The 57,671-nt window shown below is 56.2% G+C and carries 52 protein-coding genes (1 of these 52 running past the window's edge); 32 read left to right on the top strand and 20 right to left on the bottom strand.

Features of this window, described 5'->3' with window-relative positions; translation table 11 throughout:
• Positions 1 to 378: 378 nt before the first annotated feature.
• The 3 genes from ACR0ES_RS09425 (at position 379) to ACR0ES_RS09435 (ending at position 2,760) form a co-directional block, all read left to right on the top strand.
• Positions 379 to 903: an RNA polymerase sigma factor gene (locus ACR0ES_RS09425; RefSeq protein ID WP_480870396.1), complete on the top strand. Its 525-nt coding sequence runs from the start codon at positions 379 to 381 to the stop codon at positions 901 to 903.
• Entirely contained in the window at positions 900 to 1,637 is a 738-nt protein-coding gene (locus ACR0ES_RS09430; RefSeq protein WP_480870399.1) for an anti-sigma factor, read from the top strand. Before ACR0ES_RS09425 ends, ACR0ES_RS09430 begins: the two co-directional genes overlap by 4 nt.
• Before the next feature lie 64 nt (positions 1,638 to 1,701).
• Entirely contained in the window at positions 1,702 to 2,760 is a 1,059-nt protein-coding gene (locus tag ACR0ES_RS09435) for a helix-turn-helix domain-containing protein (protein ID WP_480483621.1), read from the top strand.
• 42 nt (positions 2,761 to 2,802) lie between these two features.
• Here ACR0ES_RS09435 and ACR0ES_RS09440 read toward each other — a convergent pair whose 3' ends face one another.
• From ACR0ES_RS09440 to ACR0ES_RS09460, 5 genes are all read right to left on the bottom strand, one after another.
• Entirely contained in the window at positions 2,803 to 4,107 is a 1,305-nt protein-coding gene (locus tag ACR0ES_RS09440) for a UDP-glucose dehydrogenase family protein (RefSeq protein ID WP_480870402.1), read from the bottom strand.
• A 381-nt stretch (positions 4,108 to 4,488) separates the two neighbouring features.
• Positions 4,489 to 5,553 carry a DUF2793 domain-containing protein gene (locus ACR0ES_RS09445; RefSeq protein ID WP_480870534.1) on the bottom strand — a complete coding sequence of 355 codons (1,065 nt, stop codon included), beginning with the start codon at positions 5,551 to 5,553 and terminating at the stop codon, positions 4,489 to 4,491.
• Positions 5,554 to 5,727: 174 nt separating this feature from the next.
• On the bottom strand, positions 5,728 to 7,167 hold the full coding sequence (locus tag ACR0ES_RS09450) for a mannose-1-phosphate guanylyltransferase/mannose-6-phosphate isomerase (protein WP_480870405.1): 1,440 nt from the start codon (positions 7,165 to 7,167) through the stop codon (positions 5,728 to 5,730).
• Between the two features lie 73 nt (positions 7,168 to 7,240).
• Positions 7,241 to 8,134: a UTP--glucose-1-phosphate uridylyltransferase gene (locus ACR0ES_RS09455; RefSeq protein WP_480773620.1), complete on the bottom strand. Its 894-nt coding sequence runs from the start codon at positions 8,132 to 8,134 to the stop codon at positions 7,241 to 7,243.
• A gap of 644 nt (positions 8,135 to 8,778) precedes the next feature.
• Positions 8,779 to 10,014: a lytic murein transglycosylase gene (locus ACR0ES_RS09460; protein ID WP_480870407.1), complete on the bottom strand. Its 1,236-nt coding sequence runs from the start codon at positions 10,012 to 10,014 to the stop codon at positions 8,779 to 8,781.
• Positions 10,015 to 10,199: 185 nt separating this feature from the next.
• Between ACR0ES_RS09460 and ACR0ES_RS09465 the strand changes: the two genes are divergently transcribed.
• Genes ACR0ES_RS09465 through ACR0ES_RS09480 form a run of 4 tightly spaced genes read left to right on the top strand, consistent with a single transcriptional unit; the run spans position 10,200 to position 14,194 of the window.
• Positions 10,200 to 11,159: a cytochrome ubiquinol oxidase subunit II family protein gene (locus ACR0ES_RS09465; protein WP_480870410.1), complete on the top strand. Its 960-nt coding sequence runs from the start codon at positions 10,200 to 10,202 to the stop codon at positions 11,157 to 11,159.
• Entirely contained in the window at positions 11,156 to 13,246 is a 2,091-nt protein-coding gene (locus ACR0ES_RS09470; protein WP_480870413.1) for a cbb3-type cytochrome c oxidase subunit I, read from the top strand. The genes ACR0ES_RS09465 and ACR0ES_RS09470 overlap by 4 nt, the downstream gene beginning before the upstream one ends.
• Positions 13,243 to 13,875 carry a cytochrome c oxidase subunit 3 gene (locus tag ACR0ES_RS09475; protein ID WP_480773623.1) on the top strand — a complete coding sequence of 211 codons (633 nt, stop codon included), beginning with the start codon at positions 13,243 to 13,245 and terminating at the stop codon, positions 13,873 to 13,875. The genes ACR0ES_RS09470 and ACR0ES_RS09475 overlap by 4 nt, the downstream gene beginning before the upstream one ends.
• Positions 13,868 to 14,194 (top strand): cytochrome o ubiquinol oxidase subunit IV, encoded by a 327-nt coding sequence (locus ACR0ES_RS09480; protein ID WP_480773624.1) that lies wholly within the window; start codon positions 13,868 to 13,870, stop codon positions 14,192 to 14,194. The genes ACR0ES_RS09475 and ACR0ES_RS09480 overlap by 8 nt, the downstream gene beginning before the upstream one ends.
• A gap of 73 nt (positions 14,195 to 14,267) precedes the next feature.
• Here the strand turns inward: ACR0ES_RS09480 and ACR0ES_RS09485 are convergent, their stop codons facing one another.
• Entirely contained in the window at positions 14,268 to 14,969 is a 702-nt protein-coding gene (locus tag ACR0ES_RS09485; protein ID WP_480870416.1) for a GntR family transcriptional regulator, read from the bottom strand.
• A gap of 66 nt (positions 14,970 to 15,035) precedes the next feature.
• Between ACR0ES_RS09485 and ACR0ES_RS09490 the strand changes: the two genes are divergently transcribed.
• Entirely contained in the window at positions 15,036 to 15,581 is a 546-nt protein-coding gene (locus ACR0ES_RS09490; protein WP_480870419.1) for a HutD/Ves family protein, read from the top strand.
• On the opposite strand, the gene ACR0ES_RS09495 is transcribed toward ACR0ES_RS09490, so the two are convergent.
• Positions 15,578 to 16,942: a formimidoylglutamate deiminase gene (locus ACR0ES_RS09495; protein WP_480870421.1), complete on the bottom strand. Its 1,365-nt coding sequence runs from the start codon at positions 16,940 to 16,942 to the stop codon at positions 15,578 to 15,580. The genes ACR0ES_RS09490 and ACR0ES_RS09495 overlap by 4 nt on opposite strands.
• Positions 16,943 to 17,024: 82 nt before the next feature.
• On the opposite strand from ACR0ES_RS09495, the gene hutI reads away from it, so the two are divergent.
• The 13 genes from hutI (at position 17,025) to ACR0ES_RS09560 (ending at position 31,344) form a co-directional block, all read left to right on the top strand.
• Complete coding sequence (gene hutI / locus ACR0ES_RS09500; RefSeq protein WP_480870424.1) at positions 17,025 to 18,233, top strand: imidazolonepropionase; 1,209 nt, start codon at positions 17,025 to 17,027, stop codon at positions 18,231 to 18,233.
• Positions 18,230 to 19,768, top strand: a complete 1,539-nt coding sequence (gene hutH / locus ACR0ES_RS09505) for a histidine ammonia-lyase (protein ID WP_480870427.1) — start codon at positions 18,230 to 18,232, stop codon at positions 19,766 to 19,768. The genes hutI and hutH overlap by 4 nt, the downstream gene beginning before the upstream one ends.
• Positions 19,765 to 20,559, top strand: coding sequence for an N-formylglutamate deformylase (hutG, locus tag ACR0ES_RS09510; RefSeq protein WP_480483636.1), 795 nt, complete (start codon positions 19,765 to 19,767; stop codon positions 20,557 to 20,559). The genes hutH and hutG overlap by 4 nt, the downstream gene beginning before the upstream one ends.
• A complete protein-coding gene (hutU, locus tag ACR0ES_RS09515) occupies positions 20,556 to 22,238 on the top strand; it encodes a urocanate hydratase (protein WP_480507026.1) in 1,683 nt (560 codons plus the stop codon). Before hutG ends, hutU begins: the two co-directional genes overlap by 4 nt.
• A 142-nt stretch (positions 22,239 to 22,380) precedes the next feature.
• A complete protein-coding gene (gene nadA / locus ACR0ES_RS09520; protein WP_267366643.1) occupies positions 22,381 to 23,430 on the top strand; it encodes a quinolinate synthase NadA in 1,050 nt (349 codons plus the stop codon).
• A 6-nt stretch (positions 23,431 to 23,436) separates the two neighbouring features.
• The gene (locus ACR0ES_RS09525; RefSeq protein ID WP_480870430.1) at positions 23,437 to 25,005 is read left to right on the top strand and encodes an L-aspartate oxidase; all 1,569 of its coding nucleotides are present in this window, start codon (positions 23,437 to 23,439) and stop codon (positions 25,003 to 25,005) included.
• Positions 25,002 to 25,850, top strand: coding sequence for a carboxylating nicotinate-nucleotide diphosphorylase (gene nadC, locus ACR0ES_RS09530; RefSeq protein ID WP_480870433.1), 849 nt, complete (start codon positions 25,002 to 25,004; stop codon positions 25,848 to 25,850). The genes ACR0ES_RS09525 and nadC overlap by 4 nt, the downstream gene beginning before the upstream one ends.
• Before the next feature lie 114 nt (positions 25,851 to 25,964).
• Entirely contained in the window at positions 25,965 to 26,945 is a 981-nt protein-coding gene (bioB, locus tag ACR0ES_RS09535; protein ID WP_209507670.1) for a biotin synthase BioB, read from the top strand.
• Positions 26,942 to 28,075, top strand: coding sequence for an 8-amino-7-oxononanoate synthase (locus ACR0ES_RS09540; protein WP_480870436.1), 1,134 nt, complete (start codon positions 26,942 to 26,944; stop codon positions 28,073 to 28,075). The genes bioB and ACR0ES_RS09540 overlap by 4 nt, the downstream gene beginning before the upstream one ends.
• Positions 28,072 to 28,692: a dethiobiotin synthase gene (bioD, locus tag ACR0ES_RS09545; RefSeq protein ID WP_480546969.1), complete on the top strand. Its 621-nt coding sequence runs from the start codon at positions 28,072 to 28,074 to the stop codon at positions 28,690 to 28,692. Before ACR0ES_RS09540 ends, bioD begins: the two co-directional genes overlap by 4 nt.
• Complete coding sequence (gene bioA, locus ACR0ES_RS09550; protein ID WP_480773633.1) at positions 28,689 to 29,975, top strand: adenosylmethionine--8-amino-7-oxononanoate transaminase; 1,287 nt, start codon at positions 28,689 to 28,691, stop codon at positions 29,973 to 29,975. The genes bioD and bioA overlap by 4 nt, the downstream gene beginning before the upstream one ends.
• A complete protein-coding gene (locus tag ACR0ES_RS09555) occupies positions 29,972 to 30,592 on the top strand; it encodes a pimeloyl-ACP methyl esterase BioG family protein (RefSeq protein WP_480773634.1) in 621 nt (206 codons plus the stop codon). Before bioA ends, ACR0ES_RS09555 begins: the two co-directional genes overlap by 4 nt.
• The gene (locus ACR0ES_RS09560) at positions 30,589 to 31,344 is read left to right on the top strand and encodes a methyltransferase domain-containing protein (protein WP_480773635.1); all 756 of its coding nucleotides are present in this window, start codon (positions 30,589 to 30,591) and stop codon (positions 31,342 to 31,344) included. The genes ACR0ES_RS09555 and ACR0ES_RS09560 overlap by 4 nt, the downstream gene beginning before the upstream one ends.
• 124 nt (positions 31,345 to 31,468) lie before the next feature.
• Here ACR0ES_RS09560 and ACR0ES_RS09565 read toward each other — a convergent pair whose 3' ends face one another.
• From ACR0ES_RS09565 to ACR0ES_RS09575, 3 genes are read right to left on the bottom strand one after another with little or no spacing between them, the layout of a single operon-like run.
• On the bottom strand, positions 31,469 to 32,395 hold the full coding sequence (locus ACR0ES_RS09565) for a carbohydrate kinase family protein (protein ID WP_480560230.1): 927 nt from the start codon (positions 32,393 to 32,395) through the stop codon (positions 31,469 to 31,471).
• Between the two features lie 39 nt (positions 32,396 to 32,434).
• Positions 32,435 to 33,532: a glucokinase gene (locus ACR0ES_RS09570; RefSeq protein WP_480870439.1), complete on the bottom strand. Its 1,098-nt coding sequence runs from the start codon at positions 33,530 to 33,532 to the stop codon at positions 32,435 to 32,437.
• Positions 33,533 to 33,575: 43 nt separating this feature from the next.
• Positions 33,576 to 33,863 carry a family 1 glycosylhydrolase gene (locus tag ACR0ES_RS09575; protein ID WP_480773636.1) on the bottom strand — a complete coding sequence of 96 codons (288 nt, stop codon included), beginning with the start codon at positions 33,861 to 33,863 and terminating at the stop codon, positions 33,576 to 33,578.
• A 62-nt stretch (positions 33,864 to 33,925) separates the two neighbouring features.
• On the opposite strand from ACR0ES_RS09575, the gene ACR0ES_RS09580 reads away from it, so the two are divergent.
• The 9 genes from ACR0ES_RS09580 (at position 33,926) to ACR0ES_RS09620 (ending at position 44,866) form a co-directional block, all read left to right on the top strand.
• Positions 33,926 to 34,675, top strand: a complete 750-nt coding sequence (locus ACR0ES_RS09580) for a sugar phosphate isomerase/epimerase family protein (RefSeq protein WP_480773637.1) — start codon at positions 33,926 to 33,928, stop codon at positions 34,673 to 34,675.
• Positions 34,675 to 35,721 (top strand): LacI family transcriptional regulator, encoded by a 1,047-nt coding sequence (locus ACR0ES_RS09585; RefSeq protein WP_480773638.1) that lies wholly within the window; start codon positions 34,675 to 34,677, stop codon positions 35,719 to 35,721. The genes ACR0ES_RS09580 and ACR0ES_RS09585 overlap by 1 nt, the downstream gene beginning before the upstream one ends.
• 22 nt (positions 35,722 to 35,743) lie before the next feature.
• Positions 35,744 to 36,493 carry a basic amino acid ABC transporter substrate-binding protein gene (locus ACR0ES_RS09590; protein WP_480487386.1) on the top strand — a complete coding sequence of 250 codons (750 nt, stop codon included), beginning with the start codon at positions 35,744 to 35,746 and terminating at the stop codon, positions 36,491 to 36,493.
• Between the two features lie 66 nt (positions 36,494 to 36,559).
• Entirely contained in the window at positions 36,560 to 38,206 is a 1,647-nt protein-coding gene (locus ACR0ES_RS09595) for an amino acid ABC transporter permease (RefSeq protein ID WP_480773639.1), read from the top strand.
• The gene (locus ACR0ES_RS09600) at positions 38,203 to 40,188 is read left to right on the top strand and encodes a beta-galactosidase (RefSeq protein ID WP_480870442.1); all 1,986 of its coding nucleotides are present in this window, start codon (positions 38,203 to 38,205) and stop codon (positions 40,186 to 40,188) included. Before ACR0ES_RS09595 ends, ACR0ES_RS09600 begins: the two co-directional genes overlap by 4 nt.
• A 126-nt stretch (positions 40,189 to 40,314) precedes the next feature.
• Positions 40,315 to 41,439: an extracellular solute-binding protein gene (locus ACR0ES_RS09605; protein ID WP_209507630.1), complete on the top strand. Its 1,125-nt coding sequence runs from the start codon at positions 40,315 to 40,317 to the stop codon at positions 41,437 to 41,439.
• A 116-nt stretch (positions 41,440 to 41,555) separates the two neighbouring features.
• Entirely contained in the window at positions 41,556 to 42,668 is a 1,113-nt protein-coding gene (locus ACR0ES_RS09610) for an ABC transporter ATP-binding protein (protein WP_480487392.1), read from the top strand.
• 12 nt (positions 42,669 to 42,680) lie between these two features.
• On the top strand, positions 42,681 to 43,601 hold the full coding sequence (locus ACR0ES_RS09615) for an ABC transporter permease (RefSeq protein ID WP_209597330.1): 921 nt from the start codon (positions 42,681 to 42,683) through the stop codon (positions 43,599 to 43,601).
• Entirely contained in the window at positions 43,598 to 44,866 is a 1,269-nt protein-coding gene (locus ACR0ES_RS09620; RefSeq protein WP_480483655.1) for an ABC transporter permease, read from the top strand. The genes ACR0ES_RS09615 and ACR0ES_RS09620 overlap by 4 nt, the downstream gene beginning before the upstream one ends.
• Before the next feature lie 42 nt (positions 44,867 to 44,908).
• Here the strand turns inward: ACR0ES_RS09620 and ACR0ES_RS09625 are convergent, their stop codons facing one another.
• The 10 genes from ACR0ES_RS09625 to ACR0ES_RS09670 form a co-directional block, all read right to left on the bottom strand.
• A complete protein-coding gene (locus ACR0ES_RS09625) occupies positions 44,909 to 46,825 on the bottom strand; it encodes a beta-galactosidase (protein WP_480870444.1) in 1,917 nt (638 codons plus the stop codon).
• A complete protein-coding gene (locus ACR0ES_RS09630) occupies positions 46,822 to 47,682 on the bottom strand; it encodes an SMP-30/gluconolactonase/LRE family protein (protein WP_480870447.1) in 861 nt (286 codons plus the stop codon). The genes ACR0ES_RS09625 and ACR0ES_RS09630 overlap by 4 nt, the downstream gene beginning before the upstream one ends.
• Positions 47,679 to 48,284 (bottom strand): 2-dehydro-3-deoxy-6-phosphogalactonate aldolase, encoded by a 606-nt coding sequence (locus tag ACR0ES_RS09635; protein WP_480870450.1) that lies wholly within the window; start codon positions 48,282 to 48,284, stop codon positions 47,679 to 47,681. The genes ACR0ES_RS09630 and ACR0ES_RS09635 overlap by 4 nt, the downstream gene beginning before the upstream one ends.
• A complete protein-coding gene (locus ACR0ES_RS09640; protein ID WP_480773644.1) occupies positions 48,281 to 49,174 on the bottom strand; it encodes a 2-dehydro-3-deoxygalactonokinase in 894 nt (297 codons plus the stop codon). The genes ACR0ES_RS09635 and ACR0ES_RS09640 overlap by 4 nt, the downstream gene beginning before the upstream one ends.
• A gap of 4 nt (positions 49,175 to 49,178) precedes the next feature.
• A complete protein-coding gene (locus tag ACR0ES_RS09645) occupies positions 49,179 to 49,943 on the bottom strand; it encodes an SDR family NAD(P)-dependent oxidoreductase (RefSeq protein ID WP_267364972.1) in 765 nt (254 codons plus the stop codon).
• A complete protein-coding gene (locus ACR0ES_RS09650; RefSeq protein WP_480773645.1) occupies positions 49,943 to 51,649 on the bottom strand; it encodes an IlvD/Edd family dehydratase in 1,707 nt (568 codons plus the stop codon). The genes ACR0ES_RS09645 and ACR0ES_RS09650 overlap by 1 nt, the downstream gene beginning before the upstream one ends.
• 59 nt (positions 51,650 to 51,708) lie before the next feature.
• Positions 51,709 to 53,049 carry an alpha-galactosidase gene (gene melA / locus ACR0ES_RS09655; RefSeq protein ID WP_480483662.1) on the bottom strand — a complete coding sequence of 447 codons (1,341 nt, stop codon included), beginning with the start codon at positions 53,047 to 53,049 and terminating at the stop codon, positions 51,709 to 51,711.
• Entirely contained in the window at positions 53,046 to 53,894 is an 849-nt protein-coding gene (locus ACR0ES_RS09660; protein ID WP_480483663.1) for a carbohydrate ABC transporter permease, read from the bottom strand. Before ACR0ES_RS09660 ends, melA begins: the two co-directional genes overlap by 4 nt.
• Before the next feature lies 1 nt (position 53,895).
• Positions 53,896 to 54,822: a carbohydrate ABC transporter permease gene (locus ACR0ES_RS09665; protein ID WP_480483664.1), complete on the bottom strand. Its 927-nt coding sequence runs from the start codon at positions 54,820 to 54,822 to the stop codon at positions 53,896 to 53,898.
• Between the two features lie 93 nt (positions 54,823 to 54,915).
• Positions 54,916 to 56,175, bottom strand: coding sequence for an ABC transporter substrate-binding protein (locus ACR0ES_RS09670; RefSeq protein WP_480773647.1), 1,260 nt, complete (start codon positions 56,173 to 56,175; stop codon positions 54,916 to 54,918).
• A gap of 140 nt (positions 56,176 to 56,315) precedes the next feature.
• Between ACR0ES_RS09670 and ACR0ES_RS09675 the strand changes: the two genes are divergently transcribed.
• Positions 56,316 to 57,122: an IclR family transcriptional regulator gene (locus tag ACR0ES_RS09675; RefSeq protein ID WP_480507002.1), complete on the top strand. Its 807-nt coding sequence runs from the start codon at positions 56,316 to 56,318 to the stop codon at positions 57,120 to 57,122.
• Positions 57,119 to 57,671 carry the 5' portion of an ABC transporter ATP-binding protein gene (locus tag ACR0ES_RS09680; RefSeq protein ID WP_480773648.1) on the top strand. Its footprint extends 506 nt past the window's final position, so 553 of the gene's 1,059 nt are visible here — the first part of the coding sequence; it begins with the start codon at positions 57,119 to 57,121; its stop codon lies off the right edge, out of view. Before ACR0ES_RS09675 ends, ACR0ES_RS09680 begins: the two co-directional genes overlap by 4 nt.

Below are 57,671 nucleotides of genomic sequence, written 5' to 3' on the forward strand. Positions count from 1 at the left end.
CCCGCCGCGCCTAAAGGGCTGATGCTACCCTGCGGCAGACCAACCCATCCCAACATCCAAACACGCTAAATAAGACCTCACCACCAAACCCGCAACCAAAACCAAAAAACTCAACCAAGCCAATACCGCTATTGAACGGCTAATGTGCATTGGAACACCATGTCTTTGGTCGAAGCCAAAACAATCGTCGCAAACGGCCAATATCCAACGCCAAGTTGGTTGCAGAAACAGGCGCTGCAACAATTACAGACGCAAACGTGACTGCATGGCGCAGGAGTTTCGTTTCATTTCACCGCTAAATATGACAACTCTGCCCTTGCGGGTCCGGTCCGTGATTGAGAAACACAAGCAGGTCGCGATCATTCGATGAAAGTTGAGATGACTTCTGAACAAGCCGTCCGCGATGCGGTTCAGACGCATTCGAAGCGTGTCTGGCGGTTTGCGCTGGCATTATCGGGTGCCTCGGATGTAGCCGACGATTTGTTGCAGGCCACATGTTTGCGCGCGCTTGAACGACATCATCAGGTGACGTCGCATAACCGTCTGGACAGCTGGTTGATGACAATCTGCCGGTCGATCTGGCTGAATGAGCTGCGTTCGCGGTCGGTTCGGCGCGCGCAGGCGCTGTCGGTGACCCCCGAAGCGGATCTGGTTGCAACGGGACCGGATACAGAAACGAATATTTTCGCGGCTGAAGTGTTTACTCAAGTGATGCAGTTGCCAGAGGCACAGCGTGAAGCGGTAATGCTCGTCTTCGTTGAGGGGTACAGTTACCGCGAAGCCGCTGCCTTGTTGGAGGTTCCAATTGGCACGATCATGAGCCGGCTTTCGAATGCCCGGCAGAAACTTAAAACCGTGATGCAGATTGATGCAGCGGACCCCGCGCGACGGAGTGGCAAATGACGTTTTCCGACGAGACGCTTCTAGCGTATCTGGAAGGCAGCCTGGATGAGGCTCAGACCCGCGCCATTGAGGCTGCGGTTGAAGATGACGCTGCGCTGGAACATCGTCTGATGGCGCTGGATCCATTTGCGCCTGTTGTTCGGGATGTTTTTGAGAACCTGCCCGCTGAAGCGCCGAAGGTGGACCTGCCGGAAATAACGACGCGGCCCGCCAATAACGGGTTTCTGCGTCTTGTTGCGGTAGCTGCCAGCGCGGCATTTGCAGCCGTCGCCGTAACATTCTGGGCCACCCGGCCAGCAGATTTAAGCTGGGCCCAGCAGGCCGCGATCTATCAATCACTTTACGTGCCGGAAACGATTGCATCGCTGGACAGTTCGGACGCGTCGCTGGCCAAGCAATTTGCAATGGCCGAAGCCGAACTGGGACGAACGCTGAATCAGGAAACACTGGAAGCGTTGCCAGGGTTGGAGCTGAAGCGGGCGCAGGTTCTTTCATTCAAAGGCAAGCCCTTGATCCAAGTGGTTTTTGCCGATGATCAGGGTCGACCACTTGCCTTCTGTGTCATTCGCCAGGGACCGAATGCCGCAGATACCGAAGTTCAACAAACGGTGTTGAGCGGTTTGGCAACTGCAAAATGGGAGCAGGGCGGTTATGGATATATGCTGTTGGGCAGTTCCCCGCAGACGGATTTAAGCAACGAACTGGAAGTGTTGACCCGTACATTCTCGGGCTGATGGAAAAACCTTGTGAACTGTTGCAAATGCCCGAAGAATGCCGGGTATGACGTCGAAGAAAACCATGCCCCTTCCAGAAGACGAGGTCGATGATCTTGGCCCAGCCAGCATCTATGACGGTGATCCGGCAGAAGAAGACGACCCTTGGTTTTTGCCCCCGGACCAGGACGTGGAGGAAGGTTTCTTTTTGCCTGGTCCCCGATCGGATCAGCGCCCATTGTTCGATCCGCGCGATTGGTATTCGGCACAATCAGAATTGTCGGCAGAGCTTGCTGATCTTGCCCTGACCTTTGGTGCTCTGGACGAGAGGCTGCGTTCGGGGCCTGAGGGGTGGACGCATCGTTTGGCACTTATGGAAACGTCCGATCTGGGGTGGTGGACAGGGGATCGGGTCAGCGTGGACCGCCTGGCTTTGTGGACGGGTCTGAGGATCGGCGCGACCCACGATGACGTGCAGGCGCTGTTCCGGGCAGGTTGGGCCGTGCGCCGTCTGAGCTCTGGCGCGGGCCCTGCGACAGGCGGGTGGGAAAGCGGGTTGACCGCGTTTCTCGACCGTCTGGCTCAGGGGGCCGATGCGACGCCTGAAGCGATCGTTGATCTGGCCGAAGTCATGCGGAATGCTGAAAGGCTGCACCCGGTGACACAATCGGCCATCGCGTTTCATGCATGGCGAGCGGTTTCGCAGGGGGTCGGACAAGACACCGAGGCGGCAATCATCGCAGCGCGGCACGCGGCTTCGATGGGGCGGGGCGGCGCAATGTTCATGCCACTGGCGTTGTCTGGTCCGGGTGCGTTGCGCGGAACAGGTGGGCCGACGGAAAAGTTAGGGTCTTGGATACAGGGCGCCGGGCAAGCTGTTCTTGCGGCTTTGCTGCACCTCGACAGGATCAGTGTCTGGGAGGGTAAGGCCCGCGACGCGACGCAGGATCTGAGCGGTCGCACCCCCCCGCGTCTGATTGATGCTCTGGCGGCGTGGCCGATGGTCTCGGCCCCACTTGCAGAAGAACTTACCAATTCTTCCCGCGCGGCGGTTCAACGGAATTTTGACCTGTTCACCCGGAGAGGTCTGGTGCGCGAAGTCACCGGACAAGGCCGCTACCGGGTTTGGACAGCTGCACTATGATCCGTCAACTACTTGCGAAACGGTATGATTGGACGGGTGCTTTCAGCGTCCAACGCCGACGTAGGTTTCGAACCCCGATTTCAGCGCTGTAGTTTTCGAGTAGATGTTGCGCAGGTCGACCATCCTGGCTGATTTCATTGACGCCGCAATTTCGGAAAGGTTCAGCGCGCGGAACTCATTCCATTCCGTCAGCAGCACAACAACATCCGCGCCCCGCGCGGCGATGTACGGATCGTCGCACCATTCGACGCCCGGCAAAAGCGCCTCTCCTTCAGATTTTCCCTGTGGGTCAACAACACGCACCTTTGCGCCTCCGCCTATCAGGGCGGGGACGATGGACAGTGATGGCGCGTCGCGCATATCGTCCGTATTGGGTTTGAACGTGACACCCAGAACCGTCACGGTCTTGCCGTTGAAATGATCGTCACATGCGTCACGAATTTTCTCGATCATCCGTTTCTTGATTTCGTCATTCACGCGGATGACGGTCTCGGTGATTTGCATCGGATGCGCGTGGTCCTGCCCGATCCGGGCCAACGCGGCCGTGTCTTTTGGAAAACATGAACCACCGTAGCCAGGTCCTGCATGCAGGAATTTGTTGCCAATCCGCCCGTCAAGGCCAATGCCACGCGATACTTCTTTGACATCCGCACCAACTTTTTCGCATAGCCCGGCGATTTCATTGATGAAGGTAATTTTGGTCGCTAGAAACGCGTTGGCGGCGTATTTTATCATCTCGGCGCTTTCCAGATCGGTGGTCAGGATCGGGAAGTCGCGCAGGTAAAGAGGGCGGTAAATTTCTGCCATCACCTCGGCAGCGCGGTCATTTTCGACGCCGACCACAACGCGGTCCGGGCGCATGAAATCGTCTATTGCCGCGCCTTCGCGAAGGAATTCAGGGTTCGAAGCCACGTCAAATTCGGCCAGGGGGTTAGCGGCCTTGACTGTTTCCTGCACTTTTCGGTTTGTTCCGACGGGCACAGTCGATTTTGTGACGATAACGGTATACCCGGTGACAGCCTGAGCGATTTCTTCCGCCGCTGCCATCACATAGGTCAGATCCGCATGGCCGTCTCCACGCCGGGTTGGCGTTCCAACTGCAATAAAGACAGCATCCGCGCCGTCCACTGCGGCTGCAAGATCGGTTGTGAAGCTCAGGCGGCCAGCCGCGACGTTTCGCGCCATCAGCACGTCCAGACCTGGTTCATAAATAGGCACCTGTCCGGCTTTGAGCATATCGATCTTCTGCTCAGCCTTATCAACGCAAATCACATCATGACCGAAGTCCGAGAAACACACACCGGAAACAAGGCCCACATACCCGGTGCCGATCATTGCAATGCGCATCTGCCAAATCCTTTTGTACCAATTACTATCAACGGCGCGGGCACAATCGAAGAATCCGGCGCCGGTTTCAATGATTTACAGGTATGGTTGCTGAGTTCCCATGTTTTCTTGTTGTTTTTGAGGCAATATGCGCGGGAACAGAGTTTTTACAATCCGTCGTGCTGCGCAGAACTTGTTGAATCACGTCCATTGTCAGCTGAAATGATACAATTCTGGGCATGGACCAGTAATAAACAGCCACTAAGCGGGCGGTGTTGCGCCGCCCACTTTCCGCCCGGAGCAAGGCGGCTGTGGCGGGTCCAATGGAATTGGCGATTGCTATAGAAATGGACCGACGACGCAAAAAAACCGCCCGAACCACAGTTCAGGCGGCAGCTGTGCTCAGAACCAGCGCCCTATGGCGATGACACTTGGTGAAAAAGCCGCTGTATCCGAAGTTACAGAGAGGGCTTTGCACGTGGCTTGAGTGTTTCCGGGCACATCAAACCCGATGAAACGATTATTGGCTCCAGCGCTGCCACTAACGCTTGGCGCAGAGGAAAATGGCGCTGGGTAGTTCCACGTCATTGCAGCGCTTGCGAACAATACGCCTTCCGCGGCCGTGCATGCGACAGGAAGCAACGCGGCGGTGCAGATCAGGGTTCCATCGGCAAAACGTGTAAATTCGCCATTGGTGTTACTTCCGCGCTCTATGACCGCACCGGTTGGTATACCGCCAACTTCTGATACCGACCCCAGAAGGTTACCCGGCCCATAACCGTAGTCGGCACGCATCAAGCGACCCGAAGTGGTATCCGTCGCATCGCCCTGAACAGCCGCACCAGCCGCTGTTCCGGTCGCGGGGTCAAAAGTCAGAGCTTCCGTCCAGGTACCTCCGTCAGGGGACACTTTGATTGAAAACCCCGTACTTCCGGATAACCCCATTTCAGCGTGACCGGTCCAGTTCGACTGAAACACCAGCGATGCTGTATCGCTGGCACCCGCCTTGTTGATCTTCAGCTGATGCCCGCCGCCCTCATGGCTCAGAAGCGTTGCCGGGCTTCGGACAGACAAGCGATTCGTAGCGTCCGAACTTGTTGCCACCCCAATACCATTCAGGTTCTGAGTATTGACGGGCAAGGGCAGCCAGTCAGACCCATTCCAGATCTTCAGTTCACCAGTGGCCTCGTCCCAGGCGCGCCAGCCCGCATACGGGGTCAAGAAATGCCAGGCGTTGTCCAGCCATGCGGCAAGCTCTCCTGCATGTCCGGCCCAGTCCCCGGTGGGGGTGACGCCCAGAGCATGGATATCACCCTGCTCGGGGACAACGGGCGGGGTGCTGGCATTGGTCGTCTGAACTGTTAGCTGAACGACCAGATCAAGCTGTCGCAGTGCCTCGTTGTGGGTGACGTGCTTTTGAGCCTGCGAAGGTTGTAGAAAAGGCAGGCGCAATCTGGGTGAGGTCATTGACACGAGGGTCCTCCTGTGGCTGTCGGTCCGAAAGTCGGTTGCGCGCCACTCTGCCGTAAGACGCGTCAATCCCGTCTGACCCGGCCGACCGCACAGGAAATAATCTGTTAACTTGAGTATCCCCGGGGACAAGCCGACCCGAGTATGGCCTATGGAGAACTATGTCGCCGCTTAGTCCCGGGCATAAATGTCTTCATATCGAATGATGTCATCTTCGCCTAAATAGGTGCCGGTCTGCACTTCGATCAAAACCATGGGCACTTTGCCAGGGTTCTCCATCCGGTGCACGGCACCCAGCGGGATATAGACAGACTGATTTTCGCTAACCAACCGTTCCTGATCATCGATTGTGACCTTGGCGGTGCCCTCAACCACAATCCAATGCTCGGACCGATGGTGATGGGACTGCAGGCTGAGCGCTGCGCCAGGATGCACATGGATTCGCTTGACCTGAAATCTGTCACCGATCACGAGGCTCTCAAACCAGCCCCAGGGGCGGTGATCGACCGGAAGCGTATCAGCCTGTTTGGCCTCTTTAGCCTTTAAGGCAGCGACAGCCTGCTTGACGTCCTGAGCTTTATCCATGCTAGCAACCAGCACAGCATCTGGCATCGCAATTGCGATAATGTTCTCAAGCCCCATTGCCACCACTTCCTGCGCAGGTGATTCTGATCGTATCAGAACGTTGCGGCAGTCGATTGTGGTTACTTCCCCATATGTCGCGATGCCGTTTTCATCAGGGTTTGACAATTCTTGAACAGCCGTCCAACTTCCAACATCCGACCAACCTGCGGAATACGGAACCACGCTAAGGTTGGGGGCTTTTTCCATGACCGCATAGTCGATCGAGATGTCATCGACGTCAGCCCAAGCCGAAGGGTCCAATCTTAGGAACCCCAAATCTGTCTTTGCGTTGTCGACGGCCTGTTGGACAGGTGCAACAAGGGTGCTTGCGTATTTTTCATATGCTGCAACGATGTCACGTACCGCAAACAGGAAGATGCCGGAATTCCACAGGTAACTGCCATCTTTCACCATCGCCTGCGCGGCTTCCAAATCCGGTTTCTCCACGAACCGATCCAAGCGAACTGCACCCCCGGACGCGTCTGGGGCGTCGTTCAGCTTTAAGTAGCCATACCCGGTTTCGGGTCGAGTGGGCGTGATGCCAAATGTCACCAGATCGCTTCGTTCGGCAATTGCTCGCACGCCTGTGGCGACGGCCTGATGAAAAGCGGCCTTGTTTGGAAGCACATGATCTGAAGGCGCGACCAGCATGATGGCATCCGGATCACGTGAGGCAAGGTACAACGCAGCCGCCAGTACGGCAGGGGCCGTGTTTCGCCCTTCAGGCTCAATCAGAATCGGACCGGGGTCGATCCCAATAGCGGTCAGCTGTTCAGGTACAATAAACCGAAAGGCTTCGTTGGTGAGAACCAGTGGTTTGGCATAGGGCGTATGCGAGGGTCCAAGCATCCGGTCGGCACAATCCTGTAACAGACTGGTTTTTCCGACAAGTGGAACGAATTGCTTGGGATAGCTTTTGCGCGACAGGGGCCACAAACGCGTTCCGGAACCACCACACAGGATGACTGGATAGACCGTTCTGTTCATACACGTGCCCCTGAATTGCTGATGACCAACGATATTGCTCAATTCTTTTTTTGTGGAATGGAAGATCCCGTAGCTACTGGGCTGCTTTTCCAGTTGCCACAATGTCATTCAGATATTGGCTCAGATCATCACGCAGGTCGTCACGGGCAAGGGCAAAGGAAACTGTCGCTTGCAGAAAACCGGATTTTGAACCGCAATCGAAACGCTGCCCGTCGAACTTGTAGCCAAAAACGGGCACGCCGGATGCGATATCCTCGGCGATTGCATCAGTCAGTTGGATTTCACCGCCGCTTCCGGTTTTCATTGCGTTCAGGTTGTTCAACACAGAAGGTCGAAGAATATAGCGCCCGATAACCGCCAGATTGGATGGCGCTTTCGATGGTTCAGGCTTTTCGACCATGCTCCTGGCCGGAATGACCGGGCCGATACTGTCGACGACATCAAGCACGCCGTACGAACTGGTCTTTTCTGGTGAAACTTCCATCGTTGCCACCATGTTGCCGCCCGTTTCCTCATAGGCTTCAACCATTTGTTGCAGACATGGTTTATCTGCAGCAATCACATCGTCAGGCAGCATTACGGCGAAAGGTTCATCGCCTATCAAACGGCGTGCACACCATACAGCATGCCCCAACCCCAGGGCTTTGTGTTGGCGGATATAGGCAATCGCGCCGCTTTCCATATTCGTCTTGTTCAAGATATCGAGAAGCTTGTTTTTGCCCTTGGCCATTAGTTCCTGTTCGAGGACAAGGTTGTGGTCAAAGTAATCTTCAAGCGCGGATTTCCCGCGAGAAGTCACAAAGATGAACTCTTTGATACCAGCGGCGCGCGCTTCATCGATTGCATATTGCACCAGCGGGCGATCCACCAACGTCATGATCTCTTTCGGAACAGATTTGGTTGCCGGCAAAAACCGGGTTCCCATTCCCGCCACTGGAAAAACTGCTTTGGTGACTTTGCGTGTCATGGTGCCTCTCAAAACAAAACTTGGCCGGAAAAGCAGAAAACATCCGGAATGTCCTCTTAGTCTTCAAAACCGCGTCAATCAATCATGCCCGGTGTGCCGGCCGTTATTGACCAAATCGTGCCACCTCGGTCCAGATGAGTCAAAAGCCGACTCCGGTGTTTCCTGTATACAAGGCCTGAACCACAGTTCCCAGAGACCCTTCCGCTATAACTCTGTGCTAAAAATCTGACGACGATTTGTCGTTCACGGAAAGTTGATATGTTTGGAGCGGCGTCGGTCGCCTTGAAAAACTCCCGGACGGAGTCCTGCATACTTTTCTTTGGATGGGCATAGCGCCTTGTTATGACGAGTAGTTTAGGACTGCGCGGCCGAAAAGAATTTAGATGGCAGGGACTGTGCAACTGAAATTAACACGGCTCGCTTAGTCGCAAACTGCGTCAATTAACGTGTCTTAAGGGCACAAGTAACCCGTCGGCAAACATCCGAGCTTCTTGGAAATACATGATCTGACGCATCAAGTCCGTTTTTGAATGAGCAACAATATAGCCGAAATTATTAAGATTGATGATAAATGCGGTCTGTTGCGACCGGCGATAAGATGCTTAAGCAAGTCGAGAGCGACCGTTCAACGCATGCTTGGTGCCTTATCGGGCCAGTTTCGTTGTCATCGAGGCTTCAGGAAAGCAGGTAGGTGCAACACCCATCGTTTCCTGCCATCTGCCTATTGATCGGCGGGTTTTGAAACCTGGCAAGCCGTCAACGCCTCCGACATCGTACCCCAAGCTTTCCAGCGCGCGCTGCATCTTTGCGATGTCAGAACGGTACAAACCGCCGACCTTGCCCCACCGCCCTGCAAAATCGTCGCTTCCAAATTGGATTCTGTCACCGACATGGCCGACGAACAAAGCATACAGATCGCTTTTGTTGTATTCCTTCAGAACGTAAAAATTCGGAGTGACAAGAAAAGCAGGACCAAATCGTCCTGCTGGCATCATCAGGTAACCTACCCCCTTCATCTCGTGGGCTGGAAAAGGTTTGCCCGAGACCCGGTTTATGCCCATCGCTTCCCACTGCTGAATTGACTGCCCCTGGTCGGGTCCTTCCAATGTACATGAAACGGTTGCCGGCACAGACACTTCGAAACCCCAGTCACGCCCGGCGATCCAGCCGTGCTGTTTCAGGTAGTTGCCAATCGAAGTGATTGTATCATCGGATGACCCCCAGATATCGACCTGTCCATCGCCGTTGCCATCTGCGGCGTAATCCAAATAGCTTGATGGCATGAACTGGGGTTGTCCTAACGCGCCTGCCCAACTGCTTTTCATTTGCCGGGCTGGCAGGGGCCCCGCTTCTGCGATTTGCAGAGCTGCGATAAGCTCGGCCGTGAAGTATTCCGCGCGTGTGCTCATGAATGCCTTGGTCGACAGAACCCTGAACGCATCATGGCGGATTGGCACCTGCCCATAGCCGCTTTCTCTGCCCCAGATTGCCAGAATGATACGAGCAGGAACGCCAGTATTGCTTTCGACTTTGGCAAGAACCGCAGAGTGTTGCTTTGCCATCCTGCGCCCGACAGACGTTGCACCCTGAATTGACCCCGGATTGAAATATCGGCTGGGCGAGCCAAACTCGGCTTGTTTTTGCGCCTTGGGCGTTTTGCGTTTATGTCCGGGCGGAACCAGATCCGGCAGGTCCCAGTTCAGAGTAACTCCGGAAAACGCCTGTTGCAGTGTGTTGCGTGAAACACCTTTGGCCTGCGCCTTCGGCCAGATCGTCTCCAACAGCCACGACTGAAACTGGCGTTCAATTGCTGCACGATCCTGTGCCAGTGCGGTCTGGGACAGAAGGATCAATCCTAGAGTGACAAGCAAAGTACGCATTGACGATTTATCTGTCTCGACTGGCCTTGCAAGTCAACGGGAAGATGCCGCGCGACCCGTCGCTGTTTATACCCAAAGTTGAAAGAAAGCTGAGGATGGCAATTTGTGGATCGGAAAACTCTTGAGAAATTTCACTCACTTGCCGATAGTTGGATGGGATCGAGATGAGGAGAGGACAGTCAGCTGTGGCACAAGTCGATACGTCCAATCCATCCTTGCTCAGACTTGCCGTTGTGTTCCTGTTGATCGCTTCGGTGCAACCAGCTTTGGCCAGCGACAGCTTTATGGACCCGCAAGGCCCGATAGCGGTAGTTCAGAAAACGCATTTGCTTCGCGCGACCGTATTGATCCTGTTGGCCGTTATCCCGGTACTGGTGCTGGTCCCGATAATAGCGTTTCGGTATCGCCGCCGAAGCAACCGCATTGCGCCTTACGCACCGAATTGGGATTTCTCGGCCAAGCTGGAATTTGTCATGTGGGGCTTACCTGTAATAATCGTGGCCCTGCTGTCCTTTTATCTTTGGAAGGCGACGCATCGGCTTGACCCGTATTCGGCACCGTTTGGTGAAGATCCGGCGCTGCGGGTTCAGGTTGTCGGTCTGGATTGGAAATGGCTGTTTCTGTACCCAGATCTCGGGATCGCCACAGTGGGAGAGTTTGGAATTCCGACAAAGCGGCAAATTGCATTGACGCTGACGACCGATACCGTAATGCAGTCTTTTATGATACCCGCGCTGGCTGGGCAAATTTATGCGATGCCGGGCATGACCACCCAGTTACATCTTGTCGCGGATGCGCCGGAAGTGATGCAAGGTGAAAACACTCAGTACAACGGACGGGGCTTTACCAAGCAGAAGTTCCGCACCATCGCAATGAGTGGTGAGGATTTCGCCACTTGGGTCGAAGAAGTGCGTAACAACAGCATTCAACTAGACAAGGCAACGTATCGGAAACTGGCCATGCGGACTGACAGGGATGAAGTACAGGCCGCTTTGGGAACATCTCGGATGCCGGATGATGCGCTCTACTTCTCAATAGAAGACGACCTGTTCCGGAGTATCCTGAGCCGCTACCACAGCGGTCAGCCTTTACCGATCGAGCTACAGCCTGGAACTGCATCATTTGGGCAGGAGGCGCAAAAATGACGCCGACCGAGACAGGTTTCTTCGGGCGTCTGAGTTGGGACGCTTTTCCGATTGCCGGGTTGATCCAGAACCCAAATACTAATGAGATCGTGGCCAATACAGCCGCAGCTGTTGTGATTATTGGCGTTGTTGTTGTCGTAGGATTGCTGAGCTGGTTTCGTCTGTGGACACCCCTGTGGCGCGATTGGCTGACCAGCGTCGATCACAAGAAGATCGGTGTCATGTATATCGTCTTTGCCATCGTGATGCTGGCACGCGGTGTGCTTGAAGGCGTTGTCATGCGCGCGCAGCAGGCTTCCGGGCCCGGCGACGGTTTCCTCGAAGCTGAACATTTTGCCGAGCTTTTCAGCACTCACGGCACAATCATGGTCTTCTTTGTTGCCGTTCCCTTTGTCTTTGGTGTTGCGAATTACATTGTCCCGCTGATGATCGGCGCGCGCGATGTGGCATTCCCGCGACTAAACCAGATTAGTCTGGGCCTTACGGTTTCGTCAGGCATGATGCTGATGGTGTCGCTGGTGATTGGAGAGTTTTCGACCGGCGGCTGGACAGCCTATCCACCGTATACCGGCGCGGCGTTCAATCCCGGTGTTGGACCGGATTACTGGATCTGGGCAATCGTTGTTTCGGGCATTGGCACCTCACTGACCGGTATCAATTTTGCTGTAACGATCTACAAGTTGCGCGCGCCGGGCATGACGTTCATGCGGCTGCCGATGTATTGCTGGACAATCATTTGCAGTTCGATCTTGATCGTCTTTGCTATGCCGCCTTTGGGTGTCGCCGCGCTGATGCTTGCCGCTGATCGCTATCTTGATTTCCACTTTTTCACAAACGACCTCGGTGGCAACATGATGAACTATGCCAATCTGTTTTGGCTGTTCGGCCACCCCGAGGTTTACCTGCTGGTTTTGCCTGCTTATGGCATCTATTCCGAGGTGTTTGCGACCTTCTCGGCCAAACGGCTTTATGGCTACAACTCGCTTGTTATTGCGACCATGTCGATCGCAGTGTTGTCGTTCACGGTCTGGCTGCACCACTTTTTTACCATGGGTCAAAGCGCGCTGATCAACGCGGTGTTTGGTATTGCGACCATGCTGATTGCCATCCCAACCGGCGTGAAAGTCTATGACTGGATGGCGACGCTGTGGCGGGGGCGCATTCGGTTTTCGGTGCCGATGCTCTATGGGCTGTCATTTTTGATGCTGTTTGCCATCGGTGGGCTGAGCGGTGTGATCCTGGCAAACCCAACCGTAGATTACCAGGTTCACAATACGCTGTTTTTGGTAGCTCATTTCCACAACGCGTTATTGCCTGGCGTGTTGTTCGGATTGTTGGCGGCATACAATTACTGGTTCCCCAAGGCCTTTGGATTCCGACTGAACGAATTCTGGGGCCGGGTTTCTGTCTTTTGCTGGACCGGGGGGTTTTTGCTGACATTCATGCCGCTCTATTTCGTCGGGCTATTGGGCATGCCACGCCGCTCTTTCAGCTATAGCGATCCGTCTTTCCACCCTTTCATGATTGTGGCCATCATCGGAGCAATAGTTATTACCTGTGGATTGTTCTCGGTACTGATCCAGCTATGGGTCAGCATTCGTGACCGCGACCAAACCCGCGTTCCTGTTGGGGATCCCTGGGATGGTCGCACATTGGAATGGACTATCCCTTCACCGCCTCCCGCGTACAACTTTGCGATCATCCCCAAGGTTACGGATCGGGATGAATTCACGGCACAGAAGGCAAAAGGAACGGCCTATCCAACACCAGACGCTTATGAAGATATCGAACTGCCCCGAAACACGGGAATTGGCTTTGTCCTGTGTGTTCTCAGCGGCATATGGATATTTGCGCTGGTCTGGTGGATCTGGTGGCTTGCCGCGATAATGACGGTTTTGATGATCCTTGCGGTGATCATCTGGACATTTGATGACAGTACAGAACTCACCATCCCCGCGGAAGAGGTGCGAAGGGATCACGAAGCTTGGTTGGCGTTGGTCCACAGCGAAGCGGCGGTTGATCGCGCCTCTGAAACTTCTTCGGAAAACCGCGGCCTTTCCCGCCCGGATCTGGAGGTGGCGACATGAAGCGCGCGCCCACTCACAGTTATCCCGGTATCAATCTTGGAGAACATCACGCCAGTGCCCACAAGGCGACCGAGGTTGTCACCTTTGGGTTCTGGGTCTTCTTGATGAGCGATCTGGTTTATTTCGGCCTCATGTTTGCGATTTACATAACAATGATCGATGCACAGGCAGGTGGTCCCGGCCCGCACGAGTTGTTTGATCTGAAAAGTGTTTTTGCGCAAACCCTGATACTGCTGACCAGCAGCCTGACAGTGGGTCTTGCCATGCTGGCGCTGAAGTACAATCTGCCGCGCGGTCGTATTGTCTTGTGGTTTGGCGTCACTCTTGTGCTGGGGCTTGGTTTTCTGGTGCTGGAAGTGCTTGACTTCATGGCCATGGCGGAAAAAGGCGGCATTCCGCAGCGCAGCGGTTTTCTGTCAGCCTTTTTTGGGTTGGTCCCGCTTCATGGTCTGCACGTTGCGACTGGATGCCTTTGGCTGATCGTTTTGGGTATCCAGCTACGCGTCAAGGGCATGACGGATGTGGTTATCTCGCGCGTGGTGCGGCTGGCGTTGTTCTGGCATTTTCTCGATCTGATCTGGATTGGCATCATTACCATCGTGTATTTCGGAGGTCTGACCTATGGATAAGCGCTCTGAAATGCATCGTCGCGAGCGTCGGCGCTATGTGATCGGGTACGGTGGCTCGCTTTTGCTGACCTTGGCGATGTTTGGCGTAGCGCAGGTTTATGGGATTGAAACGGTTGGTATTTACCTGGCCATCGGGTTGCTTGGATTGGCGCAGCTTGTGTTGCAGCTTGTCTACTTCCTGCATATCGACCGTCGGCGCAGCAGCCGCGAAGATCTGCATCTGGTGCTGTTTTCGACACTGGTTCTGATGATCATGATCCTTGGCACCGTCTGGGTTCTGGGCAATTTGGCCACCCGAATGCACATGCACTTGATGTAGTGCGTATTTGAAACAAGCGGGGTGGCGGGTCGAGATTTGGCTTTCGGCAGGACCACCAATAGCGGAAAAAGCCTCAGTAGGTTGTCCGCATTTGATACCCCTGATGAAAGGTCATGCGTACAAAGGTGACCGGGGTTTTTCGAAACCACGTTGTCCGCTCCAACTGGAACAAAGGTGTTCCGGGCGGAACAGAAAGAAAATCCTGAAGCGGGCCGGTCGCCGGAACAGCCGAGAAGGCAATTTCCGCGTTCGAAAACGGAACTTCGGCCAGCAACCATTCGTTTGGACCGGTGGTCAGAAAGTCCTCATTCATGACGTGCGGTACTGCGGCTGTATTGATCCATCGCTCCTCGAACTGGAAGGGGCGATTGTCGGCATGGTGCATACAGCGCAAATGCAGAATTTGCGTGCCCTCGGGCAGTCCGAGTTTGGCTTGTAGCCATGCCGGACAATCTATCAGCGTACGGCTGACCAACGCATACCGGTATTCTGCATTCATATCTTCAATGGTTTGACGGACTACTGCAATGGGCAGCCTGGCCTGTTTGACCGGTGTTGTAACCACACGTGTGCCACCTTTGCGTTTGCGTGTTACAATGCCCTGATCAGAAAGTTCACGCAGAGCTCGATTGACAGTCGCGCGGGCGCAGCCGAACTCGGCGGCCAGTTCCAGTTCGGTGGGCAGCAGGCTGCCTTGCGGCCAAATTCTGGTCTGGATGCGATTTAGAACTTCATCGCGGATATCCTGGAAGCCGACGTTTTTTTGCTCGTTCACATTGTGCTCACTATATTTTCGAACTTATTCATATTATGTCTAGGTTAACGGTGAGATGCAAAGAATTTGACCCAGAACCTTATCAGATTGCAGGATTGCGCGGTTACGCCATGGGCCAATGGTGGCGGGGTAACAACCGAACTTGCCGCGAAGCGGGTCGGTAAACATGTCGTCTGGCGTATCAGTGTGGCCCGGATCGATCAGGATGGGCCATTTTCCCGATTTCCGGGGATGTCGCGCGTACACACGATCATCGAAGGGACCGGGCTTGATTTGCTCGGTGATAGTGGTGTTTTACCAGCGCGGCCATTCCTGCCGGTTTCGTTCGACGGGGCGCTCGCGCTGAATGCGCGGCTGTTGGGCGGGCCGTGTCGTGCATTCAATGTGATCTACGATTCAAAGGTCGTTGTTGTGGTGAACGTTTTTGCAAGTGATCAGGAATTTGAAGCGACAGCGGGCGAGTTTGTCTTTGTCGCCTCGGGAATGGCCCACATGTCAGACAACACGCCGCTGGTTGCCGGAGACGCAATGACGCTGAACGCCGCTGTTACGGTCAGTCCGGCTGCAGGCGCTAAGATCCTTCGCGTGTGTTTCAATAAGATCCCTAGCTAAAGCTCAGCCAGAAGCTCACTTATTGCCCCTTTGTAGTTACGCGTGACCTTGTCCCGCAGGACGTGATGTCCGTTTTGAACCTGGTGTCTGCCTGCGGACCAAAGATCAGTTACGACATTATCTTTGGCGGCAAAGACTAGACCATCCAGCAGTTGGTGAGGTTGTAGTGCGCAAAGGGCAGGGGCCTGACTGTCGATGGCGACGAGATCGGCCAGCATTCCTTCGGTAATTTGCCCCGCGTTGCGGCCTAGCGCCTGCGCACCGCCAATAGCTGCGCCGCGATAAAGGGTTTGTCCTGCCGAGCCTTCGCCAACCACCAGCACGTTACGTGACAGGTCGCGCAGTCGTTGCGAGTATTCGAGTGTGCGGAGCTCTTCGGTCATGGAAATCAACACGTTGGAGTCCGATCCCACGCCAAAAGCGCCGCCTGCATTCAGATAGACAGGGCCGTTGAAAGGCCCGTCGCCCAGGTTGGCTTCTGTCACCGGGCACAGACCGGCAACCGCTTTGCTGCGGGCCATTGCGCAAGTCTCTTCGTCGGTCATATGGGTTGCGTGGATCAGGCACCAGTTGGACTCAACCGGGGCATTATCCAGCAGCCATTCGACCGGACGCGCGCCAAGGCCAGCCTGCACTTCCTCAACCTCTCTGGGTTGTTCGGCAATGTGAATATGGATTGGACCGGAACTTTGTGATGCCACCACCTGTGCCAGATCGCGCGGACAGGTGGCGCGTAGGGAATGTGGCGCGATGCCGACGCGACAGTCGTCAGGAAGATTGCCGAGCGCACCCCGCGCCTGCGCGACAAGTTCGCAAAAACGGTCCACATCATTGCCAAAGCGTCGCTGCCCCGCCTCCAGTGGTTTTTCCCCAACTCCTGCATAGCTGTAGAGCACGGGCAGATGGGTCAGGCCAATTCCGGTCTCAGCAGCAGCGGCCATGATCCGGTCGCTGAGTTCGCAAAGCCTGTCATAGGGTTGCCCGTTCGGTTGGTGGTGCAGATAATGGAATTCCCCGACCGAGGCGTACCCGGCCTCCTGCATCTCGACATAGACTTGCGCGGCGATGGCCTGAATGTGGTCAGGGTTCAGGCGGGCTGTGAAGCGATACATCAGATCGCGCCAAGTCCAGAAACTGTCACGGCCAGCCAGCCGATATTCGGTCATTCCCGCCATGGCGCGCTGAAAGGCATGGCTGTGAAGGTTAGCCAAAGCGGGCAGTAGAGTGTCGACGCGGGTGTCGCCGATTTGCGCGACAGCATTGGGTGTCAGACGGGCAATACGACCATTTTTGATCTCGAGTCGCAGATTCTCTGCCCAGCCGGCTGCCAGATAGGCCCGTTTTGCGAAAATGACCGTCATCCCTACCTCCGGTTTTATGAATAGACATATGACATAAAGACCTGTACCAGAAAAGAGAGAATTGCACCGAAGAGGGATTCGAATGCAAACCCACGATCAACTGTTCACAGATCTGCACGCTGCCACCATGGTTGGTGCGAATGCATACGGATTGATCGAAGATGCTGCGATTGCCGTGCGTGGGGGCCAGATTGCATGGGTCGGTCCGAAGACGCAGTTGCCGGAAGAATACGCGACGTTCTCTCAAACCTCGCTGGACGGGCGGCTGGTGACGCCGGCTCTGATCGATTGCCATACCCATGTAGTGCATGGCGGCCACCGCGCGGCTGAGTTTGAGATGCGCCTTAACGGTGCCAGCTATGAAGAGGTGGCCCGCGCGGGCGGAGGTATTGTTTCGACCGTGAAAGCCACGCGTGCGGCCAGTAAAGAGGATTTGATTGCGCAGGCCCTGCCGCGCGTGGACGCGATGATCGCCGAAGGGGTTTCGGTGATCGAGGTCAAATCGGGCTATGGGCTTGATCGTGAAACTGAGCTGACCATGCTGCGCACCGCGCGGGCCTTGCAGGAAAGCCGCCCGGTGCGCATTGTAACCAGCTTTCTGGGCGCTCATGCTGTGCCCGCCGAGTACAAAGACCGGCCCGAGGCTTATATCGACGAAGTCTGCATTCCGACCCTCCGCGCGGCTCATGCCGAGGGTTTGGTTGACGCAGTGGACGCCTTTTGCGAAGGGATTGCCTTCCTGCCCGGCCAACTGGTGCCACTGTTTGACGTTGCCAAGGAACTAGGACTGCCGGTCAAACTGCATGCTGAACAACTGTCCAACCTGGGTGGTACGAAACTTGCCGCACGCTATGGTGCGCTTTCTGCCGACCACATTGAGTATCTGGACGAAAGCGGTGTCAAAGCCATGGAAGCGGCAGGCACGGTGGCCGTGATCCTGCCCGGGGCTTTCTACACCCTGCGCGAGACGCAACAACCGCCAATTGATCTGTTGCGCAAGTACGATGTGTCAATGGCCCTTGCGACCGACTGCAATCCGGGCTCGGCTCCGATGACGTCGCTTCTGCTTGCGATGAACATGGGGTGCACCTTGTTTCGAATGACACCCGAGGAAGCGTTGAAAGGTGTCACCGTAAATGCCGCGCGTGCCCTGGGCCTGAGAGACTGCGGCAGGATCGTCCAAGGCCTGCGGGCGGATCTGGCTGTCTGGAATGTCACTCACCCGGCCGAGCTTGCCTACCGCATCGGTTTTAATCCCCTTCACGCCCGCATATTCGGAGGCGCATTTTGACCACTCTGACGTTAACTCCCGGCGCTGTGTCTCTGGCGCATCTGGAACAGGTTTTTCGCCAAGAATGCGCCGTTCGACTGAACCCGGATTGCAGGTCTGCCATAGCTGCGGCGCACGCTCGCATCGTTGAGGCGGCGACTGGCGAAGCCGCCGTTTACGGGGTCAATACGGGTTTTGGAAAACTGGCAAGCGTCAAGATCGCGGCCGAGGATACCGCGACGCTGCAACGCAACCTGATCCTGTCCCATTGCTGTGGCGTCGGACCAGCGATCCCGCGTGCTATTGCGCGGCTCATGATGGCACTCAAACTGCTCAGCCTCGGACGTGGCGCGTCGGGTGTGCGGCTGGAACTGATTGACCTGCTGGAAGCGATGCTTGGCACAGGGGTGACACCGGTAATCCCGGCACAGGGGTCTGTTGGTGCTTCGGGCGATCTGGCACCGCTGTCGCACATGGCAGCCGTCATGATGGGCGAGGGTGAGGCCGAGTTTGGCGGTACCCTCATGCCTGGCGGCGACGCGCTGGCAGCGGCAGGTTTGACCCCGGTCGAACTTGGTCCCAAGGAAGGTCTGGCGCTGATCAACGGCACTCAGTTTTCTACGGCGTTTGCGCTGGCGGGGCTTTTCGGCGCTTGGCGGGCGGCGCAAAGCGCTTTGGTCACTTCAGCCCTGACAACTGATGCGATTATGGGGTCTACCGCGCCTTTGCAGCCCGAAATTCACGCCTTGCGTGGTCACCGGGGCCAGATCGAAGCGGGCGCAACCATGCGCGCGCTACTGGCTGGGTCGGTCATTCGCGAAAGCCATCGGGACGGTGATACGCGGGTTCAGGACCCGTACTGCATCCGCTGCCAACCACAGGTTGTTGGTGCCGCGATGGATGTGCTGCGTCAGGCTTCTGTGACACTGGAAACCGAGGCCAACGCCGCCACCGATAACCCTCTGGTTCTGGCCGAGGCCGGATTGATCGTATCAGGCGGAAACTTTCATGCAGAACCGGTCGGGTTTGCTGCCGACATGATTGCTCTGGCAGTGGCCGAGATCGGGGCGATTGCGCAGCGACGCATCGCGCTGATCGTCGATCCGGTGCTCAGCTTTGATTTGCCTCCGTTTTTGACACCCAACCCCGGTTTGAACTCTGGCCTGATGATTGCCGAAGTCACGACAGCCGCACTGATGAGCGAAAACAAGCATCTGGCCAATCCTTGCGTCACGGATTCAACACCGACTTCGGCCAATCAGGAAGATCACGTGTCAATGGCCGCCCATGGCGCACGGCGGCTGGGGCAAATGGTGACCAATCTGGAACGTATCCTGGGGGTCGAGTTGCTGTGCGCAACGCAAGGGGTTGAATATCGCGCGCCGCTGCCAACCAGTGAAAGCCTTCAAGGTGTCATGGCGCGTCTGCGTTCTGTTGTACCGGCGTTGGAAGATGACAGGTACATGGCAAATGACATCGAAGCAGCCTCGGCCCTTATTGCAAGCGGTGAGATTTCCGATGGCGCTGGTGTCGCCATGCCGGAGCTTGGCGCATGACTGATCCAGTCGAAGTAGTTCAGGGCGATAGTCCAATTGTTTTGGGGCTGCCTCACACGGGCACCTATGTGCCTGCGGCGATTGATGCCAAACTGAATGCACAGGGTCGGGCGCTGGCAGATACGGATTGGCACATCCACATGCTTTACGACGGGCTTTTGCCCGGTGCTACCACGGTCCGGGCCACCTTTCATCGCTATGTGATCGACGCCAACCGTGACCCGAGCGGTACTTCCCTTTACCCTGGCCAGAACACGACGACCCTGGTGCCGCTGACGGATTTCGACGGGCAGGACATCTGGGACATCCCTCCAACTGAAAAAGATATCATTGAACGGCGTGACGCATTTCATGCGCCATATCACGCCGCTTTGCTGGCCGAACTGGAGAGGGTGAAGGCGATCCATGGCATCGCTGTGCTGTATGATTGCCACTCAATCCGCAGCCGCATTCCTTTTCTGTTCGACGGCGTATTGCCCGACATGAACATTGGCACAAATAACGGGATGACCTGTGCATTGGAAATCGAAACAATTGCACATGAGTTCGCCGCTTCATCCCCTTACAGCACCGTTTTGAACGGGCGCTTCAAAGGTGGGTGGACGACACGCCACTACGGACATCCGGATAACAGTATTCACGCGATCCAGATGGAGCTGGCGCAGTCGACCTACCTGACCTCAGAAATGCCGCCCTGGACTTTTGACACCGCCAAAGCCAACCGTCTCCGCCGTTGGTTGAAAGACATTCTAGACGCCCTCAATGACACAGCATTGGAGCTTGCCCGATGACCGATCCTCGCAAAAACACCCGTGACATCTTTCCGCCCACCGGACCTGAACTGAACGCCAAAAGCTGGATGACCGAGGCGCCATTGCGGATGATGATGAACAACCTGCATCCGGACGTGGCCGAAAACCCGCATGAGCTGGTGGTCTATGGCGGGATTGGCCGCGCGGCGCGGACGTGGAAGGATTTTGACACCATCGTTGCCAGCCTGAAGGATCTGGAAGAGGATGAAACGCTGATCGTCCAGTCCGGCAAGCCGGTTGCCATTGTTCGCACCCATAGCGATGCCCCCCGCGTATTGATCGCAAACTCGAACCTTGTGCCGCACTGGGCCAATTGGAACCACTTCAACGAGCTCGATAAGAAAGGTCTGATGATGTACGGCCAGATGACCGCTGGCTCGTGGATCTATATCGGTACACAGGGCATCGTGCAGGGCACTTATGAAACTTTTGCCGAGGCCGGGCGTCAGCACTACGACGGCGACCTGACAGGTAAGTGGATCCTGACCGGGGGACTGGGTGGAATGGGCGGCGCGCAGCCTCTGGCCGCTGTCTTTGCAGGGGCTTGTTGTCTGGCCGTGGAATGCAACCCGGACAGCATCGACTTTCGCTTGCGTACAAAATACCTGGACGAAAAAGCCGAGACGCTGGACGAAGCGCTGGCAATGATTGATCGCTGGACCAAGGCGGGCGAAGCGAAATCCGTTGGTTTGTTGGGAAACGCTGCTGAAATCTTCCCGGAAATTTACGCTCGGATGCAAGCTGGCGGGATGCGCCCGGATATTGTCACGGATCAGACCAGTGCCCACGATCCGGTAAACGGCTACCTGCCGCTTGGTTGGACCATGGCGCAATGGAAAGACAAGCGCGAAAGTGACCCGAAGGCGGTCGAAAAGGCTGCACGTGCTTCGATGAAGCAACACGTCGCTGCAATGGTGGACTTCTGGAACGCGGGCGTGCCGACGTTGGATTACGGCAACAACATCCGACAGGTGGCTCAGGATGAGGGGTTGGAGAACGCTTTTGCCTTCCCCGGCTTCGTACCCGCCTATATTCGCCCGCTGTTTTGTCGGGGTATCGGACCCTTCCGCTGGTGCGCGTTGTCCGGTGACCCTGAAGATATCTACAAGACAGACGCCAAGATGAAGGAACTGTTCCCCGACAATACCCATCTGCACAACTGGTTGGACATGGCGCAGGAGCGTATTGCGTTTCAGGGCCTGCCGGCGCGGATCTGTTGGATTGGGCTAGGAGATCGCCACAAGGCCGGGCTGGCGTTCAACGAGATGGTTAGAAACGGCGAATTGAAAGCTCCGGTCGTCATCGGCCGAGACCATCTTGACAGTGGTTCTGTCGCCTCACCTAACCGCGAGACCGAGGCGATGAAGGACGGTTCGGACGCTGTTTCGGACTGGCCGCTGCTGAACGCGCTTGTCAATACGGCATCGGGTGCAACGTGGGTTTCGCTGCATCACGGCGGCGGAGTTGGCATGGGGTTCAGTCAGCATGCAGGCGTCGTCATCTGCGCAGACGGAACCGATGCCGCCGCCAAGCGATTGGAGAGGGTGCTCTGGAATGACCCCGCGTCGGGGGTTTGGCGTCACGCGGACGCCGGGTACGAGGACGCGAAAGCCTGCGCTCGTGAACATGGGCTGCGATTGCCGGGCATTTTGGGCTGATTACCACGCCAACCTTTGTTTTGTCGGTTTGCCTTAGCGCTAACGTCACATTTTCCGGTTTCGAACCGGTGCTGTTTCGGCTAGGGCTAAGCCGTTCAACAACCCCGTGGGGTTGAAGGCAACTGACAAAGGTGGCTACCCGTTGCTCGATATTGCACATGTCCGCTCGGTGATTTCGGACGTTTATGACCTTGCCCCATCGGCCGCACTGGCCAATGAGATGAAAGACACGTTTGCCCGCATGGATCGCGTGGTCAGCCCACCAGATTGGGCAATCTACGCGCCTTACGTGCGAGCCATCAATACGCTCAAGAAAGAGCGTAATGCCGTGATCCTTGGGCACAATTACATGACGCCCGAGATTTTTCACGGTGTGTCCGATTTCGTTGGGGACAGTTTGCAGCTTGCGATCAAGGCCAGTGAAGTCGAAGAAGATGTGATTGTTCAGGCCGGTGTTCATTTCATGGCCGAGACATCAAAGATCCTCAGCCCTCAGAAGACTGTTCTGATGCCCGACATGGATGCTGGTTGTTCGTTGGCAGAATCGATCACCGCTGAGGGAATCGATGAAATGCGTGCCAAATACCCCGGCGCGCCGGTTGTGTCCTATGTAAACACCACTGCCGAGGTCAAAGCAGCTTCGGATATCTGCTGCACCTCTTCGAACGCGCTTCAGATCGTCAACGCCATGGAAAGTGATACGGTCATCATGACGCCGGATCAGTACCTGGCGCAAAATGTTGCCAATCAAAGCCACAAGAATGTGGTGTATTGGCCCGGCTCTTGCATTGTGCATGAACAATACACGGCACAGGACCTGCGCGACTTCCGCGAATGGAACCCGGGAACACGGCTTATCGCGCATCCTGAATGCCCGCCGGATGTGGTGGCCGAGGCAGACTATTCCGGCTCGACCAGCGGCATCATCAAATACGTGCATGATGAAAAGCCGAAAAAGGCGATGCTGATCACCGAGTGTTCGATGGCATCCAACATTGCCGATGAATTGCCCGAGGTCGAATTTGTAGGGCCATGCAACATGTGCCCGTATATGAAGAAAATCACGCTTGAAAAGATCCTCTTCGCCCTGCACACGATGGAAGGGCAGGTCGAGGTCGCCGAAGATGTGGCTGAAAAGGCGCGAAAATCCGTTCAGGCGATGATTGATCTGTCCCGCAAGCTCGGCATTTGATCTGAAATGACCAAAGTCACCACGGATCGCGTCATTATTGTGGGGGCTGGCATCGGCGCGCTTTATGCAGCATTGAAGCTCGCGCCGCGGCCAGTGGTTGTAATCTCACCCGATGTTTTGGGCGAAGGTGCAAGTTCCTCATGGGCGCAAGGCGGTGTGGCCGCGGCAATGGATTTGTCGGATAGCCCGGAAAGCCACAGCCTGGACACCGTCAAGGCTGGCGCAGGAATAGTCGTTCCGGCCGTTGCCGATCTGGTCACGCGCGAGGCTCGGCAATATATCCTTGACCTGACGACATTGGGCACACCATTCGATCGCACCAAGGATGGCAGTTACGTGTTGTCACGCGAAGCGGCGCATAGCTTCGCCCGTGTCGTACGGGTGAAGGGGGATCAGGCAGGTAGTGAAATCATGGCTGCCCTGATCGAACGGGTGCATGAAACGCCCTCGGTTCAGGTGTTGGAAGGTGCCTTTGCCACGGCGCTGGACGTATCAAACGGTCGGGTGACAGGTGTCACGGTTCAGGACGCATCAGAAACAGGGTCCGAGCCCGTTACGATCTGCGGGCCTGCTGTGTTGCTTGCCGGGGGTGGCTCTGGCGGGTTGTATGCCTTGACGACCAATCCGGCACGCATTCGCGGGCAGGTCATCGGGATGGCCGCACGTGCTGGTGCGCTTATTGCTGACGCCGAATTCGTTCAGTTTCATCCGACGGCAATGGATGTTGGTGAAGATCCGGCACCGCTGGCAACCGAAGCGTTGCGCGGCGAAGGGGCAACCCTGATCAACAATAAGGGTGAGCGGTTCATGTTATCCGTTCACCCGGACGCGGAACTCGCCCCGCGAGACATTGTTGCGCGTGCGATTTTTGCCGAAGTGCAGGCAGGCAACCGACCCATGCTGGACACCCGCACCGCATTGGGCTCGAAGATAACGGACTTGTTCCCGGCAGTTGCTGAATACTGCGCGCGCAACGGTATCGACCCGGTCAACGAACCGATCCCGGTCGCACCGGCAGCGCATTATCACATGGGTGGTATTGCCACCGACACTGACGGTCGCGCGACACTTGACGGGCTTTGGGTCTGCGGCGAGGCATCTTCGACCGGCCTTCACGGCGCCAACCGGCTGGCCTCGAACGGGCTGCTTGAGGCGCTTGTCTTTGCGCGCATCTGCGCCGAAAGCATCGGGGCTTCCGTTCCGGTGGTGTCAAATGCCGACCCCGTTACATTGCAGTTTGTCCATGTGGTGACTCCAGACACGACAAGGGCTATCCAGGAGTTGCGCGAAACCATGACGCGCGACGTTGGTGTTGTCCGGGACCGGACGGGCCTAATCCGTGCTCTGCAAACTATTGCGCAGTTGGAGGCGCAGCACGATGCCTGCCCGTCATTTTGCAACATGTGTGCCACCGCGACCCTGATCGCTGCTGCTGCTTTGCACCGTGAAGAAAGCCGCGGTGCACACAAGCGATCCGATTTTCCAAAAGCCAATGATGGGCCCGGAGAGCGGTCCCGGATGTATTTGTCCGAAGCAATGAGCATTCGGGCCAAAGCCTGCGAGGAACTGTCATGACAAATGCGATTCTGCCAGATCTGATCCTGGAACCCATGGTTCGCGCTGCGCTGATGGAGGATCTGGGAAGCTACGGTGATGTGACAACCCGCGCCGTGATCCCACAGGAAACAACCTATACTGCCAGACTGAACGCGCGCGAAAACGCCGTCGTGTCGGGGATGCAGGTCGCCGCAATCGCGTTCCGGCTTGTGGACCCGTCGCTTGAGGTTGACGTGCGGATCAAGGATGGTTCGCGTTGCGTACGCGGTGATACACTGATGACCATCAAGGGCTCTGCCGCATCGATCCTGTCCGGCGAACGCGTCGCTCTGAACTTTGCCGGACGCCTGACGGGTATTGCCACAATGACAGCCGCATTTGTGGAGCAGACCAACGGCACTACGGCCCGCATGACCTGCACGCGCAAAACCACGCCAGGCCTGCGCATCGTGGAAAAACAGGCCGTGCTGCACGGTGGCGGTTTCAACCACCGCTATTCCTTATCAGATGCGATCCTGATCAAGGACAACCACATTGCTGCGGCAGGTGGCATTCGGCAGGTCCTTGAAGCCGCCAAGGCACAGGCCAGTCACATGATGGCGGTCGAGATTGAAGTTGATCGACTGGACCAGCTTGCCGAAGTGCTGGACGTTGGCGGTGCTTCAGTGGTTCTGCTGGACAACATGGACAATGACATGCTGCGCGAAGCGGTTGCCATGGTGGGCGGGCGGTTGAAGACCGAAGCCAGCGGCAATGTAACGTTGGAACGGGTCGCATCAATTGCGGCGACAGGGGTGGATTACATCTCGTCCGGTGCCTTGACGCATTCCGCCCGCACCGTCGATCTGGGGCTCGATTTCTGAAGGCGCGGCATTTCCGCTTGATTTATGATCGTTTGCGCCAACACAGTTGCGTATTCAAGTTTTATCGATAATAAATCCACAGCAACGCAAGCTGCAGAAAGTTTTATAGATAAAATGATCATCCCACACTCCGGCTGGACCCGTAAAACTGCGCAAGCTATTCACGATCTTCCGTTGATGGATCTTTTGTTTCGTGCGCAGACCGTGCATCGCGAAAACTTTGATCCGAACCAGATCCAGACCTCGAAGCTATTGTCGATCAAGACTGGTGGCTGCGCCGAGGATTGCGCCTATTGCTCGCAATCAGCCCGCAATGGATCAACCTTGCCCGCGTCGAAGCTGATCGAGGTTCAGCGCGTTCTTACCGAGGCCAAGAAAGCTCGCGATGGCGGCGCGACCCGGTTTTGCATGGGGGCGGCGTGGCGCGAGCCAAAGGCGCGTGACATGGATGCGCTGGTCGCGATGGTCGAGGGCGTCAAGGAACTGGGTATGGAAACCTGCATGACGCTGGGTATGCTCGACGACACCCAGGTGGTGCAGCTGCGCGATGCCGGTTTGGACTATTACAATCACAACATCGACACCTCGGAACGTTATTACTCCGAAGTCATCACCACCCGTACTTTTGCGGATCGGATCGATACGATGAACCGGGTGCAGGAAGCCGGGATCAAGGTTTGCTCGGGCGGCATTCTGGGGATGGGTGAACATACTGGCGACCGTATCGACATGTTGCTGACATTGGCCAACATGACGCCTCCACCTGACTCGGTGCCGATCAATATGTTGATGCCGCAGGCCGATACCCCGCTTGCCGACGCCGAGCCGATCGATCCGATCGACTTTGTGCGGATCATTGCAACGGCCCGCATTCTGATGCCCAAGTCCTATGTGCGGCTTTCGGCCGGACGCAGCGACATGAGTGACGAGATGCAGGCGATGTGCTTTTTCGCCGGTGCCAACTCGATCTTTGTTGGCGAAACGCTACTGACAGCAGAAAACCCCGAAGAAGACACCGACGCGGTCCTGTTTGCCAAACTTGGCCTGCAAGCTGAAAAAGCCGAAACGCGAAACTGCACGGAAGCTGCCGAATGAAAGCAGTCAACCGACTGGAATCGATGCTTGATGCGCTTCAAGCCCGGCACCGCCGCCGAGCCTTGATCCCGACGCAAGGGCTGGATTTCGCGTCGAATGACTATCTGGGTCTTGCCGGTTCTCAAGTGTTACAGCGCGCGGCACATGATGCGCTGTCGCGGGGTGTGCCTGTAGGTTCGGGAGGTTCACGTCTGTTGCGGGGCAACCACCCTGAACATGAAGCACTGGAAAAGGAAGCGGCCGCATTCTTTGGAGCTGAGGCCGCGCTGTTCATGGGAGGCGGGTTCCAGGCCAATCAGGCAATCTTCTCCACGTTGCCTGCGGCTGAGGATTTGGTCCTTTATGACGCGCTGGTCCACGCGAGCGCCCATGAAGGTATGCGGTCCAGCCGCGCGGATCTGCGTGCCTTCCGTCACAATGATGTTGCGGATGCAGGCAACGTATTGCGCGACTGGCAATCTTCAGGCGGTTCGGGTCAGGTCTGGATTGCGGTCGAAAGCGTGTATTCCATGGAAGGCGACCTGCCGCCGCTGGAAGACCTGTCCGTACTTGCGCGCGAAGCTGATGCAGTTTTGGTTGTTGATGAGGCCCACGCCACCGGCGTTTTCGGAGAGCGAGGCCGGGGTCTTGCGCATGACCTGAACGCTGATCTGCTAACATTGCATACCTGTGGTAAAGGGCTTGGTGTTTCAGGCGGGCTGATCTGCGGTCCGCGCGTGATGATAGATACCCTGATCAACCGTGCTCGTCCCTTCATCTTTGCGACCGCTCCGTCGCCTTTGAACGCTGCTCTGGTTCGTGCTGCGCTACGGGAACTGGCCGAGGATGTCAGTCTGGTTGAAGGCGCGCATGAACGTATGCGCCATGCCCATGACACCGCACGGGAACTGGGGTTGCCCGCAGCCGCGTTGAACAGCCAGATCATCCCGGTTGTACTGGGAGATGACGAGCGCACAATGGCGATGGCGGCCACTTTGCAGCAGCAGGGTTTTGACGTTCGGGGCATCCGCCCGCCCACTGTCCCAAAAGGCACATCCCGTTTGCGCGTCTCGATTACCGGAAATGTCACCCTTCAGGATATCACGGCCTTGTTCACCACTATCTCAATCTGTCAGTCGGAGGCCGCATGAGCGCGCTGATCGTTACCGGAACCGACACAGGTGTTGGAAAAACCGTGTTTTCGGCTGGTCTGGCGGCAGCGTTGCAGGCCCGGTACTGGAAACCTGTTCAGTCTGGTCTTGAGGATGCTACAGACACTGAAACCGTCAGCGCGCTGAGCGGTGCCGAGGTCCTGCCCGAAGCGTACCGGCTGAACATGCCCGCCTCACCGCATCTGTCTGCCGAAGACATGGGCGTTGAGATTGACCTCTCGCGTCTTGAAATTCCGAAAGTGGACGGGCCTCTGGTTGTCGAAGGGGCAGGGGGCCTCATGGTGCCGCTGAACCGCCAGTCGTTCTTTCTGGACGTGATTGCCGGATGGCAGGCTCCGGTTGTTCTTGTTGCGCGCACCGCCTTGGGAACGATCAACCACACCACATTGTCTCTAATGGCGCTTCGGGCTGCTGGCTGCGAGGTTGTCGGCGTCGCATTCGTGGGTGACCCCGTGCCGGACGTAGAGCAAACCATCGTCGAGATGTGTAAAGTGCATCATTTGGGACGCCTGCCATTTCTGAGCGACCTGACACCGCAGTGCCTGAACAGCGCATTTTCGGCAATCGATGTGGCGACCATTCGGAGGTTCCTGTGACCCCGTTGGAATTTGATGCGCGCCATCTGTGGCACCCTTATACACATGTGCTTGAACCCGGCCCGATGCACCTGATTACCGGGGCAGAAGGTGTCTGGCTTACGCGTGCTGATGGCATCAGAATGATCGACGCAATGTCGTCCTGGTGGTGTACGGTGCATGGCCACAGGCACCCGGCCATCATCGATGCGATGCAAAAGCAGCTGAATACACTGCCGCATGTGATGTTTGGCGGTCTGACCCACGAACCCGCCGTGGAACTCGGGCGCAGGTTGGTCGACCTTCTGCCAGATGGCCTGGATCGCATTTTCTACAGCGACAGCGGCTCGGTCGCGATTGAAGTCGCGTTGAAGATGGCAGTCCAGTACCAGATTGCCAAAGGCCGGGGCGAACGGTCTGAATTTGCCACGATCCGGGGTGGCTATCATGGCGACACGTGGAAGGCGATGAGCGTTTGTGATCCCGTCAACGGGATGCATGGTCTGTTTCGCGGTGCGTTGTCGATCCAGCACTTTCTGCCACGCCCTCACATCCAGTTCGGCAATGTGTGGCTCGACGATCCTTCCGAGAACGGGTTGGAGGCGCTAGAGGCGTTGCTGAACGACAAAGGCAACAGGATTGCCGCACTGATCCTTGAACCGGTGGTGCAGGGCGCAGGTGGGATGTATTTCTATCACCCCGCATGGTTGCGCGGGGCGCGTGCTTTGTGTGATGCGCATGACGTTTTACTGATCTTTGATGAAATCGCGACTGGATTCGGACGCAGCGGCGAAATGTTTGCAATGGATCACGCGGGGGTGGTTCCGGATATCCTGTGTCTTGGTAAGGCGCTGACCGGTGGGCATATCACCTTGGCCGCCACTATCGCGACCGAGACCGTCGCTCGCGGGATCGGTGAAAGCGAGGCCGGAGTTTTGATGCACGGTCCCACCTACATGGCCAACCCTTTGGCTTGTTCGGCAGGGGTGGCGAGCCTTGACCAGTTACAACAGCGAAACTGGAAGCAGGAAGTTGCATCACTCTCGCAGCAGATGAAGGCCGAACTCGCCCCCGCGCGCAATCTGCCCGGTGTTGCAGATGTTCGCGTGCTTGGCGCAATCGGCGTTATCGAGATGGAAGAGCGAGTCGACCCCTCCATCGCACATGGATTGGCCGCGGAAACCGGTGTTTGGCTGCGCCCGTTCGCTCGCAATATTTATTGCATGCCCCCCTATGTCATTTCACCTGACGAACTGAGCAGGGTAACGTCTGCGATGCTTGCTCTGGTTGGGGGACACAAATGAAAAGCCGTTGGCTGGCGCGATCAGGTGACAGTACTCTGACCCTTGTGTTCGGTGGATGGGCATTGGGCGATGCTCCGTTCCGGGGTCTTGCGGGGGGCGGGAATATCCTGTTGGTGGAAGGTTACACCAGCCTCGATGATCCCCTGCCTGATCTCGCCCGTTTCGATCACATAGATATGCTGGCCTTTTCCTTTGGTGTCGCGTCGGCTGCGCATTGGCTGGCGTGCTCGGGCTTTCGTCCCGACCGTTTGATCGCCATCAGCGGCACTTTGCACCCGGCGTGCCCGGAACGTGGCATTGCGCCCGACATGATCAAGGAAACGGCGGCTCAGCTTTCAGAGCGCAGCTTTGCCAAGTTCTGCCGCCGTGCGGGGTTGCTAGGCGAGCCCCCGGAACTGGACATCGCAGCAGCACAACAGGAGCTATTTGCCGTGATCCAACGTGGGTCTGCCCCTGATCCGGGTTTTGACAGGGTGTGGATACCCACAAACGACCGGATCATTCCGACAGCGGCCCAAGATGCCGCATGGGCCTCAACCTCGGCCCGAGTCGAACATGTTGCGGGGCCGCACGTACCATTCCTACGGGGGCAAAGTTGGGCGAGTTGGGTATCATGACAGCGCAACTGGCAGACAGGGTGCAGCGGAGCTTTAGCAGAAGTTTTCAAACCTACCACGACACGGCAAGTCAACAAGCCTGGGTTGCAGGCAAGCTGGTGTCCGAACTGCGTCGTGCCGGAGTCCCGGACCGCTTTGAAACTGTCTTCGAGCTGGGATGTGGCACAGGGCATCTGACCCGTCTGATGCGACAAAAATTTCACCTGCCAAACCTCATATTGAACGACATCGCGCCGCAGGCTCAGGCAACGGCGGATGCGGAACAGGCCACGTTCATTGCCGGTGATGCGCGTGAAGTTCACTGGCCTTCCCGGATTGATCTGATCGCCTCGGCTTCGATGATCCAATGGATGGCAAGCCCGTTGCAATTGCTTCACAAAGCGATGGACGCGCTGGAGCCCGGCGGGTGGTTGGCGGTTTCGGGTTTTGGCCCTCAGCAATATCAAGAGCTTAGTCAGATTGGATCAACTGCGCGTGCACCGGGACTTACTACGCCGACTGCTCTTGCCGCTGCTGTCGACGGCCCGATGCAGGTATTGGCCGTTGGTGAAAGCCTGAGGCAAACCTATTTCGATACGCCCCGCGAGGTACTTAGGTATTTGCGAAGAACAGGTGTAAACGGCAGGGCGCAAGGGACATGGACCAAGTCCACGCTGGCTCGGTTCGAAAACGAATACGCTAAGGAGTTCGGCACGGATCGCGGGGTCTCACTGACATATCATCCCGTGTGGATCATTGCCCGGAAGCGATAGGTGCTTATTCTGCCGTGGCCAAACGTAATTTGTGAGCCTGCCAGACGGTCGCAATCTCCGCAGCCACGGCCCTCGGCCTTGAAGCGATTGTCACCAGTTCGTTTTTTCGGGTTTTTGCAGGCAATCAAATCTCATGTGCCCAGGGCGGTTCTGCCCCGGCGCGTGATACTGTTACGGCGGCAACAGTTGCGCCCAACGCCATGGCCGCCCGCAAGCTTTCGGAGGTCAGATTGCGCAGCCCTTGCTTTGTCAAATGCCCTGCGCGGCTGAGTTCAGTCAGAACACCAGCGTTAAACGTGTCGCCCGCGCCGATTGTGTCGACAACCTGAACAGGTTTCACAGGAACCGAAACCTTGGATCCGTCGGCCAGGTACCCATTCGCCCCGTCGCCACCCCTGGTCACGATGAGGGCTGACGGACCGGTCTGCAACAAAAGAGACGCTTTAGCCGCCTCGGGTTCGGCTCCCGGGATGATCCAGTCAAGATCTTCGTCTGAAACCTTCACAATATCGGACTGCGCAATCATGCGGTTCAGACGGGTTCGATACCGGGTCTGATCCTTGATGAAGCCCGGTCGGATATTCGGATCCAACATCACTGCGCGATCCGCTCCGTGGCGATTCAGAAGGGAGGCATAAGCATCCGCGCAGGGTTCACATGCCAGGCTGATACCCCCAAGATACAAGGCGGACACGGCTGTAAGCTGGTCCGGCATGTCCTCGGGTTGCAGCATTCGTCCGGCGGTGTTTTCATCAACAAAGCTGTAAGTGGCGTGACCATCTTTAAGCTGTACAAAGGCAAGGGTCGTGGGGCGGTTAGAGACAATCACATGTGACGTGTCAACATGGCTTGAATTCAGCGCCTTTGTAATTTGTTGGCCAAACATGTCAGACGACACACCGGTCAGCATTCCGACGGAAACACCCAGACGACCGACTGCGACCGCCGTGTTCAATATCGCCCCACCTGTGTGCGGTACAAATCCTTGTGCGCCCGACACTGTCGGCTCGGAAATCATGTCGATCAGGGCTTCACCACAGCACAGGATCATTTCGTAGTCCTTTTCAGAATTTTTCGTCAGGAAGACTTGCTATCGCATCAAAGCGTTCTTGCAGAAATTGTTCGCCCCGATGATGCCGAATTCTGCTTGCTCGGACACATAAAGGTTCAATGAGCGGCGCAGTTCGCTGAAACGGCCACCGCAGTTGAACGCCTCTCTGAACTCATCACCGAATAACCAGCGGTTCTTTTCTGCGACACCGCCAACAAGAAATACTCCGCCTGCAGGCATCAGTGTGACGGCCATGTCGCCCATCAAAGCCCCCAGATGGGTGTTGAACATCCGAGCGGCCTGTACCGCGATGGGGTCAGAACGGTCGCGGGCATCAAGCAGAATGTCTTTCGCCGAGCGCGTTGGTGTCTGCATATGGCCTGCCGCCAGCCCGATCGCCTGATAGAGGATAGGCAAGCCCGTACCGCTCAGGAACATTTCAGCTTCCAGCGCGAGGCTGTCACCAAAAAAACACTCAGGCGCAATGCTGCGGGCTGCTTCAAAGATGTCAACTTCGTCGCGGTGACGCGGATACAGGCCCACATGCCCACCTTCGCCAGAGACTGTGTGATAGTGGCCCTCGGAAAACAGCAACGCCCCCACGCCAAGCCCTGTGCCGGGGCCCACCACCAATCGCGTGCCTGCGGGCGGTGTCGCGTGACCTTGCAAGACGGCAACATCTTTCTGGGTTACTTCAGCCACCGACCACGCTGCAGCGGTGAAATCATTAATTACAAACGTATGACTGGCACCAGTGGCCTTTGCCAATTCGGCCTCGGACAGGTCCAGATTGGCATTTGTCAGCCGAATCGTGCCGTTCCGGACAGGGCCCGCACCCGCCGCCACGACCGCCTGTGGATTTGTTCCGATTTCATCCCTAAGCGCGTGAAACGCTTCCAGCAGATCTTCCAGTGTCCCCGTTGGGCGCTTGCGCAGGTCTGTCAGCTCTCCGTTCGTTACCACGCCCAGCCGCGTGTTGGTGCCCCCTATGTCAGCAACCAGATTCCAATGCTCATGCACTGCACTGGATGGTTGCGCTAACGGCTGAGAGACGTTCTGACCCCCGGAAAGGGCAGGCTTGAGCGCCATGAAAGACGCTTTGGGTGTTCTCTCAAGCGTTTCAAAATTCACGTCCACCAGTCCAAACCTTTTTCCACATCCCAAGGCCCATTCGCATTTGTCACAGCAGTGACCAGACAAAACAGCCCTTTACCGGAACATCTTGTGCCAAAGCGTCCCTTACGGCAGCCAGGTGTCGGTTGAGATAATCTATACGATCATCATTCTGAAGACGTTCCCCGCTCGCCATACCGTTTTCGGTGATACAGATTGGTAGCCCGCTCGTATAGCCCTTCATTGTTTGGATCTGAAATCGGTTGAAAAAAAAGGCTCGATTGCCCACCCCATCTGGGTTTTGGGCAAAGGTTCGGAGCCCCTTCTCAGGGCTGGCCATACAGATCGCAACCATACGGCGCTTGACAAGGGTGCAGCTCGTAATTCACCCTAATTGAAACGTTTCAATGGTGAAGGATGCGAGTTTCTGCCCAACTCTACACAGTGCGGCAATGCGGTGATCTTGCAGATCAACTGCAATTGGTTGCGAACTGCGGGTATTCAGATGTCGAAACCACCGGCTTGCATGGCCTGACCCCCGCTCAGATGGCGGGCATTATTATCGGGTCAGGCCTTAATGTTCGGTCAGCACATTTTGATTGGGAAGAGTTTGAAGGGCGTTTTACGGATATCGTCGAAGTATTAAACCTAATGGAATGCCGGGTGGCTGTCATGCCTTGGCTGGCGCCCCAGGTGCGGCCCGACACTGAAGAGGGATGGAGGGCGGTGTCGGGCCAGTTGTCCAAATGGGCAAATCAGCTGACAGATCATGATATCAGCCTAGCGTATCACAATCATGATTTTGATCTTATCGGTGAGGCTGGTGACACACCTCTTGACCTGATCCTTGCCGGCGGAGATGTCTTTTGGCAACCAGATATCGGTTGGCTGGTTGCGGATGGTCTGGATCCGGCGGACGCGATCCGCCGCCACGCCAATCGAATCCTGTCCGTGCATGCAAAGGATATCGACCCAGCAGGCGGAACAGGTGACGCGCGCTGGCGCGATTTGGGCGAAGGCGTAGTTGACTGGAACGCAACCCTGCGTGCACTTGCCTCGACCAACTGCACGGACCTGTTTGTCGAACATGACGAAACCGATGATCACGTGCGCACCCTGCAAACGGGTCGGTCATTTTTGACGGAACAACTGGCAGGGTTTGGGTGATGGCGCGGGCGACGATTAAATCGATTGCCAGAAGTACCGGGTATTCGGTTGGCACAGTCTCGAATGCCTTGCGGGGTTCCGTTTCGGTAAAACGGGAAACCCGGGAAGAGATTCAAAAAGTTGCGTCGGATCTGGGATACCGGGTGAATCTGGATGGCCTGAAGCTACGCACCAATAAATCCTATAGAATCGGGGTCATGGTCAGTGTTTCGAACGATGCTGCGGAAGAGTGGGAAGGTGTAGAGTTTACGCGTATTCTAGCCGGTATATCCAATGCGCTAATAGGAACACGCTATCAGTTGAGCGTATTCAGCACATGTGATGGCGAGGCTGCGGTGCAGACGTTGAAGTCCATCGTGCAGGAAGGGCAGGCTGATGGCGTGATCTTTTCCGGCACACGTGTTCATGATGAACGCGTCGCGTATCTGCAGGGGCAGGGCTTTCCTTTTGTCACATACGGCATGAGCGACAGCCCCCAACCGCATCCTTATGTGGATCTCGACAGTCAGGCAGCGGCTTATGATGCCACCGCCAGGCTGCTTGGGCTGGGGCATCGCCGCATCGCTTTGATAAACCCGCCGGATGACCTGATCTATGCGCAGCAACGCCGCAGGGGTTATGCTGATGCGCTGTCAGAATGCGGTGTGGAGTTCGACCCGACACTGGTTTCCACCGGCCCGACCACCGCGGAATCCGGTCAGCAGAAATTTGCTACGCTTATGGAGTTGCCGAAACCGCCGAGCGCCATCATCTGCGCTAATGAGGCCATAACCCTTGGGGCGCTGTCAGCTGCCGATAAAGCCGGAGTGCAGGTTGGAAGGGACGTTGTGGTCATCTCGAACGACGACTTGAAGCTCAGCCAGTATTTTGTACCGCCACCCAGCACTTATTACTTGCCGATTGCTGAAACAAGCCGTCTGCTGGGTGAGTTCATGTTGAAAGCTTTGGACGGGGTCGATCCGTCCGAGATTCAGAAAAAGATCAGGGCCACATTGATCGAGCGACAACCTGACACCCCGGCGCCGGATGCGGCGCAGACCACCTGATCCAACAAAGGAGTACCTGAACATGATTAAAAACCTACTTGCCGCTGCCACACTCACGACACTTATGGCTCCAGCGGTTATTGCTGCCGACCTGGAAGGTCGTGTTCTGAAAATCGGAACCGATGCGACATACCCACCGATGGAAACCGTGGATGAAACAACCGGAGAGATCGTGGGCTTTGACGTCGATGTGATGAATGCGATCTGTGAGAAGGTCAATTGCGTTCCCAACTTCGTAAACACCGCCTGGGACGGTATCTTTGCGGCTCTTCAGCAGGGCGAGTTCGATCTGGTTATCTCGGGCGTGTCGATCACCCCGGAACGCGAAGAAACCATGGATTTTTCCGAGCCTTACATCGTTGTCAGCCAGGCCATTCTGTTGCAGGTCGATAATGCTGACATGACACTTGAGGATTTCAAAGCCGGTGGCCAGAAACTGGCCGCGCAAACCGCGACGACCAACGCCCAATTGGCGGAAGAGCTTGTCGGGCGCGAGAATGTCAGCCTTTACGACAACTTCTCGGCCGCCATTCTGGCGCTTCAGAACGCAGACGTCCAGGGCGTGATCATCGATGGCACATCGGCGGCGGCCTACGAACAGGAATTTGCGGGCGAATTGACTGTTGGCATCACAGGCCTGCAATCCGACCCGTTAGGCATCGTGTTTCAGGAAGGCGATCCGACAGTGGATGCAATTAACGCTGGTCTGAAAGCCATTCAGGAGGATGGAACGCTGGACGAGCTGACAGCCAAGTACTGGGGCACCAACTGATCCATTAGCGCCCTTTTTTGGTCCGGCGGCCAGTGCCGCCGGGCCTTGTCATAGCGGAGAAGTTCCATGTCGCGCCTCAGCACGATCCGCCCGAGTAACCTGGTGTTGCTCGCAGCAGCGCCCTTTATTATCTACTTGTTCGCCACATCCTCAAAATACTTGCGGTCTCTGGTCGCAATTCTGGGGATCGGCACAGATGCGGGGGCCATCTTTGTTGGATTTCTGCTGATTGCGAGCGTTGCGATCCTTGGATATCTTTGCGCACGCTACGTGCGGTTTTCACAAAACTCCCCCGGCTGGTTGCGGCTCTGCGCGCTTGCCGCGTTACCGGCTGCTGCGGCGCTTTTGGTCATCAGCTTTGTTTCTCCTCAACTTCTGATGCCATTTGCGGAGTCGGTCTTCTTTCATGCGCTCAGCGAAAACACCTCGCCCCTCATCGATCGGTCCAATCAGACCTGGGTACTGTTTCCGGACGTGATCGCCAGGGTTCAGACGGGGTTACAGGTTTTCCTGGCGGTTTACGCAGCTGTAGTCGCGCTTTGCCTATTGTCGGCACGTTTGCAGCCACCCTGGCGCGGGCGCGTCTTGTTGGGGTTGGAGAGTCTCACAGGCGCAGTACTGTTTTATCTCATGTTCATGGCTCATTGGCAGTTCGCGACCGGGGTGGCCATTACTTTCCGCGCGGCCATCTTTGCCTATGTCTTCGCGGCCATTCTTGGTTTGGTCTGGGTCGGGTTGCAATCGTTTAAGCCAAAGGCGCGTACTACGGTCGTCTATGGTTCGATCAGTTTGGCATTGCTGGCAGCCTCGGCCTTTTTCTTCATGCAGCCGCAGGTCAGCTTTGTTCTGGTGGGCAGCACCGAGGGGCGTATCGCGGTTGTGCGCGGCACGCCGCAGGCGCAGGCTGACATTATCCGGTTTGGCGAGTTCGAGGGGGCCGGCGGTCAGCAATATCGCATTCGCAGCGCAACCGATGCCACTGCCGCGCTTGAACAAATCGAAACGGTCGACAGTGTCTCGGGCGCTTTTATCCCGGAGGAGGCGCATTCGCAAGGTTATCCGGTCCTGTGGCAAACAAGATTTCTACCCGACAAGTACCGCAATCCAGCCCTGGCATTTGCCGTGCTCGGGTTTTTGTTGCTGACACTGACCATCGGCGGGGCTCAGCATAAGCTGCATCCGCTTGCGGTCGGGGCCGAGTTTTTCGTGGATACGATACGTGGCATTCCGATGCTGGTGATCATTCTTTATATCGGTTTGCCGCTGGCGGGCGCAGTCAAGGATGTTACCGGCGGCGGTATCGATATGACCAATATGACACGGGGGATTATCGCGATCTCGGTTGGTTATTCCGCCTATATGGCCGAAATTTTCCGGTCCGGGATCGAGGCGATACCAAAAGGCCAATTGGAAGCGGGCAGCTCTCTGGGTTTGTCGCGATGGCATACGGCGCGGCTTATCGTTCTGCCGCAAGCCCTGCGGATTGTAACTCCACCGCTTGGCAATGAGTTTATCGCGATGATCAAGGACACGTCATTGCTGTCAATCCTGTCCGTCCGCGACATGACCCAGAGGATGCGAGAATTTCAGGCGGCCAGCTTTCTGCCCTTTGCTCCCTTCAACACGGCGGCAATCCTGTATGTTGTCCTCACACTCGGCTGCGCCAGTTTCTTGAAGTGGATCGAACGACGCACAGCAAAGGACACACGATGAGCGCGCTGGAACTTGGGGTTTGTTACTACCCCGAACAGTGGAACCCTTCGCAATGGCGAGACGATGCCGCCCGAATGGCAGATATGGGGTTGGATTGGGTGCGGATTGCTGAATTCACCTGGGGCCTGATCGAACCCGCGCGCGGTCAGTTCCACTGGGGCTGGCTGGATGAGGTGATTGAGATTTTGGGGCAAGCCGGTCTGCGGGTCATGATGTCCACCCCAACAGCCGCCCCCCCAAAATGGTTGATCGATGAGTACCCCGAAATCCTGCCTGTAGGGCCGGATGGTCGGGTCAGAGGGTTCGGTTCGCGCAGGCATTATTGTTTTTCCAGTGAGGTCTATCTGGCCGAGGCGCAAAGGATCGCAACCGAATACGCTCGCAGATATGGTCAGAATTCGTATGTACAAGCGTGGCAGATCGACAATGAGTATAACGACCACGATACAGTTCTCAGCTATTCCGATGCCGCGCGGACTGGTTTTCAGAACTGGTTGGAGGAACGATATGGTGCAATCGACGTATTGAACGACGCGTGGGGAACCGTTTTCTGGGGGTCGCTTTACTCACGGTTTGGTCAGATCGAACTGCCCAACGGGCTGGTCGCCATGCCCAATCCAGCCCACGCGCTGGATTTCGCGCGCTATTCTTCAGAGCGGGTTCGGCTGTTCAACAAAACGCAGGTGGATGTTCTGCGCAAATATGCGCCGGGCCGGGATATCACCCATAACTTTATGGCAGGCAGTTTCGAGTTCGATCATCACGTCGTGGCTGCTGATCTGGATATTGTCGGGTTCGACAGTTACCCGCTGGGGAACCTATTGGGCTCTTCCCTTTCGGATGAAGAAAAGCGCCGTTATCTGCGCACCGGCGCACCGGACTATCAGGGATTTCATTGTGATTTGTATCGCAGTCAGGGGCGCGGTCGGATGTGGGTTCTGGAACAGCAGCCGGGTCCGGTAGATTGGGCCGATAAGAACCCCTCTCCGGCAGAGGGGATGGTTCGGCTTTGGACCTGGGCGGCCTATGCACATGGCGCGCAAGCCGTGATGTTCTTTCGCTGGCGACAGGCAAAATCTGCTCAAGAACAATACCATACAGCGATATTGCGGTCAGATGGCAGCCTGGATCAGGCTGCTATTGAATTGGCTGAGATCGTAAAGGATCGCGCCATTTTGCCACCCGAGAGGCGGGCAAAAGCGCGGGTTGCAATGCTGCTGGATTATACCTCGATCTGGGCGGCGGATATCCTGCCGCATGACAGGGATTTCCCCAATGTCCAGATTTTTCGCGAGTGGCACACTGCTATTCGTGGTTTTGGGGTCGATCTTGATTTTGTTGGCCCTGAAGATGAACTGAGCGGCTATGCCCTCATCGTATTACCGCAAAGCATGATCGTGACGGCTGACCTTGCAGACAAGCTTGACGCTTCGGGAGCCAAGATACTGATAGGTGCCCGTTCCGGCAGCAAGACATCCGGGTTGAACACTCCTTCCAATCTGGCTCCGGGCGAACTGGCAAAGTTAACAGGTATCCGTGTCACGCGCGTCGAATCACTCCCTTCACTTGCGCAGGAGGCTGTGGTTCTTCACGATGGGCAGCAATTTGAATTCACCGGCTGGCGTGAAATCATCGAGACCAAAGAGCACGTATTGGCCCGCTTCAAGAGCGCTTATTGTGATGCCAGCCCGGCGGTCATCCGTTCTGATCGCACGACCTATCTGGCAATGGTTCCGCGAAATGAGCTTTTGCAGGCGATTGTCGGTGAGGTACTGAATTGGGCTGGGATAAATGCAACGCCTTGCGACCCCGATATGCGCATAACCCAACGCGGCTCGACCTACTACGCGTTCAACTTCAGTGACGTTTCAAAGCCTTTGCCTGTTGGTCGTGAACGTCAAATTCTACTTGGTTCAGATCCGGTCAATCCAAGGAACGTTACCGTTTGGCGGGAGAATGCGGCGCCTCATAATTCAGCTTAGACGTGTCAAATCGTGAAACTGGACATAAGAATTTCGAAAACTGTCACTTTTGGACTGACGGATGGGCGCAGAAAGTCCTATGAATAGAAAACAAAAAAAATCGAGTCCAACAACGGGAGAACACTAATGGTTACCAAGTCATCACTTTCCAGACGCACTGTTTTGAAAGGAGCAGGTGCCGCAGCACTTGCCGCGCCTCTTTACAGCAAGAGCGCACTGGCGTCGTCCGGTGAAATCAATATCCTGATGTGGTCGGATTACCTGCCGCCCAGCTTTATCGAAGAGTTTGAGACCCTTACTGGCATCAAGGTGAACTACACCGGGATCGGCTCAAACGAAGAAATCATCAACAAGATGAAGGCAACCAAAGGTCAGGGCTTTGACATCGTCTCACCGACCAACAACCGCTCGTTGCAGTGGGAGCCTCTGGAGCTGTTGCAGCCCTTTGACATGAACAAGGTTCCGGTCGACTTGGTGAACCCTGCCATGGCCAAAATCGGTACGGATGCTTGGAACTTTGGCGGCGCCGGGGTCCACTGGTTGCCGCATATCTGGGGCACCGAAGGTATTGCATACCGCACCGACTTGTGGCTGCCAGCTGGGGACGCACCATCCTATGGCGACGTCTGGTCGGAAGAAAACGCAGGCAAGACCATGGGCCGCGCGCATTCGATGATGCTTGGCGCTGGTCTCTACATGGAGCGTTCCGGCGAGATGGAACCGGGTTCGGTCTGGGCCGCATATGGCGATGAAGAAACCATGCGCAAGGTCTGGGGTCAGATCACCGACTGGTGCATTGCACGTAAGGATCGCATCAAGCTGATCTGGAACGACGCCGACACGCAGAAGAACGGCCTTCTGAACGAAGGTGTTGTTGTCGGTCAAACCTGGGACGGCCCACCACTGGCACTGAAATCGGCTGGTGAACCGGTGCACTATCAGGCGCCTATCGAAGGGGCGATGGCATGGGTTGACGGGATGTCGATTCCATCCGGCGCGGCGAATATCGACCAGATCTATGCCTTCATCGACTTCGCCTATCAGGCCAAACCTGCCGGTGTTGCCATCGACAGCCACGGGTACAACTCTCCTGTTCTGGGGGCTGACCAGTATTCTGGCGACACTTACAAGAAGAACTTTGCCGAGGCCTATCCGGGCGACTCGCTGGCCAACCTCAACCCGTGGCCGGCCGAAGCACCGTGGTATGCTGAAACGCGGACCGAGTTCGTCAACAAGTTCAAGAGCGCATAAGCGATTTGAAACCATGCCCCTCGCGTTCTGCGGGGGGCAACAATCTGTGCGCCGCTCCGGCGTAACGGAAAGCTATGTGGTGTGGTGACAGCACGCACCTCAGGGAGATACCAAAAATGAGTGCAGGGGTCGGAGTCGATCTGGAAAACCTGTGGATCCGCTTCGGTGACTTCGTCGCCGTGCGCGATGCAAACGTCAATATAAACGGGGGCGATTTCTTTTCGTTCCTCGGGCCCTCGGGTTGCGGAAAAACAACGATCTTAAGGGCTGTTTCCGGCTTTCTCGAGCCTAGCGAAGGCAATGTCCTGATCGGCGGCAAGAACATGCGGGGCATCGGACCTAACAAACGCCCCACTGCTCTGATCTTTCAGAACCTGGCGTTGTTTCCCTTGATGAAGGTCTGGGAGAACATCACGTTCTCGATGGAAATCAAAGGTGCCAGCAGCGCCGAACGGCGCAAGCGCGCTGATGAGCTTTTGGACATGATCGCGCTGCCGGGGCAAGGCGACAAACTTCCCAGCGAATTGTCTGGGGGTCAGCGTCAGCGAGTGGCCATCGCTCGCGCCCTTTGCGCCGAGCCGGATGTTCTGCTTCTTGATGAACCTTTGTCGGCACTTGACCTCAAACTGCGCCAGCACATGCGAACGGAACTGCGTGAGATACAGCAGCGGGTGGGCATTACCTTTATCTACATCACACACGACCAGGGCGAGGCACTGACCATGTCAGACAATATCGCCGTCATGCGTGCAGGTGTGATTGACCAGATTGCCGACGGTAAAACCATCTACAACGATCCCAACACGGCTTTCGCGGCCTCATTTGTCGGCGAAAACAACGTTTTCCGTGGCAAGATCAAACAGGTCATGGGCAACGAGGCGCTGATCTCGACCAACCGCTCGGGCGACCTGGTTGCACGGATATCGACCGCCAACCAAGGCAAGATGAAAGAAGGCGATAGTGCGATGATGTTCATTCGTCCCGAAGCCTTCGCCATTGCGCCCGAGGGGGCTTCGGGTGACCATTTTGTTACCGCGCGGGTCAACCACGAAGAATTCGAAGGCAACGTCTTCAATATCTTTACCGAAGGTGAAGGCGGAAAAGAGATCAAGGTGTCGATCCCGAACCATGGACAATCCTTCGAGGACCACACCGGACAGAACATCACGTTGGAATACAAGACGCATAATGCCGTCATCGTTCCTGCGGGTGAACTGGCTGCAGAATAAGGGGAAATACTCATGCCCCAGTTTCTGAAAGACTTCTTCAATCGCAACGGCACCGGCATGGGAGTGGCGATCCTGGGTCTGGTTCTGTTCTGGACCATCGGCCTGATCATCCTTCCGCAGCTGTCGATGTTGGACTTCTCGTTCCGTCCGAACCTGCCGCCGCCAGAGATCGGCGGACCCAAAGACGTATATACGCTAGAGAACTACAAATATCTGATTTATGGCCCCGAAGGCGGCAGTCAGGACTACAACACCGTTGATCTGAGGGTGTTTTTCCGAACTCTTGTGGCTGCGGTTTTTGTGACGGTTTTCAACCTGATCATCTGCTATCCGATTGCCTATTACCTGGGTCAGGCTGAAGGTAGCCATATTCGTATCTTTGCGATCATGCTGATCATCCCTTACTGGATCAACGAAATCCTGCGCGCCTTTGCGCTGCGCATCATCTTTGGGGAAACAGGTGTGTTGAACACGTTGTTCACGGGACTGGGCATCTGGGATACGCCGTTCGACTTCATTCGCAATGACATCGCGCTCTATGCGGGTCTGGGATACGCCTACATTCTGCTGATGATTTTCCCGATGTATAACGTGATTGAAAGTCTGGACAAAAACCAGATCGAAGCAGCACGCGACCTTGGGGCGCCGTGGTGGCGGATACATTGGCGTGTGGTCATTCCTTATGCCAAGCCGGGGATCAGCTCGGGCTGTACCATGGTCTTCATGTTGTCCGCCGGTGCGTTGGCTGCGCCGCAAATTCTGGGCGGGCCGTCCAGTCTGTGGTTCACCCAACTGATCTATCAGCAGTTCAATGACAACAACGACTGGCCACAGGGCGCCGCCTACGCGATCGTTCTGCTGGTCACTTGTATTCTGTTCGTGCTGGCCATGATGCGCCTGTTCAAAGTGAACATGGGGGATATCGGGAAATGAACAATTCCTTCCTCCGTATAAGCATCTGGGTCTATCTGGCGATCTTCTTCCTGTATCTGCTGGGCCCGCTTGTGATCATGTCGATCACCGCGTTCAACTCGTCCGGCTTCCCCCGAATGAGCCCATGGGAATGTCTGACATTCCAGTGGTTTGGCGAACTGTTTCAGGATCAGCGCATCCTGAACGGTATCAAGAACTCGCTGATCATCGGAATCGGCACAGTGATCCTGTCCGTGGCGATGGGTTTGGCAGGCGCGCTGATGCTGACCCAGATCTGGCCGAAGCTTCGCGCGACCTACTATACTGTCATCATCGCACCGATCCTGATCCCCGGTGTGGTACTTGGTATCTCGACGCTGGTCTTCTGGGACCGGATCAACCGGATGCTGGGGCTGGGTGCAGACAGCTTTCTGTCAAACGGCATCTTCCTGACGGTGATCGGCCAATCCACCTTCATCGCCAGTTACTGCATGCTGGTGCTAGTGGCGCGGTTGCAACGGTACGATGTTGCCTTGACCGAGGCGGCACTGGACCTTGGGGCCAGCCATGCACAGGCTTTCCGCAAGATCCTGCTGCCCTTCATGCGCCCTGCAATCGCCTCGGCAGCGGTGCTGGCATTCTTGGCCTCGTTCGAGAACTACAACACCACCACTTTCACCTTTGGTGAATACCCGACGCTGACGATTGAGCTGGCTCAGAAGGTTCGCTACGGCATCACGCCTGCGATCTCGGCGCTGGCATTCATCATCGTTGCGCTGACGGTTTTCTTCGCTCTGCTTAACGAAGCCAAGCTGAAACGTCAGGAACTGGTGGCCGCGGCGCGTAAGAACGCAACGGTCGAGGAACTGGCTGGAAAGATCAAGCTGCCCAGTTTCTTTGCCGGTAACATGGCCGCCGTGTTGTTGGTCGCATTTGCGGTTGTAACGATCACCGTTATCGGCACAGCGGCGACCTACAGTCCGGCGCAATGCATTGCCGATGTTCGCGAGCAAAAACAGCTGGAAGCGGAACAACGCATTCAGGAACTTCGCAAGCAGCGTGAGGAACGCCGCAAACAGCAGGAGGCGGAAAAAGCCGGGCAGGGTGATGCCCAAACCGCGCCAAAGCCGTCAAATAACAGCGGTTTTGGTAATGTCTTCGCTCCGAACTCGCTGGATGGTAGCGAGAATGAAAGCAACGAAGGTACTTCTGAATCCGAGAGTGAGCCATCCAACAACAGTGGTTTCGGAGGGGTGTTTGACCCCAACAGCCTGAAAAGCGACTAATGCTGTGCTAAGCGGCAACCAACGCAACTGCCCGGACAGGATTCAAATCTGTCCGGGCAGATTGCGCTTCAGGATTTTTACATCACAACCGCCGATGGTCGACCCGTTCCAGACCACCGGTTCAGCGTTATAGTTGATCAGGAACACGTGATCGGCTGTCTCACGCAGTCGCAGTCCTGGCGGCATTGGCTTCAGGCTTAATCCCGTTTCTTCCGCAGCCAGGCCGATGACGCGATCCCATAATATTTCGTTTGGGAAGCCTGCAAGATACCAGAGCCCGTCCCCTGCCATAAGCGCAGGCGCTCCGTCGTCAAAACTCAGAATTTCTTCGGCTGATCCTGAAAGGCGATCAATCCAATGTTGTACCGCGCCGCCACCTCGGACAGTCCGGTTGTTTGCGGGGGGCAGTGTTTCGACCAAATCCACGTTGCAATCCAACCCTTTCAGGCCAGGTCGACCGACGACGGGGATCTGGAAATCACGAGTAATTGCGCCGCTGCGCGGGCCGAGGATTGCCAGATCCGAGTTGTCCGTTAACCTACGCTCCAAATCCGGGTCAATCGTTGCCAGTCCGGGGGCAAGGATCAGTGCATAATGCGCGGACAGGTCATTGGACGAAACGAAATCAATCGACAACCCCGCACGGCGCAATGCACGATAAGATGAGAAGACCAACCGGAAATAATCAAAGCCTGCTCCTTGCGGTAGCGATGTCCAGGCCCAGTCCGAGGGGTAATCAAACAATATGGCAACTTTGGATTGCGCCTGATGCACCTCGCCCAATGTGGATAGCTCATCCGCTGTCTGACGGGCCTCGTGCAAGGCAGGGGCAGGGCGATTGTCCGGTGTTAGCAAACCCGCGTGCATCTGTTCCTGTGCAAAGGGGGCTTGGCGCCATCGAAAGTAGCTCACAACCTCAGCACCGTGGGCGACAGCCTCAAGCGACCACAACCGTACCATTCCGGGCAGGGGTGCCGGGTTATAGGGCGCCCAATTCACCGGACCGGGTTGTTGTTCCATCACCCACCATCGGCCACGGCCTACTGCCCGGTAAAGATCATGGTGAAACGCCTGCATGTCCGGATCGCCTTGCTGAAGAAAGGCGGTCTTGTGGGCTTCGTCATCTTCCAATCGGTCCGATAGAAATCCGATCGGATAACTGTCCCAAGTCGCAATATCCATATCTGCGCCAACCTCGAAATGGTCGAAATCCAGAATACGGCCCATGTAGTTGTGCAACAGCGGCGCATCGGTCAAAGGTCGCAATACATCGACCTGAGCTTTGTTGAATGCCACAACCTGATCTGAACTGAACCGACGGAACGCCAGTACATGAGCGGGGTTAGGCTCGGTTACAGTTTGATTGGGTAAATCAACCTCATCGAAGCTACGGTACTCCATCGACCAGAACACGTTTCCCCAGGCCTTGTTCAGCTGTTCTATGGAACTGTATTGAACAGCCAGCCAGCGCCTGAATGCGTTCAGAGCCGGGGTGCTATAGCTGACGGTTGTGTCGTGACACCCATACTCATTATCGATCTGCCATGCCGCCACATACGGGTTGTGACCATAGCGCTTCCCCAGGACCCTTGCGATACGGACACATTCATCGACATAACCTTGGTGGCTAAAGCAATAATGTCGCCGTGACCCGAATTTGCGCACGTTTCCATGTGCATCCACGGCCAGCATGTCCGGATGTTTGTCCAGCATCCAACGCGGTGGCGTTGCTGTTGGTGTGCCAAGCACGACTTTCAATCCCGCCTCGCCAAGTGTTTCAACCGCATGGTCCAGCCATTCGAATTGCAGGGTTCCGGGGTGGGGCTCCAGCCGGTTCCACGCGAACTCTCCAATGCGTACCCACGAGATGCCGGTGTCCACCATGCGCGCGGCATCTTCCGCCCACATCGCCTCGGGCCAGTGTTCAGGGTAGTAACACACACCAAGTTCCGGCTTCATAATATGATCCTGTGTTCTGCCTGCCCTCGCCCCACGCTTGGCATTGCAAAGGTCATGCCGTTGGTGGGTTGGGATTCAATATCCGCGTTGCTCAACCCCTGGCGCGCTGAGGTGCAGAACAGCGTGCCTAAGCTGTCGCCACCAAAGGCCGGGCAGGAGGTATGTGACGCGTCGAAGGAAATGGCCTTTAGGAATTGACCTCTGGGCGTGTAGGCCGCGACACGTCCAATCCCCCATTGCGCGATCCAGATGTTCCCGTCGGCATCAACCACCGCACCGTCCGGGTTCAGGCCTTCTTTGCGTAGGTCCAGAAATACCGTGCTTTCCCCTTCGGGCCATCCGCTTTCTGCATTCAAGCTCCAGCGCCTGACCTGCCTGACCGTCGTGTCACAGAAATAGGCCACGGATCGATCCGGTGCAAAACAGATTGCATTAGAAATCGTCACACCCGGCACGAGACATCTGAGTGTACCTTTCCAGAACCGATAGATTGATCCGGCCCCGGATTCAGCCTGTTTGCCCATCGTGCCGATCCAGAAACCGCCCCAAGGATCAGCGCGACCGTCATTCGAGCGGGTGATTAGGTTGTCTGCCTCAAGCGGCGTGACCAGCGCTCGATGCCCTGACTTCAAGTCAAACTGCCAAAGACCCGTTTCTGACGCCAAAAGCAATGTGTCACGATCCACCCAGCCTGCGGCAGACACATGTTCATCGAAATCCCAGCTTATCTGATGTTCGCCTTCGCGCGTCATCATGCGTTTGTTGAGAATGTCGAACCAGAAAAGCTGTTGCCGAGCGGGGTGCCATAGCGGACCTTCGCCCAACGCGCATGGGCGGTCGTCAAAGACCGTACTCATCCTGCCGCCTTGTCAAAGGCTGCCACGATTTGCCCCGCGCGTTCTGCGACTTCGACTGTGTCCATGCCGGGTTTGTACAGCGCTGATCCAATCCCGAATCCATCGGCACCGGCTTTGATCCATTGGTCGAAGTTTTCAGGTCCGGCACCACCGACGGCAAAGACGCGTGTTTTCTTGGGCAAGACGGGTCGAAGTGCGGCCAATCCTGCAGGGCCTGCCATGACGCCAGGAAACAGCTTTAGTCCTGTGGCCCCGGCTTTGAGAGCGGCAAAAGCTTCGGTCGGCGTGTAAACACCCGGCCAGCTTTGCATCCCCAACGCCACAGACCGTTTAATCACATCAGCATCATAGTTGGGTGACACGATCAGCCTGCCTCCGCCATTCCGGACGGCGTCCACCTGATCAACCGTCAATACAGTACCTGCGCCTATCAGGGCGTGACCTTCGAAGGCACGGGCCAAGATGGAAACGCTGTCGAGCGGATCAGGCGAATTGAGTGGAACTTCGATCCTGTCGATCCCTGCATCGATGATAACTCTACCAACCGCCTCGGCTTCCTGTGGTTGCAGACCACGCAGAATGGCGATGATGGGGCGGCTCATGCGATTTGCCTTGTCATGTTGCGCGCCAGCGCCAGCCCGGCCAGGGTTGTTTCGGTGGCGTTTGCAGTCTCAACAAAAGCGCCCTGTTGTCTCAGCGCTGCCGCATAGACCCGCGATACGGCTTCTGCGCCGATGATAGCCAGTTGTTGGCCCAGCCAATATGGACGAGTGGCGGCCAATTCAGCACCGATAAGCAGTCCGGACAGCCGTGCGCGCGCGATGTCTTTGTCCTGATCGTGCAGCAGGTCTGCAGCCCGCAAGCCGAACAGGCGCGCAGCCAACTGTTCGGGTTTGGACAATGTATCCGCCACAGCATCTGCAAAGGCATCTTCATCCCATCCTCCACCTATAGAATGCCGCAGAACAGATTGCGCACTTAACAAATCAAAAAGCTCTCCGGTCATGAGCGTCCGAAAGCTCACGATTTCACCTGCGCTGACCTGAACCCATTTCGTATGGGTTCCTGGAAGGCAGAGGACACCATCCCAGTTCTGGCGAGTTCCCAAAAATCCCGCGATTTGTGTTTCTTCGCCCCGCATCACATCCGGCGGGGTCAATTGCTTTAATCCGGGTATGACGAAGGCCCGGATGCGCGGGTCTGTGCTGGGAACACGGACCGGTACTTGCGGCAAGGGCTGCGACGGAACGGTAGAATAAGGTGCTTCGACCCAGCCTTGGCGTGCACCGACCATACCGCAGGCGATCACATCGATGGGGCCATCCTTCAGCCAGTTTTCAACAAGGTCCAACAGGGCGGTCTGGAAACTGCCTGTTCCGATACGTGCCATACCTTTGTCGGACTGCGCGCAGTCCAGAACCGTTGCCCCCTGCATGGCCCAGACCCGCAGGTGAGATGTGCCCCAATCAACGGCGATCCAGTCAGTATTCATTGTGTCACCCTGAAACCACGACGCCGCCATCAACCGCCATACACTGACCGGTCATCGCCCGGCTGGCGTTGGATGCAAGAAACAATGTCGGTGCAACCATGTCTTCGGGCGTCAAATGTTCTTTCAGGCATTGTCGATCCAAATGCGCGGCCAAATCTTCGGGCGTCGCCCACATATCCAGTTGTTTTTGCGTCAAGACCCAACCGGGAGCCAGCGCATTCACACGTATGTTCTTTGGTCCCAGTTCGCGGGCCAAAGACCGAGTCATCCCTGTAATGCCCGCATTTGACGTCGTATAGATCGGATAGCCTGCATTGCCCATCATGTAGCTGATCGAACTGAAGTTGATGATAACGCCGCCTTCTTTCATTTGCCGGGCCGCTTCCTGACAGGCGAAATAATAGGCTTTCAGGTTTACCTCGATCATCCAGTCCCAGAACTCGGTCGTGGTTTCCTCAAGTGTATGGCGTTGGTCATTGGCCGCGTTGTTAACCAAAACGTTCAGGGGGCCGTGGGCTTTGGCGGCTTTGGCCATTGTCGTGTGAAGAAGCTGGGTGTCGGTCATGTCACCCTGCATGAACAGAGGTGCGCGGCCGTGTTTGTCGCGCATCTCTTCGACAAAACCGCTGGCGTCCGATCTGCCGATAAAAGCCACATTGGCCCCCTGAGCCAGAAACCCATCCGTCAATGCTGCGCCCACGCCCGAGCCTCCGCCGGTGATATAGACGGATGACCCGTTCAAGTCATGAAATGTCGCTGCTTGGGTCATCAGTGGCTCTCTCTGGTCACAAGGCGGGTGTCTTTGCCGACGAGGAAATCCAGATCGGCCCCTTGATCGGCCTGCAGCACGTGATCGACGTAAAGTTTGGCATACCCGCGGGAATAATGCGGCTTGTCTGGGTTCCATTGGGCTCGGCGCGCGTCCAATTCTTTTTCGTCCACCAACAGTTCAAGCTTGCCGGCGCTGGCAGATACGCGGATGCGGTCGCCGGTTTTCACCAACGCCAGCGTGCCACCCGCCTGTGCCTCAGGGCTGACATGCAGGATGACGGTGCCATAGGCGGTGCCGGACATGCGGGCATCCGAGATACGGATCATGTCGCGAACGCCTTCCTTCACCAATCTGGCCGGAATCGGCATGTTTCCTACCTCGGGCATCCCGGGATAACCCTTGGGTCCACATCCCTTGAGCACCAGAATGCTTTTGGGTGTGACCGGCAGATCATCCCGGTCGATATTGGCTTTCAGGTCTTCGATGTTTTCGAAAACGAACGCCTCACCCTCGGTTTCAAGAAGGGCATCTGTTGCGGCAGAAGGTTTGACGATGGCTCCGTTGGGCGCAAGATTGCCGCGCAAAACACGAAGGCCAGCAGCGGGCTTCACCGGATCGTTGAAAGGGCGGATGACATCGCGGTTGAAACATTCGGCGCCTTCGAAATGGGCCGAGATGTCCTTGTTCAGAACCGTTCTGGCCGGTCGCAGGAAAGGTTTGAGTTCGCTCAACACAGCCGGAACACCGCCAGCGTAACAGAAATCTTCCATCAGGTATGTGCCCGAGGGCATGCAGTTCACCAGAAGGGGAATCTCTGATCCGATTTCAAAGTCCTTGAGCGTCAGGTCAACGCCCACGCGACCTGCGAGTGCCAGTAGATGCACAACGGCATTGGTCGATCCCCCAACGGCTGCATTGGCGAGGATTGCATTCTCGAAGGCTTCCCTGGTCAAAATGTCCGATGGTTTCAGGTCTTCGTCGACCATTTCGACAATCCGCTTGCCGGTCAAATGGGCTAGGGCCATGCGGCGGGCGTCAACGGCGGGCAGGGCGGCATTGGTGGGCAGGCTCATGCCCATCGCTTCGACCAAAGACGCCATGGTGCTGGCTGTCCCCATGGTCATGCAAACCCCGGCACTGCGGGACATCCCGGATTCCGCGTTCATAAAATCCTGAAGGGTCATCTCTCCGGCACGCACGGCCTCGGAGAACTTCCACACATCGGTTCCTGAGCCAATATCCTGACCGCGATATTTTCCATTCAGCATAGGGCCGGAGCTGACAACGATCGACGGCAGATCGACCGAGGCCGCGCCCATCAATTGGCCCGGCGTGGTCTTGTCGCACCCGCCCAGCAGAACCACACCGTCAATGCCATATGCGCGGATCGACTCTTCGACATCCATGGCCAGCAGATTGCGAAACAGCATGGCTGTGGGTTTCATCTGGGTCTCGCCCAGCGACATGACCGGGAATTCGACGGGAAAGCCCCCGGCCTCCCACACACCGCGCTTTACCCCTTCGGCCAGATCACGCAGGCCGGAATTGCAAGGGGTCAGCTCCGACCATGTGTTGCAGATTCCGATGATTGGCCGCCCATCGAAGGCGTGATCAGGAAAACCCTGATTTTTCATCCAGGATCGATGGATGAACCCATCCTTGTCGAGTTTCCCGTACCAATGCTGTGAGCGGCGTTTTGACATTGTTCTGTGATGCTTTTTTTAGGTCTGGGTGGATTTGAGTATTTGTAAAAAGGTGAAATTCAAGCGGCGCGAGATGGGCGGCACCAATCTGGCAGCCAGTCGGCATGGGCAGACAGAAGGTCGTTCACCAGATTTCGAATTTGGCGCAGGTCCAGTTCGGCGGCGGTGTGCGGGTCCATCATGGCTGCATGATAGATATGCTCGGGGTTCTGGTCGACCAATGCCCTGACTGTGAGTTCCTGAACGTTGATCTGGGTACGCATAAGGGCGATCAGCTGCGCTGGGACGTCTGTGATGACAGAAGGCTGAATGCCATTTGCATCAACCAGACACGGTGTTTCGACAGCAGCCCCCATAGGCAGCTGAGGTATCTGGCCGGTGTTTGGCAGATTGCCATAGGCCACGTAGGCGGTGTCAGAGATGATTGCGTTCATTATGTCTGCCGCAAACTCATGGCTGCGAGTGACGGCTATGTCGCGCCCGTCAGTCACGGTTTTGGCCTGCTCTTTCCAGTTGCTCATCTGTTCCACACAGCGGGTCGGGTATTCATCGAGTGGGATTGAGAATTTCTCGATCAGGTCCGCCCGCCCGTCTTTGATGAACCATGGCACGTATTCTGCCAAATGCTCAGAACTTTCGGTGCAGAAAAAGCCAAGGTGATCCATCACTTCGTAGCGCACCTTGTTGGGGCAGCGCGGCATCAGCAGCGGTGCCTTGGGGATCCTGCCGCTGACATAACCTTGCCGAAGGGCGGGGTATAAATCATGGCCCTGATGCTCAAGCCGCAGGAAGAAGGCGACGTGATTGACGCCCGCGACCTTGTAGCGAATGTCGTCTTTTGACAGGTCCAAATCATGTGCCAGTTCCGCCACCGTGTTCTGAACCGAGTGGCACAGGCCGACCTGCTTCAATGACGGGTATCTCTCGGCCAGTGCCCAGGTGTTGATGGCCATCGGATTGACGTATTGTAGTAGTGTCGCATCAGGGCATAGCTGCATCATGTCATGCGCTACGTCCCACAAGACCGGCACAGTGCGCAGCCCCCGCATGATGCCACCCACGCCCAGCGTATCGGCGATGGTCTGGCGCAGCCCGTATTGTTTGGGGATCTCAAAATCAGTGACGGTACAAGGCTGGTACCCGCCAATCTGAAAGGCAGTGATAACGAAATCGGCACCATCAAGTGCCGCGCGTCGATCCGCATGTGTGGATACTGTCGCGTTTGACCGGACCGAACGGACCATGGCGCGGGCTACAGATTCGCTTTCCGTCAAGCGTACGGGGTCGATATCCATCAGCGCAAAATGACTGTCCGCCAGAGCAGGCGTTAACAGAACATCCCCCACGATGTTCTGCATAAAGATCGTGGAACCTGCTCCGATAAAAGTTATCTTTGTCATTTTACAGCTCCGAGGGTCAGGCCCGCGATAAAGTGCTTTTGCATCAGGAAGAACATGGCAACCGGCGGCAGCGCTGCTACGATCGAGCCCGCGCTCATTAATTGGTAGGCGGCGCGGAACTGGGCGTTGAAACTGGTGATGCCTGCCGTGACAGGTTGGCTTTCCGCGCCCTGTGTCAGGACGACCGCCCAAAAGTAATCGTTCCAGATGAAGGTAAAGATCAGCACGCTGAGTGCGGCTATTGCGGGTTTCATCAACGGCAGCACCACGTACCAGAAGATGCGCCATTCGCTGATACCCTCGACTCGCGCGGCCTCGATTAATTCAAAGGGCAGGGCCCGGATAAAGTTGCGCATGAACAATGTGCAAAAGCCGGTCTGGAAGGCGATGTGGAACAAGACGAGGCCGGTTTTTGTGTTGTAGAGGCCTAAATCCAGTGTCAGGTCGCGCACAGGCACCATCAGGATCTGGAATGGCACGAAATTGCCGGCTACGAACATAAAGAAAATCCATAGGTTCGATTTGAATTTGTAGATGCCTAGTGCAAAGCCGGTCATGGAACTGAGAGCAACGGCACCGATTACCGTAGGAATGGTGATCATGAAAGAGTTCAGCAAATATCGCGGCATGTCCGAGTTGAAGAACACCAGCCCGTAATTGACTGCACCTTCAAAACTGGATGGCAAGCCCCAATAGTTGGCGTTGGTGAAATCCGCCGCTGGTTTGACCGAAAACAGAGCCACCGCCAGCAGGGGCCCCAGCCACAGCAACAATGCAAGTGGCAGCATCGCCTGATAGGTGATCTGCGCGGCGCGAGGTTGTTTTTCGATGGGTTTGGGAAACATCTCAGTGCCCCCTTTCTTCGCGATACATCGACCAGAGGAAATAGGCGATGAAGCAGAGCATAATCAGGAAAAGCACCACAGCGATTGCCGCGCCATACCCCATGCGGAAGCCATATTCAGATAGGGCGACTTCGAACATGTAATAGGCCAGCACGCGGGAGGATCCGAACGGCCCGCCCTGTGTCATGATTGAGATCAGGTCGAAACTGCGCAGCGCTCCGATGATTGTCACGACGAATGCAATGAAAGTCGCCGGGCGCAACTGCGGCAGAATGATGTGCCACAGCATTCTCAAGCCTTTGGCACCGTCCAGGCGCCCGGCTTCGATCTGTTCGGGGTCGACGGCATTCAGACCGGTGAGGTAGAGGATCATGCAATAGGCGGTTTGCGGCCAAAGGCCCGCGACGATGATGCCGTAGGTGACCAAACGTTCGTCGCCCAGCACATTCAAGGGGCCTATTCCAAATAAGCCAAGAAGCTCATTCAGAAGACCAAAAGTCGGGTCGTAAAACCACGTGAATACGAGGCCAACGACAACCTGAGAAATGACAAATGGAAAGAAAAACAGCGATTTGTAAAGGCGGATACCCCAGACTGTCTGGTTCAGAAACAAGGCAATGAACAGGCCCGCCGGAATGGCCAGAAGGTATAGGATCAACCAGATCAGATTGTTTTTGAGCGAGATATAGAATGCGTCCCGGTCAACCCATTCCCAATACAAATCTTCATAGTTGCGCATGCCTACATATTCGGCGGCACCCAACCCATCCCACTCGTAAAGTGACAGGTTGAAGGATTGGAAGACCGGAATGATCACGTAGACCATAAAGAACAGCAGGCCCGGAGCCAGAAATAGCCACGGCGCGATGCGCTGTTGGTTTCTGTGGAACCAGCTTTCCTGTTCTGGGGCGTCGGCGGCAGTGGTCATGGGTGTCCCGGATTTTCTTGAGGTGAAGGCGGGCTGAAGCCCGCCCTACAAAGCGGGTCAAATGGGCCGGGCTTCAGCCCGGCCCAAGCCTGATCAGTTGTCGTAGATACGCTCTCGCGCGCGTTCCAGCTTGGCCAGAATACGGTCAACATTGTCTGGTTTAACCATGAATTCCTGGAAACCTTCCATTGACACTTTGGCCATTTCAGCCGGTGCGTCGCGGTCCCAGAACTGAGCCACTCCGCCGGGGCTGTTGGTCGAGAGCATCGAAAAGCCCTGCTGCAAGAATTTGTCATCATCCACCGAAGATTGCGCGTTCACCGGCAACTGACCGAGGTTCGATCCGTTGTTGATCTCGGTCTGTTCATCCGACGAGACAACAAAGCGCAGGAATTCACGCGCTGCTTCTTTGTTCGAGGCATTCGCCGGGATATGGAATGTATCGGTCGGCGCGTCTTCAGCCAGTTCGACATCAGGATTGATCGACACGAATTGGTAGAAATCCAGCTGATCGTCTGTCAGCCCTGCTTCACGCAAAGGCGCGACTGCGAAGTTGCCCATCAGATAAGCAGCGGCCTCTCCGTTGACCATGAATGGCAAAGCCTCCTGCCAGCTATAGGTCTGATGGTTATCAATGAAGGCCCCCATGTCGATCAACTGCTTCCAGTTGGCAAAGGTCTGCTTGACCCGGTCATCTTCCCAGCTGATTTCACCATTGGCCAGCTGGTTGTGAAAATCAAACCCGTTGGTGCGCATGTTCAGGTAGTCGAACCAGCCACCAGCGGTCCACAGGAACTTGGTGCCGATAGTATAGCAGGCGCGGCCGGAATCGACGATCTTCTGACAGTTTGCCAGCTCTTCTTCCCACGTCGTCGGTTCGCTGAGGCCCAGCTCATCAAAGATATCTTTGCGGTAGTAAACGCCCCACTGGTAGTAGGTATAGGGCACGCCCCATTGTTTGCCGTCGATGGTCATCGCGCCTTTGGTCGAAGCCAGGTTCTCGGCAATTTCGGGCTCGGCCCACAGGTCTGATACGTCTTCAAACAGGCCAGCCTCGACATACGGCTTCATACGGTTGGCGGCGTACCAAGTGGCCACGTCAGGTGTGTCAGCCGTCAGAAAGTTGCGGATCTGGGTCTTATACGCTTCGCGGTCGATAACCGTGGTTTCAATCTCCAGGCCGGGGTGCTGCGCTGCAAACCGTTCGATCATCGCTTCCATCGTTGCGCGCGGGGCCGGGTTTGACGTGTCTAGGAATATCCGAAGCTCTCCGGTCAGGTCAGCCGCCGCCGGTGCCGCCATAGCAACGCCAAGTGCCAGCGCAGCGGTTGTGCGCTTGAAAGTGGAATACATGGTTTCCTCCCTGTTGTCTCCACGCAAGTTTCAAATAATGAAACCTAGTTTTATATATTGAAAACTACACATCGACTCGGTTAGTCTTGTCAAGACCCTCGTGCAAACTGCGATGGGCAAGCGGAGGAGAACGGACGCCCGTGTCAGGTGACGGAACTATTGGCAAAGCATGTGACGTGCTGGATCAGGTCGCCGCATTTCAGCGCCCTGTGCGATTTTCGGAATTGCTGGACGACAGCGATTTCCCGAAAGCAACACTGTATCGGTTTTTGCAATCATTAACCAATCAGGGAATGCTATGTTACGACCCCGAGCGCCAAACCTACGCTCCGGGTATGCGTTTGGTAAGGCTTGCGCATGCAGCTTGGACCCAAAGCTCACTGGCCCCTATCGCACGTCCGTTTCTCGATATTCTAAGCCAGGAAACCGGCGAGACCGTGCATTTGGCGCAGCTCGATGCAGGTCAGGTTCTATACGTTGATAAACGCAACGCAGCGCAACCGATCGAGATGTATTCTCAGGCGGGTAAGGTGGGCCCGGCCTACTGCACGGGCGTCGGCAAGGCGATGCTTGCATTTCTGGATGAGGGAGACCTTAACCGGGCAATTTCGCAGCAGAGTTTTCACCGCTTTACCGACAAGACCCTGACGTCGGACAATGATCTGCGCACCGATCTTGATCGAATTCGCAGCAAGGGTTTTGCCGTTGATGACGAAGAACATGAACCTGGAATTATCTGCGTTGCCTGCCCCATTCTGACAACAAGCGGTCGGGTCCTAGGCGCAATCTCGGTAACCGGCTCGACTCAACGAATGGATTTTGAACAACTCGAGGCATGGGTGCCTCGTGTGCGGCGGGTGGCTGAACAAATCAGCACCGAGGCACAGGCTTGGCGTTTCCCTGAAACGCGACCAGACCTCGGCAATGACAGGAAGCAAGCGACATGACAGGTGTAACTCTGAACCAGGCAATCAAGCGGTACGGCCAGACGCAAGTCATTCACGGCATCGACTTGCAGATCGAAGATGGTGAATTCTGTGTTTTCGTTGGCCCTTCGGGATGTGGCAAATCCACATTGTTACGGATGATCGCGGGTCTTGAAGAAACGTCGGAAGGCGAGATCCACATAGGGGCGCGGGACGTAACCCATATGGATCCGGCCAAACGTGGTGTGGCGATGGTGTTCCAGACCTATGCGCTTTATCCACATATGACCGTAGCGGAAAACATGGGCTTTGGGCTGCGCATGAACGGCATCCCAAAGGCAGAGATCACCAGAAAAGTGCAGGAAGCCTCGAACATTCTGAAGCTTGACCAGTACCTCAAACGCAAACCCAAGGCCCTGTCGGGTGGTCAGCGGCAGCGGGTTGCGATTGGCCGTGCCATCGTTCGCGGCCCCGACGTTTTCCTGTTTGACGAACCCTTGTCCAATCTGGACGCCGAGTTGCGCGTGGAAATGCGTGTCGAGATCGCGCGCCTTCATCAGGAAATCGGCG

Source organism: Ruegeria sp. N7, from assembly GCF_056531345.1.

What these genes read in the sequence shown, in the direction of transcription:
- bioD (WP_480546969.1), top strand. Translation starts at nt 28,072, where the DNA reads ATGAGCGCGCTGATCGTTACCGGAACCGACACAGGTGTTGGAAAAACC.
- ACR0ES_RS09495 (WP_480870421.1), bottom strand. Translation starts at nt 16,942, where the DNA reads ATGACGGTCATTTTCGCAAAACGGGCCTATCTGGCAGCCGGCTGGGCA.
- ACR0ES_RS09580 (WP_480773637.1), top strand. Translation starts at nt 33,926, where the DNA reads ATGCGAGTTTCTGCCCAACTCTACACAGTGCGGCAATGCGGTGATCTT.
- ACR0ES_RS09430 (WP_480870399.1), top strand. Translation starts at nt 900, where the DNA reads ATGACGTTTTCCGACGAGACGCTTCTAGCGTATCTGGAAGGCAGCCTG.
- ACR0ES_RS09440 (WP_480870402.1), bottom strand. Translation starts at nt 4,107, where the DNA reads ATGCGCATTGCAATGATCGGCACCGGGTATGTGGGCCTTGTTTCCGGT.
- ACR0ES_RS09575 (WP_480773636.1), bottom strand. Translation starts at nt 33,863, where the DNA reads ATGGTTGCGATCTGTATGGCCAGCCCTGAGAAGGGGCTCCGAACCTTT.
- ACR0ES_RS09555 (WP_480773634.1), top strand. Translation starts at nt 29,972, where the DNA reads ATGAAAAGCCGTTGGCTGGCGCGATCAGGTGACAGTACTCTGACCCTT.
- ACR0ES_RS09475 (WP_480773623.1), top strand. Translation starts at nt 13,243, where the DNA reads ATGAAGCGCGCGCCCACTCACAGTTATCCCGGTATCAATCTTGGAGAA.
- ACR0ES_RS09590 (WP_480487386.1), top strand. Translation starts at nt 35,744, where the DNA reads ATGATTAAAAACCTACTTGCCGCTGCCACACTCACGACACTTATGGCT.
- ACR0ES_RS09450 (WP_480870405.1), bottom strand. Translation starts at nt 7,167, where the DNA reads ATGAACAGAACGGTCTATCCAGTCATCCTGTGTGGTGGTTCCGGAACG.
- hutU (WP_480507026.1), top strand. Translation starts at nt 20,556, where the DNA reads ATGACCGATCCTCGCAAAAACACCCGTGACATCTTTCCGCCCACCGGA.
- ACR0ES_RS09445 (WP_480870534.1), bottom strand. Translation starts at nt 5,553, where the DNA reads ATGACCTCACCCAGATTGCGCCTGCCTTTTCTACAACCTTCGCAGGCT.
- ACR0ES_RS09635 (WP_480870450.1), bottom strand. Translation starts at nt 48,284, where the DNA reads ATGAGCCGCCCCATCATCGCCATTCTGCGTGGTCTGCAACCACAGGAA.
- ACR0ES_RS09460 (WP_480870407.1), bottom strand. Translation starts at nt 10,014, where the DNA reads ATGCGTACTTTGCTTGTCACTCTAGGATTGATCCTTCTGTCCCAGACC.
- ACR0ES_RS09425 (WP_480870396.1), top strand. Translation starts at nt 379, where the DNA reads ATGACTTCTGAACAAGCCGTCCGCGATGCGGTTCAGACGCATTCGAAG.
- ACR0ES_RS09595 (WP_480773639.1), top strand. Translation starts at nt 36,560, where the DNA reads ATGTCGCGCCTCAGCACGATCCGCCCGAGTAACCTGGTGTTGCTCGCA.
- ACR0ES_RS09605 (WP_209507630.1), top strand. Translation starts at nt 40,315, where the DNA reads ATGGTTACCAAGTCATCACTTTCCAGACGCACTGTTTTGAAAGGAGCA.
- ACR0ES_RS09600 (WP_480870442.1), top strand. Translation starts at nt 38,203, where the DNA reads ATGAGCGCGCTGGAACTTGGGGTTTGTTACTACCCCGAACAGTGGAAC.
- ACR0ES_RS09610 (WP_480487392.1), top strand. Translation starts at nt 41,556, where the DNA reads ATGAGTGCAGGGGTCGGAGTCGATCTGGAAAACCTGTGGATCCGCTTC.
- ACR0ES_RS09650 (WP_480773645.1), bottom strand. Translation starts at nt 51,649, where the DNA reads ATGTCAAAACGCCGCTCACAGCATTGGTACGGGAAACTCGACAAGGAT.
- ACR0ES_RS09540 (WP_480870436.1), top strand. Translation starts at nt 26,942, where the DNA reads ATGAAAGCAGTCAACCGACTGGAATCGATGCTTGATGCGCTTCAAGCC.
- ACR0ES_RS09470 (WP_480870413.1), top strand. Translation starts at nt 11,156, where the DNA reads ATGACGCCGACCGAGACAGGTTTCTTCGGGCGTCTGAGTTGGGACGCT.
- ACR0ES_RS09615 (WP_209597330.1), top strand. Translation starts at nt 42,681, where the DNA reads ATGCCCCAGTTTCTGAAAGACTTCTTCAATCGCAACGGCACCGGCATG.
- nadC (WP_480870433.1), top strand. Translation starts at nt 25,002, where the DNA reads ATGACAAATGCGATTCTGCCAGATCTGATCCTGGAACCCATGGTTCGC.
- ACR0ES_RS09630 (WP_480870447.1), bottom strand. Translation starts at nt 47,682, where the DNA reads ATGAGTACGGTCTTTGACGACCGCCCATGCGCGTTGGGCGAAGGTCCG.
- hutI (WP_480870424.1), top strand. Translation starts at nt 17,025, where the DNA reads ATGCAAACCCACGATCAACTGTTCACAGATCTGCACGCTGCCACCATG.
- ACR0ES_RS09480 (WP_480773624.1), top strand. Translation starts at nt 13,868, where the DNA reads ATGGATAAGCGCTCTGAAATGCATCGTCGCGAGCGTCGGCGCTATGTG.
- ACR0ES_RS09455 (WP_480773620.1), bottom strand. Translation starts at nt 8,134, where the DNA reads ATGACACGCAAAGTCACCAAAGCAGTTTTTCCAGTGGCGGGAATGGGA.
- melA (WP_480483662.1), bottom strand. Translation starts at nt 53,049, where the DNA reads ATGACAAAGATAACTTTTATCGGAGCAGGTTCCACGATCTTTATGCAG.
- ACR0ES_RS09670 (WP_480773647.1), bottom strand. Translation starts at nt 56,175, where the DNA reads ATGTATTCCACTTTCAAGCGCACAACCGCTGCGCTGGCACTTGGCGTT.
- bioB (WP_209507670.1), top strand. Translation starts at nt 25,965, where the DNA reads ATGATCATCCCACACTCCGGCTGGACCCGTAAAACTGCGCAAGCTATT.
- ACR0ES_RS09625 (WP_480870444.1), bottom strand. Translation starts at nt 46,825, where the DNA reads ATGAAGCCGGAACTTGGTGTGTGTTACTACCCTGAACACTGGCCCGAG.
- hutG (WP_480483636.1), top strand. Translation starts at nt 19,765, where the DNA reads ATGACTGATCCAGTCGAAGTAGTTCAGGGCGATAGTCCAATTGTTTTG.
- ACR0ES_RS09665 (WP_480483664.1), bottom strand. Translation starts at nt 54,822, where the DNA reads ATGACCACTGCCGCCGACGCCCCAGAACAGGAAAGCTGGTTCCACAGA.
- ACR0ES_RS09560 (WP_480773635.1), top strand. Translation starts at nt 30,589, where the DNA reads ATGACAGCGCAACTGGCAGACAGGGTGCAGCGGAGCTTTAGCAGAAGT.
- ACR0ES_RS09645 (WP_267364972.1), bottom strand. Translation starts at nt 49,943, where the DNA reads ATGACCCAAGCAGCGACATTTCATGACTTGAACGGGTCATCCGTCTAT.
- ACR0ES_RS09525 (WP_480870430.1), top strand. Translation starts at nt 23,437, where the DNA reads ATGACCAAAGTCACCACGGATCGCGTCATTATTGTGGGGGCTGGCATC.
- ACR0ES_RS09640 (WP_480773644.1), bottom strand. Translation starts at nt 49,174, where the DNA reads ATGAATACTGACTGGATCGCCGTTGATTGGGGCACATCTCACCTGCGG.
- ACR0ES_RS09435 (WP_480483621.1), top strand. Translation starts at nt 1,702, where the DNA reads ATGCCCCTTCCAGAAGACGAGGTCGATGATCTTGGCCCAGCCAGCATC.
- ACR0ES_RS09585 (WP_480773638.1), top strand. Translation starts at nt 34,675, where the DNA reads ATGGCGCGGGCGACGATTAAATCGATTGCCAGAAGTACCGGGTATTCG.
- ACR0ES_RS09620 (WP_480483655.1), top strand. Translation starts at nt 43,598, where the DNA reads ATGAACAATTCCTTCCTCCGTATAAGCATCTGGGTCTATCTGGCGATC.
- ACR0ES_RS09565 (WP_480560230.1), bottom strand. Translation starts at nt 32,395, where the DNA reads ATGATCCTGTGCTGTGGTGAAGCCCTGATCGACATGATTTCCGAGCCG.
- ACR0ES_RS09660 (WP_480483663.1), bottom strand. Translation starts at nt 53,894, where the DNA reads ATGTTTCCCAAACCCATCGAAAAACAACCTCGCGCCGCGCAGATCACC.